65 protein-coding genes and 1 tRNA gene are annotated in these 56,202 nt (G+C 52.4%); 4 read left to right on the forward strand and 62 right to left on the reverse strand.

Annotated elements, in window-relative coordinates; translation table 11 throughout:
- Nucleotides 1-879: tyrosine-type recombinase/integrase (locus WIH05_RS04810; protein WP_337425056.1), on the forward strand; the 879-nt coding region annotated here is incomplete at its 5' end.
- 97 nt (nt 880-976) lie between these two features.
- Here WIH05_RS04810 and WIH05_RS04815 read toward each other — a convergent pair.
- Entirely contained in the window at nt 977-1,294 is a 318-nt protein-coding gene (locus WIH05_RS04815) for a LysM peptidoglycan-binding domain-containing protein (protein ID WP_022272925.1), read from the reverse strand.
- Nucleotides 1,295-1,527: 233 nt separating this feature from the next.
- Between WIH05_RS04815 and lexA the strand changes: the two genes are divergently transcribed.
- Nucleotides 1,528-2,145 (forward strand): transcriptional repressor LexA, encoded by a 618-nt coding sequence (gene lexA / locus WIH05_RS04820; RefSeq protein ID WP_022272926.1) that lies wholly within the window; start codon nt 1,528-1,530, stop codon nt 2,143-2,145.
- Between the two features lie 185 nt (nt 2,146-2,330).
- Here the strand turns inward: lexA and rsfS are convergent, their stop codons facing one another.
- The 26 genes from rsfS to WIH05_RS04950 form a co-directional block, all read right to left on the reverse strand.
- Nucleotides 2,331-2,669, reverse strand: coding sequence for a ribosome silencing factor (gene rsfS, locus WIH05_RS04825; RefSeq protein WP_022272927.1), 339 nt, complete (start codon nt 2,667-2,669; stop codon nt 2,331-2,333).
- Nucleotides 2,608-3,330, reverse strand: coding sequence for a bis(5'-nucleosyl)-tetraphosphatase (symmetrical) YqeK (gene yqeK, locus WIH05_RS04830; protein ID WP_022272928.1), 723 nt, complete (start codon nt 3,328-3,330; stop codon nt 2,608-2,610). Before yqeK ends, rsfS begins: the two co-directional genes overlap by 62 nt.
- Before the next feature lie 27 nt (nt 3,331-3,357).
- Complete coding sequence (nadD, locus tag WIH05_RS04835; protein WP_022272929.1) at nt 3,358-3,972, reverse strand: nicotinate-nucleotide adenylyltransferase; 615 nt, start codon at nt 3,970-3,972, stop codon at nt 3,358-3,360.
- A gap of 19 nt (nt 3,973-3,991) precedes the next feature.
- Nucleotides 3,992-4,285 (reverse strand): ribosome assembly RNA-binding protein YhbY, encoded by a 294-nt coding sequence (gene yhbY, locus WIH05_RS04840; RefSeq protein ID WP_022272930.1) that lies wholly within the window; start codon nt 4,283-4,285, stop codon nt 3,992-3,994.
- A gap of 12 nt (nt 4,286-4,297) precedes the next feature.
- Complete coding sequence (obgE, locus tag WIH05_RS04845) at nt 4,298-5,581, reverse strand: GTPase ObgE (protein WP_022272931.1); 1,284 nt, start codon at nt 5,579-5,581, stop codon at nt 4,298-4,300.
- A gap of 81 nt (nt 5,582-5,662) precedes the next feature.
- Complete coding sequence (gene rpmA, locus WIH05_RS04850) at nt 5,663-5,953, reverse strand: 50S ribosomal protein L27 (RefSeq protein WP_022272932.1); 291 nt, start codon at nt 5,951-5,953, stop codon at nt 5,663-5,665.
- A 5-nt stretch (nt 5,954-5,958) separates the two neighbouring features.
- The gene (locus WIH05_RS04855; protein WP_022272933.1) at nt 5,959-6,288 is read right to left on the reverse strand and encodes a ribosomal-processing cysteine protease Prp; all 330 of its coding nucleotides are present in this window, start codon (nt 6,286-6,288) and stop codon (nt 5,959-5,961) included.
- Between the two features lie 6 nt (nt 6,289-6,294).
- Nucleotides 6,295-6,603, reverse strand: a complete 309-nt coding sequence (gene rplU, locus WIH05_RS04860; protein ID WP_022272934.1) for a 50S ribosomal protein L21 — start codon at nt 6,601-6,603, stop codon at nt 6,295-6,297.
- A 221-nt stretch (nt 6,604-6,824) separates the two neighbouring features.
- Nucleotides 6,825-8,018, reverse strand: coding sequence for a coenzyme F420-0:L-glutamate ligase (locus WIH05_RS04865; RefSeq protein ID WP_215655526.1), 1,194 nt, complete (start codon nt 8,016-8,018; stop codon nt 6,825-6,827).
- Nucleotides 8,019-8,338: 320 nt separating this feature from the next.
- On the reverse strand, nt 8,339-9,559 hold the full coding sequence (locus tag WIH05_RS04870; RefSeq protein WP_337425057.1) for a ribonuclease E/G: 1,221 nt from the start codon (nt 9,557-9,559) through the stop codon (nt 8,339-8,341).
- Nucleotides 9,552-10,277 carry a TIGR03936 family radical SAM-associated protein gene (locus WIH05_RS04875; RefSeq protein WP_022274535.1) on the reverse strand — a complete coding sequence of 242 codons (726 nt, stop codon included), beginning with the start codon at nt 10,275-10,277 and terminating at the stop codon, nt 9,552-9,554. Before WIH05_RS04875 ends, WIH05_RS04870 begins: the two co-directional genes overlap by 8 nt.
- The gene (locus WIH05_RS04880) at nt 10,261-12,126 is read right to left on the reverse strand and encodes a TIGR03960 family B12-binding radical SAM protein (RefSeq protein WP_337425058.1); all 1,866 of its coding nucleotides are present in this window, start codon (nt 12,124-12,126) and stop codon (nt 10,261-10,263) included. The genes WIH05_RS04875 and WIH05_RS04880 overlap by 17 nt, the downstream gene beginning before the upstream one ends.
- A gap of 240 nt (nt 12,127-12,366) precedes the next feature.
- Nucleotides 12,367-13,545 (reverse strand): cation:proton antiporter, encoded by a 1,179-nt coding sequence (locus WIH05_RS04885; RefSeq protein ID WP_022274537.1) that lies wholly within the window; start codon nt 13,543-13,545, stop codon nt 12,367-12,369.
- A gap of 151 nt (nt 13,546-13,696) precedes the next feature.
- The gene (locus WIH05_RS04890; RefSeq protein ID WP_022274538.1) at nt 13,697-14,614 is read right to left on the reverse strand and encodes a GDSL-type esterase/lipase family protein; all 918 of its coding nucleotides are present in this window, start codon (nt 14,612-14,614) and stop codon (nt 13,697-13,699) included.
- 32 nt (nt 14,615-14,646) lie between these two features.
- Nucleotides 14,647-15,957 (reverse strand): MBOAT family O-acyltransferase, encoded by a 1,311-nt coding sequence (locus tag WIH05_RS04895; RefSeq protein WP_337425059.1) that lies wholly within the window; start codon nt 15,955-15,957, stop codon nt 14,647-14,649.
- 253 nt (nt 15,958-16,210) lie between these two features.
- Nucleotides 16,211-17,449, reverse strand: coding sequence for a peptidase T (pepT, locus tag WIH05_RS04900; protein ID WP_215655415.1), 1,239 nt, complete (start codon nt 17,447-17,449; stop codon nt 16,211-16,213).
- Nucleotides 17,450-17,524: 75 nt separating this feature from the next.
- Nucleotides 17,525-18,397 carry a protease modulator HflC gene (locus WIH05_RS04905; RefSeq protein ID WP_022274541.1) on the reverse strand — a complete coding sequence of 291 codons (873 nt, stop codon included), beginning with the start codon at nt 18,395-18,397 and terminating at the stop codon, nt 17,525-17,527.
- Nucleotides 18,398-18,412: 15 nt separating this feature from the next.
- Nucleotides 18,413-19,444 carry an FtsH protease activity modulator HflK gene (gene hflK, locus WIH05_RS04910; RefSeq protein ID WP_262563063.1) on the reverse strand — a complete coding sequence of 344 codons (1,032 nt, stop codon included), beginning with the start codon at nt 19,442-19,444 and terminating at the stop codon, nt 18,413-18,415.
- Between the two features lie 169 nt (nt 19,445-19,613).
- Nucleotides 19,614-20,174, reverse strand: coding sequence for a Holliday junction resolvase RecU (locus WIH05_RS04915; protein WP_022274543.1), 561 nt, complete (start codon nt 20,172-20,174; stop codon nt 19,614-19,616).
- A 1-nt stretch (nt 20,175) separates the two neighbouring features.
- Nucleotides 20,176-21,183, reverse strand: a complete 1,008-nt coding sequence (locus WIH05_RS04920) for an RluA family pseudouridine synthase (RefSeq protein ID WP_022274544.1) — start codon at nt 21,181-21,183, stop codon at nt 20,176-20,178.
- 13 nt (nt 21,184-21,196) lie between these two features.
- Nucleotides 21,197-21,769, reverse strand: coding sequence for a hypothetical protein (locus WIH05_RS04925; protein WP_022274545.1), 573 nt, complete (start codon nt 21,767-21,769; stop codon nt 21,197-21,199).
- A gap of 15 nt (nt 21,770-21,784) precedes the next feature.
- Nucleotides 21,785-22,543 carry an SDR family NAD(P)-dependent oxidoreductase gene (locus WIH05_RS04930; RefSeq protein ID WP_022274546.1) on the reverse strand — a complete coding sequence of 253 codons (759 nt, stop codon included), beginning with the start codon at nt 22,541-22,543 and terminating at the stop codon, nt 21,785-21,787.
- Complete coding sequence (locus tag WIH05_RS04935; RefSeq protein ID WP_337425060.1) at nt 22,540-24,465, reverse strand: YgiQ family radical SAM protein; 1,926 nt, start codon at nt 24,463-24,465, stop codon at nt 22,540-22,542. Before WIH05_RS04935 ends, WIH05_RS04930 begins: the two co-directional genes overlap by 4 nt.
- A 10-nt stretch (nt 24,466-24,475) precedes the next feature.
- A complete protein-coding gene (locus WIH05_RS04940) occupies nt 24,476-25,132 on the reverse strand; it encodes an HAD family phosphatase (protein ID WP_022274548.1) in 657 nt (218 codons plus the stop codon).
- Nucleotides 25,129-25,857, reverse strand: coding sequence for a pseudouridine synthase (locus WIH05_RS04945; protein WP_022274549.1), 729 nt, complete (start codon nt 25,855-25,857; stop codon nt 25,129-25,131). The genes WIH05_RS04940 and WIH05_RS04945 overlap by 4 nt, the downstream gene beginning before the upstream one ends.
- 123 nt (nt 25,858-25,980) lie before the next feature.
- Complete coding sequence (locus WIH05_RS04950) at nt 25,981-26,793, reverse strand: M23 family metallopeptidase (RefSeq protein ID WP_022274550.1); 813 nt, start codon at nt 26,791-26,793, stop codon at nt 25,981-25,983.
- Nucleotides 26,794-26,845: 52 nt separating this feature from the next.
- Here WIH05_RS04950 and WIH05_RS04955 point away from each other — a divergent pair, with 52 nt between their 5' ends.
- Complete coding sequence (locus WIH05_RS04955; RefSeq protein ID WP_337425061.1) at nt 26,846-27,841, forward strand: nucleoside recognition protein; 996 nt, start codon at nt 26,846-26,848, stop codon at nt 27,839-27,841.
- 13 nt (nt 27,842-27,854) lie between these two features.
- Here WIH05_RS04955 and WIH05_RS04960 read toward each other — a convergent pair whose 3' ends face one another.
- From WIH05_RS04960 to WIH05_RS05055, 20 genes are all read right to left on the reverse strand, one after another.
- Nucleotides 27,855-28,433, reverse strand: coding sequence for a hypothetical protein (locus WIH05_RS04960; protein WP_022274552.1), 579 nt, complete (start codon nt 28,431-28,433; stop codon nt 27,855-27,857).
- A gap of 9 nt (nt 28,434-28,442) precedes the next feature.
- The gene (coaD, locus tag WIH05_RS04965) at nt 28,443-28,940 is read right to left on the reverse strand and encodes a pantetheine-phosphate adenylyltransferase (protein ID WP_022274553.1); all 498 of its coding nucleotides are present in this window, start codon (nt 28,938-28,940) and stop codon (nt 28,443-28,445) included.
- A 1-nt stretch (nt 28,941) separates the two neighbouring features.
- Entirely contained in the window at nt 28,942-29,502 is a 561-nt protein-coding gene (rsmD, locus tag WIH05_RS04970) for a 16S rRNA (guanine(966)-N(2))-methyltransferase RsmD (protein ID WP_022274554.1), read from the reverse strand.
- 272 nt (nt 29,503-29,774) lie between these two features.
- Complete coding sequence (locus WIH05_RS04975) at nt 29,775-29,987, reverse strand: alpha/beta-type small acid-soluble spore protein (protein ID WP_022274555.1); 213 nt, start codon at nt 29,985-29,987, stop codon at nt 29,775-29,777.
- A 140-nt stretch (nt 29,988-30,127) separates the two neighbouring features.
- Entirely contained in the window at nt 30,128-30,988 is an 861-nt protein-coding gene (pgeF, locus tag WIH05_RS04980) for a peptidoglycan editing factor PgeF (protein ID WP_022274556.1), read from the reverse strand.
- Nucleotides 30,989-31,003: 15 nt separating this feature from the next.
- Nucleotides 31,004-31,333 (reverse strand): YraN family protein, encoded by a 330-nt coding sequence (locus WIH05_RS04985; RefSeq protein WP_158360297.1) that lies wholly within the window; start codon nt 31,331-31,333, stop codon nt 31,004-31,006.
- A 36-nt stretch (nt 31,334-31,369) separates the two neighbouring features.
- The gene (locus WIH05_RS04990) at nt 31,370-32,011 is read right to left on the reverse strand and encodes a ribonuclease HII (RefSeq protein WP_022274558.1); all 642 of its coding nucleotides are present in this window, start codon (nt 32,009-32,011) and stop codon (nt 31,370-31,372) included.
- 12 nt (nt 32,012-32,023) lie between these two features.
- Complete coding sequence (gene ylqF / locus WIH05_RS04995) at nt 32,024-32,866, reverse strand: ribosome biogenesis GTPase YlqF (RefSeq protein WP_022274559.1); 843 nt, start codon at nt 32,864-32,866, stop codon at nt 32,024-32,026.
- On the reverse strand, nt 32,863-33,426 hold the full coding sequence (gene lepB, locus WIH05_RS05000; protein WP_337425062.1) for a signal peptidase I: 564 nt from the start codon (nt 33,424-33,426) through the stop codon (nt 32,863-32,865). The genes ylqF and lepB overlap by 4 nt, the downstream gene beginning before the upstream one ends.
- A gap of 72 nt (nt 33,427-33,498) precedes the next feature.
- On the reverse strand, nt 33,499-33,846 hold the full coding sequence (rplS, locus tag WIH05_RS05005) for a 50S ribosomal protein L19 (RefSeq protein WP_022274561.1): 348 nt from the start codon (nt 33,844-33,846) through the stop codon (nt 33,499-33,501).
- A 124-nt stretch (nt 33,847-33,970) separates the two neighbouring features.
- Nucleotides 33,971-34,732 (reverse strand): tRNA (guanosine(37)-N1)-methyltransferase TrmD, encoded by a 762-nt coding sequence (gene trmD, locus WIH05_RS05010; RefSeq protein WP_022274562.1) that lies wholly within the window; start codon nt 34,730-34,732, stop codon nt 33,971-33,973.
- A 12-nt stretch (nt 34,733-34,744) separates the two neighbouring features.
- Nucleotides 34,745-35,257, reverse strand: a complete 513-nt coding sequence (rimM, locus tag WIH05_RS05015; protein ID WP_022274563.1) for a ribosome maturation factor RimM — start codon at nt 35,255-35,257, stop codon at nt 34,745-34,747.
- Between the two features lie 118 nt (nt 35,258-35,375).
- The gene (locus WIH05_RS05020; protein ID WP_022274564.1) at nt 35,376-35,603 is read right to left on the reverse strand and encodes a KH domain-containing protein; all 228 of its coding nucleotides are present in this window, start codon (nt 35,601-35,603) and stop codon (nt 35,376-35,378) included.
- Between the two features lie 14 nt (nt 35,604-35,617).
- Nucleotides 35,618-35,863 (reverse strand): 30S ribosomal protein S16, encoded by a 246-nt coding sequence (gene rpsP / locus WIH05_RS05025; RefSeq protein ID WP_022274565.1) that lies wholly within the window; start codon nt 35,861-35,863, stop codon nt 35,618-35,620.
- A gap of 78 nt (nt 35,864-35,941) precedes the next feature.
- Complete coding sequence (ffh, locus tag WIH05_RS05030; protein WP_022274566.1) at nt 35,942-37,306, reverse strand: signal recognition particle protein; 1,365 nt, start codon at nt 37,304-37,306, stop codon at nt 35,942-35,944.
- A 19-nt stretch (nt 37,307-37,325) separates the two neighbouring features.
- Complete coding sequence (ylxM, locus tag WIH05_RS05035; protein WP_022274567.1) at nt 37,326-37,667, reverse strand: YlxM family DNA-binding protein; 342 nt, start codon at nt 37,665-37,667, stop codon at nt 37,326-37,328.
- A gap of 82 nt (nt 37,668-37,749) precedes the next feature.
- On the reverse strand, nt 37,750-38,247 hold the full coding sequence (locus tag WIH05_RS05040; protein ID WP_022274568.1) for a hypothetical protein: 498 nt from the start codon (nt 38,245-38,247) through the stop codon (nt 37,750-37,752).
- Between the two features lie 190 nt (nt 38,248-38,437).
- Nucleotides 38,438-39,058 (reverse strand): TetR/AcrR family transcriptional regulator, encoded by a 621-nt coding sequence (locus tag WIH05_RS05045; protein WP_022274569.1) that lies wholly within the window; start codon nt 39,056-39,058, stop codon nt 38,438-38,440.
- A gap of 118 nt (nt 39,059-39,176) precedes the next feature.
- Nucleotides 39,177-39,650: a hypothetical protein gene (locus WIH05_RS05050; RefSeq protein WP_022274570.1), complete on the reverse strand. Its 474-nt coding sequence runs from the start codon at nt 39,648-39,650 to the stop codon at nt 39,177-39,179.
- Between the two features lie 3 nt (nt 39,651-39,653).
- Nucleotides 39,654-39,854: a helix-turn-helix transcriptional regulator gene (locus WIH05_RS05055; RefSeq protein ID WP_022274571.1), complete on the reverse strand. Its 201-nt coding sequence runs from the start codon at nt 39,852-39,854 to the stop codon at nt 39,654-39,656.
- 318 nt (nt 39,855-40,172) lie between these two features.
- Here WIH05_RS05055 and WIH05_RS05060 point away from each other — a divergent pair, with 318 nt between their 5' ends.
- Nucleotides 40,173-41,411, forward strand: a complete 1,239-nt coding sequence (locus tag WIH05_RS05060; protein WP_022274572.1) for a M20/M25/M40 family metallo-hydrolase — start codon at nt 40,173-40,175, stop codon at nt 41,409-41,411.
- Nucleotides 41,412-41,506: 95 nt separating this feature from the next.
- Here WIH05_RS05060 and WIH05_RS05065 read toward each other — a convergent pair whose 3' ends face one another.
- From WIH05_RS05065 to WIH05_RS05135, 15 genes are all read right to left on the reverse strand, one after another.
- Complete coding sequence (locus WIH05_RS05065; RefSeq protein WP_158356879.1) at nt 41,507-42,643, reverse strand: aminotransferase class V-fold PLP-dependent enzyme; 1,137 nt, start codon at nt 42,641-42,643, stop codon at nt 41,507-41,509.
- 21 nt (nt 42,644-42,664) lie between these two features.
- The gene (locus WIH05_RS05070; protein WP_022274575.1) at nt 42,665-42,901 is read right to left on the reverse strand and encodes a DUF3343 domain-containing protein; all 237 of its coding nucleotides are present in this window, start codon (nt 42,899-42,901) and stop codon (nt 42,665-42,667) included.
- Between the two features lie 29 nt (nt 42,902-42,930).
- Nucleotides 42,931-43,137, reverse strand: a complete 207-nt coding sequence (locus WIH05_RS05075) for a sulfurtransferase TusA family protein (RefSeq protein WP_022274576.1) — start codon at nt 43,135-43,137, stop codon at nt 42,931-42,933.
- 23 nt (nt 43,138-43,160) lie between these two features.
- Entirely contained in the window at nt 43,161-44,252 is a 1,092-nt protein-coding gene (yedE, locus tag WIH05_RS05080) for a YedE family putative selenium transporter (RefSeq protein WP_215655378.1), read from the reverse strand.
- 159 nt (nt 44,253-44,411) lie between these two features.
- Nucleotides 44,412-45,338, reverse strand: a complete 927-nt coding sequence (locus WIH05_RS05085; RefSeq protein WP_215655376.1) for a selenium metabolism-associated LysR family transcriptional regulator — start codon at nt 45,336-45,338, stop codon at nt 44,412-44,414.
- A 9-nt stretch (nt 45,339-45,347) separates the two neighbouring features.
- Complete coding sequence (gene selB / locus WIH05_RS05090; RefSeq protein WP_215655374.1) at nt 45,348-47,258, reverse strand: selenocysteine-specific translation elongation factor; 1,911 nt, start codon at nt 47,256-47,258, stop codon at nt 45,348-45,350.
- A gap of 16 nt (nt 47,259-47,274) precedes the next feature.
- The gene (gene selA / locus WIH05_RS05095) at nt 47,275-48,687 is read right to left on the reverse strand and encodes an L-seryl-tRNA(Sec) selenium transferase (RefSeq protein ID WP_337425066.1); all 1,413 of its coding nucleotides are present in this window, start codon (nt 48,685-48,687) and stop codon (nt 47,275-47,277) included.
- 32 nt (nt 48,688-48,719) lie between these two features.
- A tRNA-Sec gene (locus tag WIH05_RS05100) sits at nt 48,720-48,813 on the reverse strand.
- Nucleotides 48,814-48,965: 152 nt separating this feature from the next.
- Nucleotides 48,966-50,084, reverse strand: coding sequence for a glycine/sarcosine/betaine reductase complex component C subunit alpha (gene grdD / locus WIH05_RS05105; RefSeq protein WP_022274581.1), 1,119 nt, complete (start codon nt 50,082-50,084; stop codon nt 48,966-48,968).
- Between the two features lie 27 nt (nt 50,085-50,111).
- A complete protein-coding gene (grdC, locus tag WIH05_RS05110; RefSeq protein WP_022274582.1) occupies nt 50,112-51,671 on the reverse strand; it encodes a glycine/sarcosine/betaine reductase complex component C subunit beta in 1,560 nt (519 codons plus the stop codon).
- Nucleotides 51,672-51,728: 57 nt separating this feature from the next.
- On the reverse strand, nt 51,729-52,202 hold the full coding sequence (grdA, locus tag WIH05_RS05115; RefSeq protein ID WP_158356884.1) for a glycine/sarcosine/betaine reductase complex selenoprotein A: 474 nt from the start codon (nt 52,200-52,202) through the stop codon (nt 51,729-51,731).
- Between the two features lie 66 nt (nt 52,203-52,268).
- Complete coding sequence (locus tag WIH05_RS05120; protein ID WP_022274585.1) at nt 52,269-52,586, reverse strand: thioredoxin family protein; 318 nt, start codon at nt 52,584-52,586, stop codon at nt 52,269-52,271.
- Between the two features lie 39 nt (nt 52,587-52,625).
- Nucleotides 52,626-53,570, reverse strand: a complete 945-nt coding sequence (trxB, locus tag WIH05_RS05125; protein WP_022274586.1) for a thioredoxin-disulfide reductase — start codon at nt 53,568-53,570, stop codon at nt 52,626-52,628.
- A 15-nt stretch (nt 53,571-53,585) separates the two neighbouring features.
- Nucleotides 53,586-54,896, reverse strand: a complete 1,311-nt coding sequence (gene grdB, locus WIH05_RS05130; RefSeq protein WP_337425067.1) for a glycine reductase complex selenoprotein B — start codon at nt 54,894-54,896, stop codon at nt 53,586-53,588.
- A 12-nt stretch (nt 54,897-54,908) separates the two neighbouring features.
- Entirely contained in the window at nt 54,909-56,189 is a 1,281-nt protein-coding gene (locus tag WIH05_RS05135) for a glycine/sarcosine/betaine reductase component B subunit (protein WP_022274588.1), read from the reverse strand.
- Between the last annotated feature and the right edge of the window lie 13 nt (nt 56,190-56,202).

Consider the following 56,202-nt stretch of genomic DNA (forward strand, 5'->3'; position numbering starts at 1 on the left):
AGCCAGGTAGCCCGAATGGGGGAAAATATCCCCCTCTCTGTTCTGGAACAGCTTACAGTTACCGATCTGGAAGAATATATGGAATATTTAAAATGTCATCCTTCTGTGAACAATGAAGATGTATATAATACGGAGCGTGGGATCATGCGGAAGGTTTCATCTTTAAAAAGCTTCTATAATTATTTTTACAGAAATGAACGGATTGAAAAAAATCCTGCCTCTCTCCTGCGTCTCCCCAAACTCCATGAAAAAGAGATCACACGGTTGGAAATTGATGAGGTGGCACGGCTTCTGGATGAGGTTGAGGAAGGTGAAAAGCTCACAGAAAGGCAGAAACTGTATCATGAACGGACAAAGGTCCGGGACCTGGCCATGCTGACACTTCTTTTGGGGACAGGACTCCGTGTATCGGAGTGTGTCGGATTAAATATAAACGATGTGGATCTGGACGCCTGTGGAGTCAGGATATTCCGGAAGGGCGGAAAGGAATCCATCGTCTATTTCAGCGATGAAGTCCGGGACGTTCTGGAAACGTACCTGGATGAACGCCAGGCCATTGACGCCCTTCCAGGTCATGAGGATGCTGTGTTCCTGTCCCTGCAGAAAAAAAGGATGAGCGTCAGAACGGTGGAAAATATGGTAAAAAAATATGCGGGTCTTGTTACTCCCCTAAAAAAGATCACCCCCCATAAGCTTCGGAGCACCTACGGCACCAGCCTTTACCGGGAAACCGGCGATATCTATCTGGTAGCATCGGTCCTTGGGCACAGCGATGTCAATACCACCAGGAAGCACTATGCGGCCCAGGAGGACCAGAGACGGAAAAGCGCCAGAAATATAGTCCAGCTAAGGGAAAAAAAGGAACAGGGGCCCCAGTAGCCTGGCTAGTCCGGATACAGACTGGCTGCGGCCTGGAGCCTGCCAGTTACAAACGGCATTCCTTAATAATTAGCTATCCTGCGGCAGATCCGGAGAACTACTGCTCCGACGGGATCATACCTGGCTGTCTGGCATAATATACAACAGTCAGGGAGTCCCCGGCCTCAATGGAATCCGAAACCAGGCCGTTGATCTCTTTCAGTTCTGATATATACTGGCGGACCTCCATTCCGGAGTTAGCCCTGTATCTTTCAGCAATGGACCACAGAGAGTCCCCCTGACGGATCTCAATGTTGGTATAATAACGGTCATAACCGCTCTCCCTCTCCTCTCCGCTGGCAGTTACCAGTGTCTTTCCCAGGAGACAGGATAAAATCATAATGGATGCGGCAAACAAAAACAAATACTTTTTCATATTCAGTCCCTCCTGCGTCAAAAGAATGTATGTTCGGGAACATTTGTTCTGGTCTCATGATAACACCAGAACAAATGTTTGTCAACAGATTTCCTGCTTTTTCTCGAACAAAAGTTTGCTTTTTTGCCGGACATATGATAGTATATAAAAAAGAAATCTATTCCCTTCCAGGGATTTTTATAAGATATGATATCATTTTTTCATGAAAATGATGCAAAGGAGGATCCACATATATGAGCCAGGGTAAAATAACTGAAAAACAGAAAGAAATTCTTGAATTTATAAAAGAAACAATTTTAAGCAAAGGATATCCGCCGGCTGTGCGCGAGATCTGCGAAGCCGTCCATCTGAAATCCACCTCTTCTGTCCACTCCCACCTGGAGACACTGGAGCGGAATGGATACATAAGACGGGATCCCACAAAACCCAGGACCATCGAGATCCTGGATGATGATTTTGCGCTGACCCGCCGGGAAGTGGTCAACGTACCGCTGATCGGGACCGTTGCCGCAGGAATGCCGATCCTGGCAGAGGAGAATATTGAGGATTATATCCCCATCCCTGCGGAGCTGCTTCCCAATAAAGAGGTATTTATGCTGAGGGTAAAAGGAAACAGTATGGTGGAGGCTGGAATCCTCAACGACGACAAGGTGATCGTCGCAAAGCAGCCTGTGGCTGAAAACGGGGATAAGGTGGTTGCCCTCCTGGGAGATTCTGCAACGGTAAAAACCTTCTATAAAGAATCCGGCCACGTCCGCCTGCAGCCGGAAAATTCTTCTATGGACCCGATCATCGTGGACGACGTCCAGATCCTTGGAAAGGTCATCGGCCTGTTCCGGTTTATGAATTAGCAGGAATGATGCCTGCCTGCGGCGGGCTGCTGCGGCCGCAGACGTTCCTTCCGCCGTATGGCGAACCCTGCAGAGCATTTTATATGCCACAGGACACGTGTTTCAGTAACTAAAAAGCACCGGCATCCCCCTTAGGAAATAGCCGGTGCTTCAGGTATATGTTTTTTGTCAGACTGCGTTCCGGATCAGTCCAGCTCCTCTACGGATCCTACGACCTTTCCGTCTCTCCAGATGCGCTCCAGATCATAGAACAGCCGGTCTTCCTTGGAAAATACATGAACGATCACATCGCCGTAGTCCAAAAGGACCCATGTTGAGCTTAGATTTCCCTCTTTCTGGCGGCACTCAAAGCCAGCTTTAAAGAGCTTTTCCTCCACATTATCGATCAGAGCCTGGGTCTGGCTGCTGTTGGATGCGCTTGCCAGTACAAAATAATCTGCAATAACTGTTACACCCTGGATATCAATAATTTTTATATCTTCTCCCTTTTTCTCGTCCAGCGCTTCGACTGCGAGTCTTACCATTTCTTTTGACTGATTCAACTGTGTTTTCCTCCTTTATTTTCTCTGGCCCGATTTCTCCGTTCCCGGCTGCGGCCTGTTCCCGGCTTCTTGCTGCCACCGCACGCATATGATTACAGGCGGCAATGGTCAAAGGATCAATGGGGCAGTCCAGGGTACCCAGGTAACGGAGAATGCTCTCCATAATGGCCAGACAGGCCCGATCCAGATCCTCAAAGGCCAGCTTTCTCATCCTGGGCAGATCCGCAGCTTTATAACGCCGGGGCTCAATATAATCTGCCACATAAAGGATCTTATCCAGCATCCCCATGTCTGTTTTTCCTGTGGTATGACACGCAATGGCGCTTAAGATCTCTTCATCGTCCACTCCGTATTTTTCCCTGGCCATCCACGCTCCCAGTTTTGCATGAAGCAGGGATGGATCCCGTTCTTCGCTTTCAGAAACAGGGATCCCGCGGCTTATGCATTTTTCCAGCATGGTCGGACGGTCGTACCGCTTGGCGCAGTCATGAAGGAGTCCGGCCAGCTCTGCCTTATCCAGATCATATCCGTACCGCATGGCCAGGGCCTGGCAGGTGTAGGAAACTCCCAATGTATGCTCGAACCGCATGGGATCCAGTTTCTTTTTTAAATGCTTTCTTATTTCAATGACTCTGCTGTCCATATGAATATGCCCTTTACTGATTCCGTGTTATCTGCTCTCCTGGTACAGCCTGTGTTCTCTGATGTAAGCGGCCACGGCTCCGGGAACCAGCTCTCCTATATCTTCTCCCCTGGCCGCCATGTCCCGGATCCTGGCAGAAGCCACATTCATTTCTGGATTGTGGAGCACCTGGATATGGGCTCCGTACACGGATTTTAAATGACTGATCTGCTGGTCCAGGGTCCGGCCGGCCCGGTCATATTCCCTGCCGGACACCAGAAGTGAGGTAAGCTCCATGACCTTTTCCGGGTGATACCAGGTTTCCAGCTGGAACAGGGAATCGGCTCCAATGATAAAATAAAATTTGTCCTCCGGGTATTCTTCCTTTAGAAGCTCCAGCGTCTGTGCAGTATACGTATTCCCCTCCCGCTTCATTTCAAAATCAGAGACTGAAAAAAACGGGATCCCCTCCAGCGCCAGCTCCAGCATAGCCAGGCGGTCCTTTCCGTCCGTAATCCGGTGATCCTTTTTATGGGGAGGGATATGGGACGGCATATACCAGATCTCATCCAGCCCGTATTCGGAGCGGGCCTGTCTTCCCAGAAGAAGATGGCCGTTGTGGACCGGATCAAAGGTCCCGCCCATAATGCCGATACGTTTCATGGCAGCTCTCCTTTCCAGCTTACGGGAGAACGATCTTTCTGTCCTTCTCTTCCTTCGCCGGTTTATATAAAACGATCATCCTTCCGATCACCTGTACCACCTGCGAGCGGGTACGCTCTGCCAGGGTCTGGGCCAGGATCTTTCCATCATCCACACAGTTCTTTAAAACATGGATCTTGATCAGCTCACGGGCGTCCAGCGCCTCGTTTACAGACTGGGTAAGCTCCGGTGTAAGGCTGGATTTACCGATCTGCAGAATTGGATCCATGGTCATGGCAAGTCCCTTAAGATAGGCCCTCTGCTTGCTTGTCATATGCTCTTCTCCTTATTTATAATACTCAAAAGCCAGACCGTACATACGCACTGTATCGCCCTCGGAGATTCCGGCCTTTTCCAGCTCATCCAGGATCCCGTTCTGTTTCAGGAATTTCTGGAAGAAGTCGAAGCCCTTCTCTGAGTCCAGATTGGTGTAGCCCAGCATCTTCTCGATCCTGGGACCTTCCACAACGAACGCTCCATCGTCAGAACGCTCCACTGTGTAAGGCAGATTCCGGTCCGCCTGATATTCAACTTCAAACTCTTTTTCAAATACTCTAGGAGTCCGGTCCACAGTCCGGAGGACCTGGAACAGATGGCCCAGAAGTTCGTTGACGCCCTCTCCGCTGACAGCCGAAATACCGAATACGGGAATTCCCTTCGGTTCAAATTCATCCTTCAGCGCCTTTAAGGGATCGTGCTCCTCATCATACAGGGCGTCCAGCTTATTGGCCGCAATGACCTGCGGCAGCTTTAAAAGCTCCGGATTATAGGTAGAAAGCTCATTTATGATGGTATGGATATCCTCCACCGGGTCGCGTCCCTCCACAGAAGCCGCATCTACCACATGAAGGAGCACCTTCGTCCGCTCGATGTGGCGCAGGAATTCGTGGCCAAGGCCGGCGCCATCCGAAGCGCCTTCGATCAGCCCGGGAATATCCGCCATCACAAAGCTGTTTCCATCGCCCAGGTTCACAACGCCCAAGTGCGGGTTTAGGGTAGTAAAATGATAATTGGCGATCTTTGGCCTTGCGTTGGAAACGCGGGAAAGCAGCGTGGATTTTCCCACATTCGGGAAGCCCACCAGACCCACATCGGCGATCACCTTAAGCTCCAGCTGGATCCAAAGCTCCTGTCCTGGCTGTCCTGGCTGGGCATATTTGGGGACCTGCATGGTGGAGGTGGCAAAATGCATATTTCCCAGCCCTCCCCGGCCGCCTTTCAGAATGATCTCCCGCCGGTTGTCTCCGGACATATCCGTGATGACCTTTCCCGATTCCAGATCCTTAACAACCGTGCCCTCGGGCACCTTAACGATCAGATCCTTTCCGTCGGCACCGTGGCAGCGGCGTTTTCCGCCTTCTTCCCCACTCTGCGCCACATATTTGCGGACGTGCCTGAAATCCACCAGTGTATTAAGGCCGTCGTCCACCTCAAAAATGATATCGCCGCCTTTGCCGCCGTCACCGCCGTCGGGGCCGCCGTTGGGAACATATAATTCTCTGCGGAAGCTCACATGGCCATTCCCGCCGTTTCCTGATCTGATAAATACTTTTGCACTGTCTGTAAACATGATAAGCCCGGTCCTTTCCAAAAATGTCTGGTTTCCCAGTAGAGAAAAAAGCCCCATACCTTACGTATGGAGCTCTCTGCTTTATTCGTTGATCGCCTTCGGATATACAGAAACCTGCTTTTTGTCTCTGCCTTTTCTCTCAAATTTAACAACGCCGTCAACCATTGCGAATAATGTATCATCACCGCCGCGGCCAACATTAAGACCCGGATGGATCTTTGTTCCACGCTGTCTGTAAAGAATATTTCCGGCTAATACGAACTGGCCGTCTGCTCTCTTTGCGCCAAGGCGTTTGGACTCGGAATCTCTGCCGTTCTTTGTGGAACCAACACCTTTTTTATGGGCAAATAACTGAAGGTTCATCTTAAACATATCGGTTACACCTCCCTGAATCGAAAATTGATATATTCCGCTCCGTATTCATCCCGGATATTCGTCAGCCCGAGGATCAAGGACTTCATGAGGAGCTGCGATTCGGGACTCATGGAATCGGGGAAAAGGAAAGAGAACTGGCCTCCATCCTCTGAAACACTTCCCTCGAAATGATCGTCTGTAAACTGTTCGACGGAATTCGCCATGTTGAGAGCCAGTACAGAAACAGCAGAACATATGATATCCTGTCCGTATTCTGCATAGCCAGCATGACCGCTTATTTCGATCCCTTTTTCTTTCCTGTCCTTATCGCGCAGGATAATTACTTGAATCATACAAAATTAAGCGTTGATCTTGTCAATCTTAACCTGGGTATAAAGCTGTCTGTGGCCGTTTTTCTTATGATAGCCAGTTTTGCGCTTATACTTGTAAACGATAACTTTTTTGCCCTTGCCAACCTTCTCAACGGTTGCGGAAACAGTCGCGTTTTCCACTGTGGGGCATCCGATCGTAAGCTCGCCGTTGTTTACAGCCAGAACCTGATCAAAAGTAACAACAGAACCTACTTCTGCGTCCAGTCTCTCAATCTTGATGCTGTCGCCTTCGGCTACTTTATACTGCTTACCACCTGTTGCAATAATCGCGTACATATTGCACCTCCTATTATCATTACTCGCCAGTTACGGTGTGTTCCCGCAGGAACCCTTGCAGACCTCGCTGTGCGGCATACTGTAATATAATAGCACCTGTCCATCTTTCTGTCAACCGTTTTTTACAGGATTTTCTGCCTTATGAAAAATTTCTGTCTCGCTGCCAGCGAAAAAACGCCGCAGATCAGGCGGAAAACCGCCCGTCTGCAGCGCTTTCGCTTTTACTGCTCTGCAAAAGTATCGAAATATCCCTGGATAAACACGATGGGCGTTCCCTTATCTCCAGAACCGGAGGTCAGGTCACAGAGAGAGCCGATGAGATCCGTCAGCCGTCTGGGAGTCGTGCCCTGGGAGGCCATGCTCCCCTTTAAGCTGCCGTCCTTGGCTTCGATCTTTTCCTTCATGGCCCTTGTGAGCTCCTCGCCCTTCAGATCCTTGAAATCGTTGTCTGCCAGATATTTTAATTTCAGTTCGTTGGGAGTTCCCTCCAGGCGCTCTGTATACGCAGGGCTTACCACCGGATCAGCCAGCTCCCAGATCTTTCCTACCGGATCCTTAAACGCGCCGTCCCCGTAGATCATACAATTCATCTTCACGCCTGTGGCCTCTGCAAGGCTCTCCTGGAGATTTTTCACAAATTCATTACAATCTCTCGGGAACAGCTTTACCGTGTCTTCTGTGGCCTTATTGGAGCCGTACAGGCCATACTGCTCGTTATAACCGCTTCCATCCACCGGAGCGTTCATGATATCTGCCAGCGTCAGCACCTTCTCCGCTCCCGCAGCCAGTAATCTCCGTCTGGAGCGTTCTCTGGTGTGGATATCGCAGCAGAGTACATTTTTTGTATAGGGGAGCACTGCGCGGCAGTCGTTGGCAAAAATAAATTCCGGCTCGCAGCCCTCGGCCTCAAACAGCTCCTTATAATAAGCCACATAATCCACGCCTGTGAACGGATGCTTTACATAGCCGAAGATCTCCCTGTACTTTGCCTCATCCATTACGTCTGAATACGGATTGACTCCCTTTTCATCCAGAAGATCGTCGTCAAACAGGTGGTTGCCCACTTCATCGGAAGGATAGCTCATCAGGATATAAACCTTCTTAAACGCCTTGGCAATGCCTTTTAAGCAGATGGCGATCCGGTTCCGGCTTAAGATCGGGAACGTGACAGCGATGGTATCGCAGCCAAATTTTGTGCGGCAGTCCTTCGCAATGTCATCTGTACTGGCATAATTGCCCTGGGTCCTGGCCACTACGGCCTCTGTTACAGCTACGATGTCCTTTTCATGAAATGTGATATGTTCTTCTTTTCCCATATCGGCGATAGCCTCTGTCACGATCCGGATCAGATCGTCTCCTTCTTTCACAACCGGGCATCTGACGCCTCTGGATACGGTTCCAACAGTTCTCATGATTTGTACCTCATTTCTTTTATAAAAATATACGATTAAGCATATAATATCCGCTCCGCAGATATTATGCTGCATCTTCCCGATGCAGCTCCCTCCGGGAGATTCCTGCGCCCGGATTTCTGCGGTGAACGTAGAAACCGGCATGCGCCATGGTATAATATCTGCTCCGCAGATATTATGCTGCATCCTTCCGATGCAGCTCCCTCCGGGAGATTCCTGCGCCCGGATTTCTGCGGTGAACGCAGAAACCGGCATGCGCCATGGTATAATATCTGCTCCGCAGATATTATACCATATTTCCCCAAAAAGCAAAGGGATAATTGTTATCTATTTTTTTCACTGCGGGAAAACTGCTCATGGAGCGGACGGAGCGTCTTCTTTCTTGTGATCTCCACCAGTCCCAGGGGCGTCATGTCCACCAGGACCGTTTTGACAGGATCTGCCGCCAGACACTGGCGCAGCCTTCTCATAAGCTCCTCATTCTGTGCCTTTTCCTTCATATCGATGAAATCCACCACAATGATCCCGGAAAGATTTCTGAGCCGCAGCTGGACCGCGATCTCCTCGGCCGCCTCCAGATTCGTTTTCAGGTACGTTTCCGAAGCCGTCTTCTTATCCGTGTTTTTTCCGGTATTCACGTCGATCACGGTCATGGCCTCCGTAGGCTCGATGACCAGATATCCGCCGGAGCGGAGCCAGACGGTCCTTCCCAGGGCGCGGTCCAGGGCCGCAGACAGGCGGTACAGGGCAGACAGGGGATAGCTGTCCGTATAGAACCGCACCGGAACCTGAAAACCGTCCCCAGCGGCCTCCTGGAGCTCCTGGTAAATATCTGGAAGATCTGTAAGGATCTCTTCTGTTTCATCCTTCCGGACATCCATGGCGCTGCGGACAAAAAAGCCTTCCGGCTGATAGAGGATGCTTCCTGCCGTGCGGCTCCTCCCGTTCTCAAGAAGCCTGGCCATCCGTTCTGCCTGGCCGGACAGCTCCAGTCCGACCACCTCCAGGGGAGCGCCGTACGCATTGGTCCGCAGGATAAAGCCAGCACGCGGAAGTCCCGTTCCGGAAAGTCCGGAAACCAGGCCCCTGGCCTCCTCTTCCCACCATTCCTTCATCTGCTCTTTCCATCCGGCATCGCGGATCTTAGAGGAGATCCCCAGCCCGCTGCCGTCCAGGGTGAGCACTCCATACTGCCCTGTGAGAGAAAGCTTCGAGGTGAGCACCGCGTCCTTGGTCTTGACAGCAGCCCTGGAGATCTGGACCAGGATCTCGTCTCCATTTTTCAGCGGACTGGATCCGTCCCTCCCGTCTGCAAACAAATGGAACCTGTTTTCTGCCAGGCTGTAATAACCGTTGATCCCCGGCCTGTACTCCACAAAGGCAGCGTTGATATTTTTTACGATGTTCCGGACCCTTCCCACGCAGATCGTCCCAAGAGCACAGTCCTCCCGTTCCGGAGCCGTTCCGATCTGGAGGACGCGGTTTCCGGAAGCAAGGACAGACACGGTCCGTCCCCGCAGTTCAGTAAAGATCAGTTTATTCAATGTCTTCACCAAAGGATTCCAGGGTCACAAATTCATGGCTGTCCCCGGAGCCTGCATCCGCGTAGACCTCCTCACGGTTGATGGAAAAGCCAAAAACCGGGAACTCCCTGGAGCAGCTCCGGCAGAAGGCCTCCAGAAGAAGCTCCGGCTTCACATTGGCTGCGCTTCCGGCAGAAAGCTTAAGGAAAATGGAATTTCCGTCCTCCGATGGTCGGTACTCATAAATATATGGCCGGAGATCCATCTGCTTTTCGCCTTTTTTTGTCTTTTTTACGATATTCAGGTCTCCCGTCTCTATAAAGCCGCAGAGTCCGGCAAAGAACTCCCGGGCAGACATGCCAAGGGCCTCTTCATATTCCTTCTTCAGCGACACCGTATAATCACAGGCCGCCACCAGGGACATGGCGTTTCCGGCAGAATCCGGAAGCCTCTTAAAGCTCAGCACCTCCATCCCCTCTGCCATCTGGGCGTTGAGCCGCTCCACCATCCGCCCGGAGCTCTCTGTGGAAAGGACCTCAATGTCCAGGTACTCGCCGCTTCCTGTGAGCCCTACGCCCAGAGGAGCCGCAAAGGACATGATCTGGTGGGGAGAAAAGCCCTCCGAATACCGGATGTCCACGTCGGCACGGCGCATGGCCTTCTGGAAATAACGCATGATATCCAGGTGTCCGATGAACCGCATGTTTCCCTGTTTGGAAAATTTAATCCTGATCTTCAAAGCAGACACCTCCTCCGAATCGTCTTACGCCGCACCCGGAACAGCGCTCCCGGCAGTTGGGGGTCACGGTCCCGTTTACCGCATTGTTCCACTCTCTCTTTAAAAACTCCTTGGACACACCCGTATCGATGAAGTCCCAGGGGAACTGCTCGTCCAGGCTCCGCTCCCTGGTGGTATAGAAATCAATGTCCACGCCGCAGGTCTCAAACGCCTTCATCCATATATCATTCCGAAAGCTCTCAGACCAGGCGTCATATAAAGCGCCGTTTCTGTACGCCTCCTCGATGACGGCGGCCACCCTCCGGTCTCCCCGGGCCAGTACGCCCTCTAAAACCGTCACATCGGCCTTATGCCAGTTGTATTTCAGGCTCTTATGGTTCAGCATCTCCTTCATTTTGCGGTTGACCACCCGTGCCTTATCCAGGAATTCCTCCTTGGTGGACATCCTGGCCCACTGGAAAGGCGTAAAGGGCTTTGGCACAAAGAAGGACGTGCTGGCCACCACCTGGACCTTTCCGTTTCTCTGGTCCTTGGGGATCTCATAATACTCCTCTGCGATCTTCTCAGATAAAAGGGCAATGCCCTCCATATCCTCCACCGTCTCTGTGGGAAGGCCCAGCATGAAATACAGCTTCACCCGGTTCCAGCCTCCCTTAAAGGCATCGGCAGCTCCCTGGAGGATCTCCTCCTCAGTAAGCCCCTTATTGATCACGTCACGGAGCCTCTGGGAACCAGCCTCCGGCGCAAAGGTCAGACTGCTTTTTTTCACATCCTGTACCTTGCTCATCACGTCCAGAGAGAATGCATCGATCCTTAAAGAAGGAAGGGATACGTTGACTCCCTTTCCATGGAATTCCTCGATCAGGAAACGCACCAGCTCCTCCAGGGAACGGTAATCGCTGGAACTTAAGGAGCTTAAGGAGATCTCCTCGTGCCCCGTATTTTTCAGCATCTTATATGCCAGGTCCTTCAGCCGCTCCACGTTCTTTTCACGCACCGGCCGGTAGATCATGCCTGCCTGACAGAACCGGCAGCCGCGGATACAGCCGCGCATGATCTCTAAGACCACACGGTCCTGGGTCACCTTGATGAACGGCACCAGGGGCTTTTCCGGATACACGGCCTCCGTCATATCCAGGACCAGCTGCTTTACGACCTTTTCCGGGGCCTCCGGACAGGTGGGACGGAACGCCTTTAAGGTGCCGTCCTCATGGTATTCCGGCTCATACAGGGACGGAACGTAGATTCCCGGCACTCCGGCCGCCCGTTTTAAAAACGTCTCCCTGGACTCGCCATTTTTCCGGCTGTCTTTGTAAATATCGATCAGCTGCCGGTATGCGGTCTCTCCTTCTCCAATGTAAAACAGATCAAAAAACTCGGCAATAGGCTCCGGGTTATAGGCGCAGGGACCACCTCCGATGACGATGGGGTCATCCCAGGTCCGGTCGCTGCCATGGAGCGGGATCCCGGAAAGATCCAGGATCTGGAGGATATTTGTATAACACATTTCATACTGGAGGGTGATCCCCAGGATATCAAAATCCTTCACCGGGTCCTGGGACTCGATGGCAAAAAGCGGGATATGCTTTTCACGCATGATGGCGTCCAGGTCGGTCCACGGCGAATATACCCGCTCACAGTACACATCCGGCATCTTATTGAGCATATCGTAAAGGATCTGGATCCCCAGATGGGACATGCCGATATCATATACGTCCGGGAAGCACATGGCAAACCGGACATCCACACTGGACGGATCCTTACATACCGAATTGATCTCCCCGCCGATATAACGGGCTGGCTGCTGGATACTCAGCAGTATTTCGTCACTTAATGCTAATTTTCTCATTCTCATTCCTTGCTTTGCGGTTATTTATGGTTGCTTTTTTTATCCTTGATCCTCCGGATCAGACAGCAGGACACAGACTGATCCAGTATATACCGCATAATTATAAGGTATTTTTTTGCGGCTGGCAACCCCTTCCCACCTTTTTGCAGGTTTTCACCGTTCCTTCCGGCCTCTGCCGTATCGTCCCGGCCCTGCCGTTCTCTTTTCACCGGCTGCCGCACCGCCGTATATGAAATACGGTCATGACCTGTTCAGAAGCTTCTGATACGACAGATCCATCACAAACGCCCCCAGGGGCGCAGTAAGGACAATGGCAAGCACGGCGGCCGTAAGAACGGTATCTCCGCAGGCAAGGCCCATAGAAAGAGGGATCCCTCCGATGGCGGCCTGGACGGTGGCCTTCGGCGTATATGCTAACATTACAAATAACCGTTCTCTTCTCCCAAGCTTCGTTCCCCATAGGCAGAGAGCCACACCGGCCATCCTGAAAGCAAGAGCGCCAAGGATCACCAAAAGCGCCCGTCCTCCGGCCTGGGCCAGGTATCCTGTATTCACAGCGGCGCCCACAAGCACGAACAGAAAAATCTCAGCGGCGACCCACAGCTTTCCATACTTTACAGAGATCCTTCTGGCAGCCTCTCCCCTTTTCTTCTGAAGGCCTATGCCTATAAACATGACCGCGATCAGGGATGAAAAGCGGATGGGTGTTGCCAGCATGTCTTCAGCCGCCACCAGAAACAGCGAAATACTCAAGATAATAAGCACCTTTGAAGTATCCCGGATATGCACCTGTTTAAAAAACAGGGCCAGCAAAGATCCGGCCGCCAGTCCAAGGATGATCCCCAGAAGGATCGAAACAGGGATATTTATAAAGCTGACAGCAGAAACTCCCTTTCCCTGCATCATGCCGGTAAATGTAGAAAACAGGACGATCACATAGACGTCATCCACAGATGCGCCTGCAAGGATCATCTGGGGAATCCCTTCCCGTTTTCCATATCCCTCCTCCATCAGCCGGACCATCCTCGGTACGACCACTGCCGGAGAGACTGCGGCAAGAACGGCTCCCAGGACGGCTGCCTCCAGGACCGTCAGCCCCATGAACCGGGTCCCCAGAAGGATCACTCCCAACACCTCAAAGCTTGCCGGAACAAAGCACATGAGAAACGCCGGCCGGCCTGTCTTTTTTAATCCCGCCAGATCCAGTCCCAGTCCGGCTCTTGTAAGGATAATGATCAGCGCAATTTTCCGGAGCTCCTCCGATATCCCCAGGATATCTGCATCCAGCAGATCCAGAGCATATGGCCCAAGGATCATGCCTGTGGCCAGCATGCCCATAAGGCCCGGCAGCCGGAGCCTCTGGCACAGCCATGCCATGGACATTCCAACAATCAGGATCAGTGAAATACTCAGTAACATAATACATCTCCTCCCGGCATAGAAAAAGCTGACAATATCTGCACGGGTCTGTCTGCAGAAGTCATCAGCTTTAAACACCTTACGCCTTTTTCCTTTGGAAGTGTATCACATCCCATCCCGGATGGCAAGGAAAATATTCCCATATGCGGCTTCAGCCTGCGTGTGTGCCCAGGGTCTCCCTGATCCAGTCCACCCACACAGAATAATATTTTCCCAGGACATGGGCCCCGTCGGAGGAATATCCCGCCGCCAGATTTCCATTTTCATCGTCAAATACCTGGTTCACATCCAGATAGACATAGCCAGAGGCCTCTGCCATGCTTTTAATATCCCTGTTTAAGGCATTGATCCTGTCATTGTTGTAGATACTGCTGCCGGAGGCTTTCTCCGCTGTCACATGAAGGTTGGCCCCCAGGACGATGGCGGCGTCCGGCTGCAGCTCATGGACCTTTTCCACGGTCCTTTTATACTGCTTTACAATGGAATCGTAATCATATCCCAGCTCATTGATCCCCAGCATAAAAAATATGGTATCGAATTTCCGGGAACATAAGAGCTCCTCCAATCCGCTCTTTTCCTGGGATCTCAGCTTAACGGTTTTATTAAATAGCGTAAATACGCTCATACCGGAATCGGCGAACACCTCCGCCTGGCCCAGGTCTCCATATTCAGAAAGACCCACGGTCCGGGAATCTCCAATGAAAAGGACGCCGGAAAAATCCTCCTTTAAGGACACAGCCGGAGCTCCAGAGGGCTCGGAAGCCACAGTCTCTTCCTCTGACAGAGAGATCTCCTCCCCACTGGGAGCCGTTTCCCCGGTCTGGCCGCCTGCCCCGCCGGAGACGGCAGCCGTTCCCGCTCCATCCGCCGTTTCTGGGATCTCTTCCTCCCGTGTTTCTCTCTCTGCTCCTATATCAGGCTTCTTTGCAGCCCCCTCATCCGTTTCCTTCTCCATGGCTCCCGCCTCATACCAGGGCGTCAGCTTTCTCACAGCTCCAGGAACGTATTCCACTGCGATCACAGCCGCCAGGCTGGCTGCCAGAAATGTGCTGTACCAGTAACGCTTCATAATCTTCCTCCCCTTTTTCATTCTCTAAAAATTTAAAACCGGAAATACAGGAACGGATCGTCCATTCCCATCTTCATACAGTAAACGCAGCCCCAGAACACCGCCAGGAGCACCACAGCCGCCGCAGGACTATTTTTGAACCGCCTGTAAAGCTTCATGGGAAGGCCGGTGGCAAAGACCAGTCCCGCTGCCAGGGAGAGCCCGTAGAGCCTTCCATATTTTAAATAGTCTCCGGCAAAATATGCCATTCCCTCTGGCTGCGGCAGGAACGGGAACAGCCTGGTAAAGTAAACGGCCATCTGCGAAAGATCCGTCACCGCAAACAGCACCCAGCTTACGGAAATGGCAAAGGCCATGTAAAGATGGCCCAGGGCCGGGACCCTATCCAAAATCCGTATGAGCCCCAGCTTTTCCACCGAGATCAGCGCAAACATCAGAAGCCCCCAGAGGATAAAGTTCCAGCTTGCCCCATGCCAGAATCCGGTGAGGGCCCAGACCGCCAGCATATTGCGGAAGGTCATAAGTTTCCCCTTCCTGCTGCCTCCCAGGGGAATATATACGTAATCCCTGAACCAGCTCCCCAGGGTCATGTGCCACCGCCTCCAGAATTCCGTCATGGAAAGAGACAGGTATGGGTCATGAAAATTTTCCGGGATCGTAAAGCCCATGATCCGCCCCAGCCCCTTGGCCATCAGGGAATAGCCGTAAAAATCAAAATAGATCTGGAGGCTGAAGGCTGTGATGGCCAGCCATGCAAAGGGAGTGGAGATACTTTCATAGCCCACGGTCCCGGCCTCATTCCAGAGCCCGCCCAGGCGGTTTGCCAGAAGGACCTTGAGTCCCAGTCCTATGGTGAAGGTCTTCAGTCCCTCCTCCACCGCCCGCATGGAATGGGACCGGCGGGAGATCTCCTTCTTAATGGAGGAGTAGGTAACGATGGGACCGGCGATCAGCTGGGGAAACATACTGATATACATGGCAAAGTTCACGAAAGAAGGCTCATATTCTGCCGTTTTCCGGTACACGTCCGCCAGATAGGAAATGGCCTGGAAGGTATAAAAGCTGATCCCCACCGGGAGCACCGGCGCAAACACAGGAAGCTCCAGGGAAAGCCCCATGAGCCGGAGGATGCCGTTGATATTTTCTGTAAAAAAGCCGGTATATTTAAACAGCAGCAGCCAGAACAGATTATAAGCCACTCCCCAGAACAGCCGCTTCCTCCTGCGGAACCTGGCCCGGCTGCGGGCGATCCGGCAGCCCAAAAAATAGTTCACTGCCATGGACGCCCCAAAGAGCGCCAGATAAAGAGGCGTATCCCAGACGCCGTACAGGTAAAACAACATGCTCCCTGCGAAAAGGCAGAAGTTCTTATACCGCGCCGGGCAGAGAAAATAGATCAGTAAAAATATGGGTAAAAATTGGAATATGAATTCCAGACTGCTGAAAACCATGGGAAACCTGTCCTTTTCTGTCATTTTTTGTTCTATCACATATATAGACGTGACAAAAAAGAAGAAAGTTTCATCCAGAATAAAAGATAAGAAAAAAAGCTCCCGGAGGATCTTCTCTCCGGAAGCTTTTGGTTTCAGCCTCGTATTAAGCTTTTTTTACATCCTTAAATTTCTCTGCGATCTTGATCAGCAGTTCCACGGTCTGCTCCATGGACTGGATGCATACAAATTCGTATTTGCCATGGGCGTTGTGGTCTCCAGTGCAGAGGTTGGGACACGGAAGGCCCATATAGGACAGCCTGGAGCCGTCGGTACCGCCGCGCACCGGGCGGACATTGGGCGTATCCACTCCCAGCTCCTTAAAGGCCTCGGCAGCGATATCCATTAAATACATATGGGGACGGATCTTTTCTGCCATATTGTAATACGTATCGGAGGTCTCCACCACAACGGTGCCTTCTCCATACTTCTTATTTAAGAAGTCAGCGATGGTATGGCCCATGGCCTTCCTGGATTCAAAGATCTCCTTATCATGGTCGCGGACGATGTATTTCAGTACAGTCTCCTCCACGTTTCCGGAGATTCCATTGAGATGGTAGAAGCCCTCATACATTTCTGTATACTGGGGCTTTTCTGCCTCCGGGAGCATGGACTGGAATTCCAGACCGATGAGGATGGCGTTTTTCATCTTGCCCTTGGCGCTGCCTGGGTGGATGTTCTGGCCGTGAATGGTGACGCTCATGGAAGCTGCGTTGAAGGTCTCGTATTCCATCTCGCCGAAGGCTCCGCCGTCCACTGTATAAGCCACATCGGCGCCCCAGCCGGGTACGTCGAAGAAATCCACGCCGTGTCCCACTTCTTCGTCGGGAGTAAAGGCGATCTTGATGGTCCCGTGGGGGATCTCCGGATGTGCCATGAAATATTCAGCCATAGTCATGATCTCGGCAATACCGGCCTTATCGTCTCCGCCCAGAAGGCTGGTGCCGTCGGTGGTGATCAGGTCCTTGCCCACATAGTTCTTTAATGCCGGGAATACCTCCGGGCTCATTTTAATGCCCAGATTTTTATTCAGGATAATGTCTCCGCCGTTATAGTTCTGGATCAGCTGGGGACGGGTGTTCTCATCGGAAAAATCCGGAGAGGTGTCCATATGGGCCAGGAAGCCCACCACCGGACAGTCGGTCTCCGCCGTAGCCGGAATGGTGCCATATACGTAGCAGTGTTCGCTCATGGACACATCCTTTACCCCCAGGGCTTTTAACTGCTCCACCAGAAGCTTTGCCAGGGCGAACTGCTTTTCTGTACTGGGCACAGAGGCGGCGTCCTCGGCAGACTGGGTATCAAATGCAATGTACTTTAAAAAATTATCAACGACTTTTGACATAACGTACACTCCTTTTCTCTGATTCCGGATCGCTCCGTTCCTTTAAAGTATAGCAGATTTTTCCAGAATTGTCCATCAGTTCCCCTGGAGGATCCGGGCCAGTTCAGAATTTTCATTTAAGATCACCGTCTTGTTGGAGCCCTTCAGGCTGGCCTTTAAGGCGTCCAGGCTGCGGATGTAATTGTAATAATCCGCCTTGCTCTCATCGTTGTAGGCATTGGAGAGGATCCGCATGTACTCAGCCTCGCCTTCGGCCCGGATCTTCTCCGCCTTGGCCTCTGCCTCGGAGATGATGATGGACACATCCTTATCGGTGGTGTTCTTAATGACGTTGGACTGGTACTGGCCGTCTGCCGTATAACCGGCGGCGATGTTCTGACGCTCTGAGATCATACGCTGGTAAACGGCCTCCTTATTGGAATCCGGCAGGTCTAACATCTTGGTCTCTACCTTTTTCACAGTGATCCCATAGCTGTCCAGGGAATTTCCGATCCGTTCCGTAATAAGCTCCGCTAACTTCCCGTCACGGCCGGAGATCACGTCCGCCTGGTCCGTGGAGGAGATAACATTTTTCACGGCATTGTAGACCACCACGGAAATGCGGCTTTCCGCATTGGCCTTACTGGCTCCCAGACGGGACAGATACTCCAGGGGATCCGTCACGCTCCATAAGGCAAAGGAATCGGTGAGCATCACCTTTTTATCCCTGGTGTTCACTTCACTGGGAACCAGGTCGTAAACCATCTCATAATTGGGGATGGACTGGGTGGTCTGGATAAAGGGGACCTTAAAGCTCAGGCCTGGCGTGTCGATGACCCGCACCACCTTTCCGAACTGGAGCACCAGCTTATACTCGTCGTTATAGGTGCTGACCATACTGGAGCCCAGTGTGATCAGGCCGGCGATGAGGATGATGAATAATGCGATCTTTCTTCCTGTTTTTTTCATATGCTTCTCCTCCTCTTACTGGCCGGCCGGCGCTGCGGCCTGCGGGGTCTGGTTTCCGGATGTCCCTTCCGTCACATTGGCAAAGGGCTCCAGAGGCAGCATGGTCTGGGTGCCGCTGCCATTGTCGATGATCACCTTCAGATCCGGCAGGAGCTCCTCCATGGTCTCGTAGAACATACGTTTTTTGGTGATCAGAGGATACTTTACATACTCAGCGTATGTATCCTCGAAACGTGCCACCTGTCCGTTGGCCTCGTTGATCCTCTGCTGCTTATAGGCCTCCGCCTCCTGTAAGAGCTTATCGGCCTCTGCATTGGCCTTGGGGATGTTTTCCGACTGGTATTTTTTCGCCGTATTAATGGCCGTCTCCATTCCCTGCTTGGCATCCTCCACGGCTTTAAATGCATTGGATACATCCTCCCTGGGCATTCCGGAGTCCTGGATGGACACGTTATAAATGCCGTATCCGATGTTTTCTTCCACCAGACGGTTGGTAAGCTGCTCCTTGACCCGCTCCTGGATCTGGGTCTTTCCTGTGGTGATCACGTCATCCACGTTATAAAGGCCCACAGTGTCACGGATATAGCTCTGGGCCAGGTTTTTAATGATGCTTTCATATACGTTTCTATGACGGACTGCCTGAATGGGGTCTGTGACCATGTACTCCACGTAGAAGTCCACATTGATCAGGTTAAAGTCATTGGTGATCATAAGGCTTTCCTTTTCAATGGAGACCGGATTTTCCATGGAAGCCCCCTCGGCCCGTTCCGGATCCGTGGTATAGCCGATCTGCATGCCGGTGATGGCCTTGGAGATCTTTGTCACCTGCTGGATCAGCGGCACCTTAAAGTGAAGGCCCGACGCCTCCTGGACCGACGGCTTTCCGAAGGTGGTGACCACAGCCATCTCTTCCTCTGAAAGAGTGTAGTAGCTGTCGAAGGCCAGAACGGCCGCCACCAGCACAGCCGCAGCGATCCCCACTCCTTTTCCGAGATTCCTGGGAACGCCCCCTCCTTTTTTTGCCTTTGCCTTTTTCTTTTTCGGCATATCCTCGGTCTGTTCATAGACCACGCTGTCCGCCTCGTTCTGCTTTTTTTTCTTCATTCCGTTCATGATCTCGTCCAGCTGCCCGCTTTTTTTCAGGGACGCAGCTACAAAGATCAGAATGACCACAAGAGAGATAATAAAATCCATAAACTGTAACTCCTCCTTTGTTTTATGGGGTCTTGCCCTGTTCCAGCGCTTCCTTCCGGTCCAGATCCAGCTGGAGCTCCTCCAGGTAATGGACCAGCATATCCCGGCAGCTGCGGATCTTCCAGGCCTTCGCTGCCGCTTCCTCATACGTAAAGCTTTTTCTTCCCCCGTCCTCCATCCGTTTCCAGAACCCGGCGATCACGTCAAATGGGACATAATAGATCTCGCCCTGGGATGTAAAGGAAAGGATGATAAAAGCCACTCCCCCCTGCTTTTCAAATTCCCGCATGAAAGCGATCTGGTGGGGGTGGATGTTCTGCAGAGGAAAGGTACGGACCGCACATTCCTTTGCGTCGAAGCACACCGGGATCCCCTGGACAGCGCCAATGTAATCCACAGTGCTCTTCATATCGAAATAGGCCAGTGTGATATGGCGGCTGGCCTTATCGATCTCGATGGGCGTGATGGGCGTGGGGATCTTCTGGATCAGCGCCAGTCCCTTTTCCCGGTAGCTCTCGTTGGTACGGTTGATGAGCTCCTCCAGGGTGGATCCCCTTAATCCTCTGGTCTTCCAGGTTCCCATATCACCGCGCTCCTCCCGGATTTCCGTTTAAGAGAAGCCCCTCGCCCTCTGCGGCCCGCAGAAACGTTTCCGGAAGCGGCGCTTCAAATGCCTTCCCGGAAAGGTGGGCAAACCGTCCCGTAAGGGCTGGGAACTCCAGCCGGTACGAGTGGAGAAGCTGGCCCTTCAGCCGGTATTTCCGCTCCAGCTCCAGGGGGCCTCCGCCTCCGTACTTCCCGTCTCCTAGGATCGGATGGCCCATGGATGATAAATGGGCCCGGATCTGGTGGGAGCGTCCCGTAAGCAGGGTCACCTTAAGGAGCGTGAGCCGTTCCGTAACGGCCAGAGGCTCATACTGGGTCACGATCCGCTTTGCCTCCCCTTCCGGGTCGGCCCTGGAAAGGATCTTCACCTGGTTGGTACGCGGATCCTTTAAAAGCCAGCCGTCAACGGTCCTGGCCTCCCGGACCGGTCCGTAAACGATGCACTTATAATATTTGTGGACCGTCCGGTCCCTGAACACCTCCGAAAGCATCTGTGAGCCCGCCAGGGATTTCCCCGCTGCCACGATGCCGCTGGTATTCCGGTCCAGTCGGTTGCACACAGAGGGCTTAAAGCTCCGCAGGGATCCTTCTGTGACACTACCCTTCTCCATCAGATAGTCAGTCAGATATTCCACCAGGGAAAGATCTGTGTCCCTGGCCTTCTGGGACAGCATGCCTGCGGGCTTGTTGATCAGAAGGATATCCTCGTCCTCATAGAGGATGGAAAGCTGTACCTTCTTTTCCTTCTGTATCTTCTGTACCTTTATTTCCGAAAATTTTTCGATGGTCTCATCTGCCAGAAACAGCTTTACCGTATCGCCCTCTGCCAGCATTTCGCCGCCCTCGCACTTTTTTCCGTTTAAGGTGATATTCTTCTTGCGCATCATCTTATAAAAAAAGCTTTTGGGGGCCAGCTTCATATACTTGGCCAGGAATTTATCCAGCCGCTGTCCGGCCTCGTTGGTTCCAATGGTGATCTCCTGCATGGTATCCTTTCTCTTACATGGAAAGGCTCTTTAAAAGCTTTTCCACATGAGGCGCGCTTCCGTCATCCTCATCCTCAGTGACATTTTTCAGGGTGGAAAGCCGGGTAAGGAAATTTTTCTTTTCCGTCATGATCCTGGCGTTTCCGTCTAACTTCCATCCGGTCAGCATCTCGTTTAAAAACTTCTCCGCCGCCTTGGTATCGATCCCCTTCTTTGGGCAGTAAAGGTACACGCCGGTGGGATGGATCACAGCCACGTCCACGGGCATGATAAAATCCCGGGAGGTGATGATCAGATCATACAGCATGGGGAACTTTTCCCCGTAAGGACGGCAGGCATCATAAAGCTCTCTGGGGGCGGTCCGGATCTTCCAGGAGGCCACCAGGGGCGACGCCAGGTTCGCCATGGGGAGCACCGTTAAAATGGCACTGATGGTCACCAGGTTTTTTAAAGACTTCCAGGTGATAAAATACCGGGAGACCAGGAGGGCCGCGATCACTAAGAGAAACAGAGAGACCAGAAGGATCTGCCTTTTTTTATGGGCATCCCGGTATCCATACATTCCTTTTTTTATCTTTTTATCCAACGTATCCATCTCCTCTTATTTCCATGTAAGAAATTTCATTAAAAGGCTGTGGGGGCAGATGCGGCACAGCACATAAAACGCCTTCATGGAAAGTCCCGGCACGGACACCGGTTTTCCCTTCAGGCAGTCGGAAAACGCCCGGTCCACCACATAGTTCGTCCTGGCCATGAACAGCCGCTTAAAGGGATCCATGGGCTTTCCGTTTAAGGCCTTCCCAAAAAACTCCGTATCCACAGGGCCGGGGCACACGGCGGTGACAAAGATCCTTCTCCGCCTCAGCTCCTCTCCCAGCGCCCGGCTGTAACTTAAGACATAGGCCTTGGTGGCCGCATAGACGGCGAATCCCGGCTGGGGCATAAAGGCCGCGGCCGAAGCAAACTGGAGGATCCGGCTGTTGTCCGGGATATAAGGAAGGACCAGCTCCGTCACAGCTGTCAGGCCCTCGCAGTTTAACTGCACCATGGAGGCGGCTTCTTCCTCTGGGAAGCTTCCCACAGGCCCTGTGATCCCAAAGCCCGCGGCATTTACCAGAAATCTCACCTCCGGCTTTTTTTCAGCCAGGGCTGCGGCCAGAATCTCCAGGTCCTCCTTTTTTGTCAGATCCAGGGGGAACTTCCGAAGCTTCACCGGGACCTTCCCGTCCAGTGCGTCCAGCCGCTCCTTTCTTCTTCCAACGACCCAGATCTCCTGGAAGCCTCCGTACCGGTCTGCCAGACGGAACACCATTTCCCTCCCCATTCCAGAGGAAGCCCCCGTGACAATGGCGATCTTCATCGCTCTCCCTTCTTTCCTTTTCCAGATTTATGGATATTGCGGATGGTCTTCTTTTTTCCGGAAGCCCGGCTGCCCCCGCCCTCCATCCGTTTTCCTCCGCCCTCTCCGGCGGTCCTTCGTTCTCCTCCCCGGGGCCGTATGAGGCACCTTCTGTCATAGCCGATCAGATCCTCTCTCCCGGCCTTTATGAGGGCCTCCCGGACCAGCTCGTAATTTTTCGGGTTCCGGTACTGGATCAGCGCCCTCTGCATGGCCTTTTCGTGGGGATTCACTGGAACGTACACCTCCTCCATGGTCCTGGGATCCAGGCCTGTGTAATACATACAGGTGGAGATGGTGGACGGCGTGGGGTAGAAATCCTGGACCTGCTCCGGCATATAACCCAGATCCCTGAGGTGCTCTGCCAGCTCCACCGCTTCCTTTAAGGTGGAGCCAGGATGGGAGGACATGAGATAGGGCACCAGATACTGCTTAAGCCCCAGTTTTTCATTCATGGCCGCATATTCTTTGGCAAACTGCCTGTATACAGCATTTTCCGGCTTTCCCATGCGCTTAAGGACCGGGTCCGCCACGTGCTCCGGAGCCACCTTCAGCTGGCCGCTGACGTGGTACATGCAGAGTTCTCTTAAGAAATCCTTCTTTTTATCCGCCAGGACGTAATCGAAGCGGATGCCGGAGCGGATGAACACCTTCTTTACCTTGGGAAGGGCCCTCAGCTTTCTAAGAAGCGCGATGTAGTCTCCATGGTCTGCCACCAGATTTTTACAGGGCTTCGGGAACAGGCACTGCTTTCCGGGGCAGGCTCCCTTTGTCATCTGCTTTTCGCAGGCCGGGAACCGGAAATTGGCCGTGGGGCCTCCCACATCGTGGATATAGCCCTTGAAATCCGGCTCCTCCGTCAAAAGCCTTGCCTCCTCCAGAATGGATTCATGGCTCCTGACCTGGACGATCCGCCCCTGGTGGAAGGTCAGGGCGCAGAAGCTGCAGCCGCCAAAGCAGCCCCGGTTACTGATGAGGCTGAACTTCACCTCACTGATGGCCGGAACGCCTCCCAGGGCCTCATAGGACGGATGGGGTGCCCGCATATAGGGAAGGGCGTACACGTCGTCCATTTCCAGAGTGGAAAGGGGCTTTGCCGGAGAATTCTGGACCACATAGAGATGGTCCGTATACGGCTCGCAGAGACGTTTTCCAGAAAACGCATCGGTGTTCTGGTACTGGGTAAAAAAGCTCTCCGCATAGGTGCGCTTATTTTCCTTCACCTGGTCGTAGGACGGCAGCCAGACTGCATCATAAACGGCCTCCCGCCGGTCGGTCTTATAGACGGTGCCGTCGATAAAGGTAATATCCTTAATATCGATCCCCGAAGCCAAGGAGTCTGCGATCTCCACAATGGACCGTTCCCCCATACCGTAGGAAATAAGATCCGCCTGGGAATCCACCAGGATGGAATGCTTCACCTTTCCGGACCAGTAATCGTAATGGGCCAGGCGGCGCAGGCTGGCCTCGATCCCGCCGATGATAATGGGAGCCTTCTTATAGACGGACCGGATCAGATTGCAGTAGACCACCGTGGCGTAATCGGGCCGTTTTCCCATGACGCCGCCGGGCGTATAGGAATCCTTTTCCCTTCTTCTTTTGGACACAGAATAGTGGTTCACCATGGAATCCATGTTTCCGGCCGTCACCAGGAAGCCCAGCCTTGGCTCTCCCAGGACCGTTATGCTGTCCTTATTTTTCCAGTCCGGCTGGGAAATGATCCCCACCCGGTAGCCATGGGCTTCCAGGAGCCGGCTTATGATGGCGTGGCCGAAGGACGGGTGATCCACATAGGCGTCGCCGCATACATAAACGAAATCACACTGGTCCCAGCCCCGTTTTTCCATATCCTCCCTGGACATCGGAAGAAAATCGTGCATCATTGTTTCTCCTTTATAATAATTCCGAATAATCACAAATGTATCCGTCGGCCAGGGCCTTCTTTTCCCCGGAAAGCTCCCGGGAAAAATCATCCTCCACGGCTAACACCGTCATCCCGGCCCGTTTGCCCGCCAGGATCCCCGCCGGAACATCCTCAAAGACAAGACAGTCCTCCGGAGCCACTTGGAGGCGTCTCGCCACCTCCAGATAAATATCCGGCTCCGGCTTTCCCTTTTCCACCTCGCAGGCGGTGGCCACCTCCTGGAAATACTCTCCGATCTGCAGAGCCTCGATGACTGCGTCGACAATAGGCCGTCCATTGCTGGTGGCGATGCCTGTGGCGATCCCCTGGTCCTTACAGTAACGGAGGAACTCCAGGGCGCCGGGCTTTAAGGGGACCTGGGTCCGGTATTTGTCCATGGCCATCTGGCTCCAGCACTCCTTGATCTCCTCCAGGGTCATGGGAAGGGAAAACCTCTCCTTAAAATAAGCGGCCGTCTCTGAAAAGCTCATGCCCTCCACAGCCCGCTCCAGATCCCCGGGGCAGTCATAGCCAAAGCGTCCCAGGAACTCCACGTCGATCTGGGGCCACATCCACATGGAATCCACCAGGGTCCCGTCCAGGTCAAAAAGGACGGCTTTTTTATTTTTCAGAAAATCTTTTATCATAGCTGTTCCAACCACTCCCGTTCTGTATCCGTAAGGGGACGGTATTCCCCCGGCTTCAGAGTCTCATCCAGGACCAGCGGCCCCATGGACAGGCGCTTTAAAAAAAGCACCGGGCAGCCGACGGCCTCCATCATCCGCTTTACCTGATGGAATTTCCCCTCCCGGATCCGCAGGCGGATCTCGGACTCGTCCTGTATGCGGTCGTAGGACAGGACCGTCAGCTCTGCCGGAAGGCATAAAAGCCCGTCGGGAAGATGGATCCCCCTGGCAAACTCCTCCGCGGCCCCTTCTCTCACCGTTCCGCGGCAGCGGGCATAATATACCTTGTCCACATGCTTTTTGGGCGACAGGAGCCGGTGGGCCAGGTCTCCGTCATTGGTGATGAGGAGAAGACCCTCTGTATCCAGGTCTAGCCGTCCCACCGGAAACAGGTCCTTCCTTTTTTTATCCGCGATCAGATCCAGGACCGTGGGATATTTTTTATCCTCTGTGGCGGAGACCACGCCCTGGGGCTTGTTGAGCATATAATACTCCATAACAGCGTAGGCGACCTCCTCGCCGTCTAAGGTCACCGTATCCCCAGGGATCCTTACCTTTATATCCGCTTTTTTTATGACTTCTCCATTGACCCGGACCCGGCCCTTTCTTACGGCCTCCTTAAGGGCGCTCCGGGTGCCCTTTCCCATGTCGGCCAGGAATTTATCCAGACGCAGCTCCTTATCCATGCGTTTCCCCCTGTTCCATGCTCATATCCAGGATATCCGAGGACGGATATTTTCCGTCCCCAATGCCTTATTCCATACTATATCAAAATCCAGGGAAAAGTACAACCGTTTCCTCCTGCCAGGTCAGTAGGAAGCCCGGGTACGATACTTCTCCAAATATCTTAAGATCCAGTAGGGATTCACAGAAAGCTCGTCATGATGCTCCGTCCGGATGTAGATCCCCAGGTGGAGGTGGACTGGAAACTGGCCGGTGGTCCCAGGCTCTCCGTAGCCGGAATCCCCCATATAGCCCAGAAGCTCTCCGGCATGGACTGTGTCCCCCGGCCTCCACTCCCGGCCGTCCAGGGTCTTTCCATAGGAGTCCAGGTGGGCGTAGTACAGATATGCGCCAGCCGGAGCCCGGATCCCGATGCGCCAGCCGCCCTTTTTCAGCCATCCGGCCTGCTCCACCACTCCGTCCGTCATGGACACCACCGGATAGAGCCCCGCCTCCGGAGCCCCAGCCATGAGATCGCACCCCTCATGGGTCCTGGGTCCGTCAAAGGACCGTTCCTCCATCCAGCCGTTTTCATAAACCACGTCCATGACATCCCCTCCGGCGCTTTCCGGGACGGGAAAGCAGGAAAGGTCTGCAAACACCATGCGGTACGCGTCGGAAAGCCGCTCAAATTCCTTCTGACGCCGGACCGGGAAAAAAAGAGGCTCCCCGGAGAGCTTCTTTCCCGTCAGATCAAAATTTTCCGTGAGCATAGCCATGGCAAGCTCCTCATAATCCAGGAAAGGCCGTTCCGCCGCGTCCCTTCCCAGGCGCATGGCCCGGAAGTCCCCGCTTTCCCAGGCATAGGGGACCATGGTATCCAGAGCCTTTACATGCTCCAGCTGAAAGATCAGCATGGAATCATACAGAATGAGCAGCGCCAGGACCAGAAGTTTCATATGGGGAAGCCCCTTTTCATAAGATGTATCAACAAAAGGTATTCGGGTGCTTATGAAAAAATCCGTCGGTCTTGCCATTCTCATGGTGTTTCTTCTGCTTTATCCCCGCTTTGCGGCCGAGGGGGCCAGGTACGGCCTTCTTTTATGGTATACGTCTGTGGTCCCGTCCCTGTTTCCCTTTATGGTGCTCTCCAGCCTCATCGTATCCTCCGGCGGCGTCTCTCTGCTGATGAAGCCCGTCCGGGCTTTCTTAGGTCCCTGGCTTCCCCTTTCAGAAAACGGCTGCTACACCCTCATTTCCGGTCTCCTCTGCGGCTGCCCCATGGGGGCAAAGACCTGCGGGGATTTTGTCCGGGAGGGGAAGCTTTCCGTCCAGGAGGGCCGCTTCCTCATGGCCATATGCAATCATCCAAGCCCCATGTTCCTGCTGGGCTTTGTCTGCCCGCTTTTTGAGGCCGGAATGCATCCCTCCCGCCTTCTTCTTTCCATTTATCTGCCGCTCCTTCCTCTGGCTGCCCTGGCAAAGAGGATCTATTTTCCTGGCTTACCGGCTCCCGCGTCCAACGGCTCCCGGCCGCAGATCCAGAAAGCTCCGGCCCTGGATACGGCGATCCTGGCGGCAGCAGAGATCCTCTGCCGCATCGGCGGCTACCTGATGCTGTTTTCCATCGTGATCGTATTTTTACGCCGCGCACTGTGGCTCCCCGCCTCTCTCCGGATCTTCCTTATGGGCGCCATGGAGATGACCACCGGAGTCCGGGAAGTGTCCGCCTCCCTTCCCTTCCCGGACTCCGGAACCGCCGCCGCTGCCATCCTGGCTTTCGGCGGTATATGCGGCATCTTCCAGACCCGGGCCGTGACTGCCTCCGGATGGCCAGAGGAAAAAAAGAGCCGTACAGACGATGGCGGCAGCAGCCCAAAGGATCGAGGGGGCCGTACAGAAGATAAAAAAATTGCCGGATTATCCATCCGGCAATATATTCTCTGGAAGCTTCTTCACAGCGCCCTGGCCGCCGTCATCTTCCGGCTCCTGGGCGTACTGGGCTGATCCTTCCGGAAGTCTAGGCCTCCGGTGCAGACGGCTCCTCTTCTTTTTCTGTGATGATCCCGCCGGACAGCTCCTTCCGGTTGGAGGAAACGATGTCGTAGCTGGACCTCATGGAGCTCATAAAAGCGTCAAACCGGCCCTGGGCTCCTTCCATGGAATGATTGATGATATTCTGAAGGCTCTTTAACATATCGTCCGTATACTGGATGGAGCCCTGACGGATATTGTTGGCGTCGTTGACGGCGCTGTCGATGATGGCCTGGGCCTGGGCCTGGGCCTGCTCGATCACCTCATTGGCATGGGCGTACGCCTTCTGCATGATCTCATGCTCGTTGACCAGCTCATTGGTCTGGGCTGTGGCTTCCGCCAGAAGGGCATCTGCCCGGGTGTGGGCATCGGAAAGGATCGCCTCCTGGTTGCTGATGATCTTCTGGTACTGCTTGATCTCATCGGGGATCCTGAGACGCAGCTCCACCAGGAGCTCGTCCAGCTCCTCCTTATTTACGATGATCTTGGTGGTGGACAGCGGCTGGAACTTGCAGCTGTCAATATATTCTTCAATTTCTCCGATTAACTGTTCGATTCTGCTCATATTGCTTCCTTATTCCTTTCCCCTGATCTTATTCTGAAATTTCTTATGTACCTCTTCTGCCACCCCGGCTGTCACAAAATTGGAAATATCACCGCCGTAAGCCGCCACCTCCTTGACAGAGCTGGAGCTCAGATACGCATATTTTAAATTGGTGGTCAGAAATACGGTATCGATATCCGGAGCGATCACCCGGTTCAGCTGGGCGATCTGCAGCTCGTATTCAAAATCCGTGATCGCACGAAGCCCCCGGACCAGGGCGTTGGCCCCGCATTCCCTGGCAAACTCCACCGTAAGGCCGCCGAAGGCCTTCACCTCCACGTTGGGAATGTCCTTTGTCGCTTCTTCTAACATCTTAACACGTTCTTCCACGGAAAACAATGGAGTTTTCGCACTGTTATGCAAAACTGCGATCACCAGGTGGTCGAACAGCTGGGACGCCCGGCGGATCACATCCAGATGTCCCAGAGTCACCGGGTCAAAGCTTCCCGGATAAATGGCTTTTTTCATCTCAATTTTCCCTCTTTTTAAAAAATACATGTTTGTTTGTCTTATATACCTTGGTACGGCTGATCTCATAGCCCAGGGACTCTGCCCAGGAAAAATCTGTATCCAGGGAAGCCTCCGCAATAAGGACCGTGTCCCCGTCAGCCAGAGGCGAATCCTGTAAGGCCTCCAGTACCTGGCGTTCCAGATCACAGCCATAGGGCGGATCCATAAATATAAAATCAAAGGCACCATGGTCCCGGCCAAGACGGGAAAGTCCCTCCAGCACGCCGCAATTTAACACCTTTGCTCCGGATTCCAGCTTTGTGGTCTTCAGATTGTCCCGGATACAGGATACCTGGCGGATCCCATTGTCGATGAATACAGCCTCCGATGCCCCGCGGCTTAAAGCCTCGATGCCGATGGCCCCGCTTCCGGCAAACAGATCCAGAAAGGAACGGCCGTAAAGGTCGTTCTGGATCATATTAAATAAGGTTTCCTTTATACGGTCTGTGGTGGGCCGGGTGTCCATTCCCTCCACAGTCTTCAAAAGCAGCCGTCTGGCGCTGCCTGCGATCACTCTCATATGCCACCTCTCGATGCGGTCGTTTCTTTTCCGGACCAGAGACCGGAACGCTCATGCTGCCGCATCCCCTTCTGTTTCCAGTATCTTCACAATTATAATCGCAATGAAGGCGATATACAAGCAGTTTTTCCGCAGAATCTGTGAAACCTGCAAAATCCCGCTTTAAAGGAGGTGGAAGATGGACACTGACAGCAGAGGAACCATAAGGAAAAAGGCCTTTCCCTGGAATCGATCCAGACGGAAAGGCCTTTTTAGTCAGATTCAAGCAGCTTTTATTTGCCTGTCATCCTCTTCTCCTGTTCCTCGATCATCTTACGCACCATGTGGCCGCCTACGCTGCCGTTCTGGTAAGAGGTCAGGTTTCCATTGTAGCCATTGGTCAGCGGCACTCCTAACTCAGAGGCCACCTCCATCTTAAACTTGTCCATGGCCTCCTTGGCCTCCGGTACTACCATACGATTGGAAGAATTGTTTGTACTGGACATATAAAACCCTCCTTTTGAGTGTATTTGCCGGCCTTGTTTTTTCCGGCGTTTTCTTGGTACACTCCTATTATGGTCTCTGGAGAAAATAATACACTAGAAGGTTTTTCGTTAAATGTCATTTTTTGCAAAGCCCGGGCCTGCTATCTGCCTTCTTCCTTTAAGCAGAGGAAGGCACAGAGATTTCCCCGCCGGTCTGCCGATGTCCGGTGGGAAAACAAAAGCTCTGGATTGCAGTGGGTACAGATATCCGTCACAGAGATCCCTGTCTCCGGCACGCCCGCTTCCCGGAGAACGATCCGGTTGGCCTCCCAGAGATCCAGCTGGTATTTTCCATTCTCTTTTTTGTAGAAAAGCGCCGGGTGGTGCTCTTCCCGGAAGGCCGCCGCAAATTCAGCGATCACTTCCTCTCCCACTTCATAGCAGTCCTGGCAGATGCTGGGGCCGATACAGGCCGTCACATCAGCCGGATCCGTGCCGTACTCCTTTTCCATGGCCGACAGGACCGCCTGGCCCATGCGGTTTACGGTCCCTCTCCAGCCCGAATGGGCCAGACCGATGGCCCTTCTTTTCCGGTCCAGAAAATACAGCGGCACGCAGTCGGCAAAAAATGTCACCAGCGTCACGCCGGTCCGGTCTGTGATCAGTCCGTCCACATCCCGGTAATCCCGTTCCTTTACGATCCCCTTTCCCTCGTCCTCCGGGGTCACGGTCCGCACGTTGATGGTGTGGGTCTGCCACGTCAGGACCATGCGTGTCTCATCCACGCCCAGGGCCTTTGCCATACGCCTGTAATTTTCCCGTACCGCCTCCGGATCGTCTCCCCGGGTAAAAGAAAAATTCATGGTGGAATAGCACCCTTTGCTCACACCGCCCATACGGGTGGAGAAGGCGTGGGCCACAAGCCCTGTTTCTTCCAGGGCCGGGAAGGAAAGCCACGTGACTCCATCCCTTGTGACTTCCTTTATAAGACCGCCGTCTCCCTTTCTTTTCCAGTCATACATGTATATCTCTCCCGTCTAAAACGCATTTTTTAAATGTGTGATCTGCTCTCCGTCGATCCCCACCGCGTCAAACCGGCAGGCCGCAGACTCCGGAAATCCGTGCTCATAAAGATAGACAGCCGCCACCCGGCGCACCTGTCCGGCCTTCCGGCTGTCGATGGCCTCCAGCGCATATCCGGCCCTTTTCGTTTTCCTGTATTTGACCTCCACAAAGACCAGATATCCGCCGTCCCTGGCAATGATGTCGATCTCGCCGGTGCGGCACCGGTAATTCAGTTCCAGGACATCCATCCCTTTCTGTTCCAGATACCGGGCCGCCAGCTGCTCATACCGGCTTCCTTCCATCCGCTTATTCTGTCCCACAAAGGCTCCTTTCCGAAGCTACACGAAATTTTTAATAAAGGTCCTCCGGTGGATGGGCGACGGACCCAGTTCCCTTAAGGCTGCAATATGGGCCGCAGTTCCGTAGCCCTTATGCTTTGCAAATCCATACCCGGGATACAGCTTGTCATACTCCGCCATCAGATGGTCCCTGGTGACCTTGGCCAGGATGCTGGCCGCGGCTATGGATACGCTTTTGGCGTCTCCCTTGACAATGGGGATCTGCGGGATCTCCATTCCCGGAATGGTGACCGCATCGTTTAAAAGCAGGTCCGGCATCTGGGAAAGGCCGCCGATGGCCGCCCGCATGGCCTCATAGGTGGCCTGGAGGATGTTGATCTCATCGATCCTGGCCGGGGAGACCACCGCCACATTCCACGCCAGGGCCTTTTCCTTTATCTCCAGGAACAGCTCCTCCCGCCGCTTTTCCGACAGCTTCTTTGAATCGTTGAGATACAGGATGGTGCAGTCCCTGGGAAGGATCACCGCCCCGGCGGCCACCGGTCCCGCCAGCGGCCCTCTTCCTGCCTCGTCGATCCCGCAGATCAGGGCGCAGTCCTTATTCTCCTTTTCGTATGCCTTCATGGCCTCCAGCCGTAAAAGCTCCTTCTCCAGCCGTTCTCCTGTCAGTGTTCTTGCCATATACGCCTTCCTTTACTCCGGAAATTCCAGTGTGATCCGCCCCAGCTTTCCGCTGCGGAAGTCCTCCAGCAAAAGCCTTGCTGCCCTGGGGACATCATAGCCGCCGCCCTTTAAGAGGCAGGACCTGGCAATGGCGATCTGCTCCAGAAGCTCGTGGGGAGACCGGTCCTCCGGGATCCCGTACCGCTCCGCCAGAAGCCCCGGATATGCCTTCAGTAAAAATGCGCAGAGCTCTGCTGCCAGCTCGTCCTTATTAAGGATCTCGTCGTTGATGGATCCCAAAAACGCCAGCTTAAGGCCCACGGACTGGTCCTCAAATTTTGGCCACAGGATCCCTGGCGTATCCAGAAGCTCCACCTGCTTATTCAGACGGATCCACTGATTTCCCTTGGTAACGCCCGGCTTATTTCCTGTTTTAGCCGCTGCCTTTCCGGCAAAACTGTTGATAAACGTGGATTTTCCCACGTTGGGGATCCCTGCCACCATGGCCCGCACCGGCCGGTTTAAGATCCCGCGCCTCCGGTCCCGCTCGATCTTTTCCTTACATGCCTCCTGGATCACACTATGGATCTGCTTTAAGGAAGCCTTCTGGCGGGCGTCAATCTTCATCACCTGGAAACCCTTGGCTTCAAAATACCGGGTCCAGGCAGCATTTCCGGCCTCACTGGCCAGATCCGCCTTATTGAGCAGCACCATCCGCGCCTTCCCCCGGCCCAGATCGTCGATGTCCGGATTCCGGCTGGATAAAGGCGCTCTGGCATCCACCAGCTCGATGATCAGATCGATCAGCTTAATATCCTCCTGCATGGCCCTTTTGGCCTTTGTCATATGGCCCGGATACCACTGTATGTTCATCCTTCTTCTCCTTTCAGACTGACCGGCCCGAACTGGGAAAACGGCTGGATCCTGAACCATACCTTCCCGATCAGCTGGTCCCTTTTTACGTTCCCGATGCTGGGAAAACGGCTGTCCTCACTGGATTCCCTGTTGTCTCCCAGGAGAAAATATTCATCCTCGGAAAGCTCCATGGGATATTCCGCCAGCCCGGCGATGGAGGCCGCGTCCAGCGCCTCCTCCGCTTCCAGAGGCTCTCCGTTGATATAGACCCGGTTTTCCCTGATCTGTACCGTTTCACCCGGAAGGCCAATGATCCGCTTCATATTAAAAGCCTGATCTCCCTGGGAAAACACAGCGATATCAAACCGCCTGGGACTTCCCAGGGCATACGCCAGCCGGTTTACTAAAACCACGTCGCCGGAGTCCAGTGCCGGCTTCATGGAGCCGCCGTTTACCTCGATCCGGCCTCCAAAGCCATAGACCAGATAGCAGGCGAAGGCGATGACCACCGCGATGTCCACGATCCAGTTGACCACCGAATGGAGCCGGTTCTCATCCTTTTCCTGGTAAAATTCCACAAAAGCACCTCCGGAATATTGAAAAAAGAGGGGGACAATTTTCATTGTTCCCCTCATTCTGCCAGTTACAAATTATTTTACTAACTCTTTAACCTTAGCAGCCTTACCTACTCTTGTTCTTAAGTAGTTCAGTTTTGCACGGCGTACTTTACCTCTTCTTACAACTTCGATATTCTCAACAGACGGAGAATGAAGCGGCCAGGTCTTTTCAACGCCGATGCCGTTGGAATTCTTTCTGACAGTGAAGGTCTCTCTTACTCCGCCGTTCTGTCTCTTGATAACAGTTCCCTCGAACACCTGGATTCTCTCGCGGTTGCCCTCGCGGATCTTAGCAGATACTCTTACAGTGTCACCTACGTTGAAGCTCGGTACAGTTTCCTTTAACTGGGCGGCTTCGATATTCTTGATAATTTCGTTCATATTCATGAACCTCCTTAAAGTATTCGATGTTCTTACCCGCGGTATGAGTATCAGTACGCGGCAGCGGACCATCTCTTATTTCACGGTTTATGATTATAGCATATGTCTGTCCAAATTGCAAGGACTAAATCGTATCTTCTTCCTGGTTTTCCGCCTTTTTTCTCAAAAGCTCCTCCAGGAAGAGCTTTTCCTTTTTGGAGAGCACCGCTTCCTCCAAAAGCTCCGGCCTCCGTTCCAGGGTCCGGATAATGGACTGCTCCCGCCTCCATTTTTCAATATTGGCATGATGGCCAGAAAGAAGGATCTCCGGCACCTTTCTTCCCATAAATTCCTCGGGACGGCTGTACTGGGGATATTCCAGGAGATTATCGTGGAAGGATTCAAACTCCGCCGAAACGTCGTTATTTAAAACGCCGGGCACCAGCCTGGAAATACAGTCGATCATCATCATGGCCGGCAGCTCGCCGCCGGTGAGCACATAATCCCCCGCAGAAAGATAATCGGTGGCGATCATTTCCAGGACCCGCTCATCCACGCCCTCATAATGGCCGCAGAGAAAAACAAGCTCTTCTTCCTTTGCCAGCTCCTCGGCGATCTTCTGGGTAAAGGTCCGTCCCTGGGGCGTCATGTAAACCACCCGGGGCCTGTGGCCGATGCGGTCGCAGAGTGCCGTATAGGCGCGGTAAATGGGCTCCGCCTGCATGACCATTCCAGCTCCTCCGCCGTAAGGGTAGTCGTCCACCTTTCCGTGGCGCTCCAGGGTGTAATCGCGGATATTGATGGCCTCAAAGGACAGAAGCCCGTTGGAGGCGGCCCGTCCCAGGATGCTGGTATTTAACCCGTTCATGACCATTTCCGGAAATAATGTCATTACATGAAAATTCATGGTCTTCCTCCATTACAGATCCAGGAGGCCGTCCAGCACATGGACCAGCATCTCCTGCTTTTCCAGATCCACGTTTAAGATGCAGTCTTTAATGGCCGGCAGGAGAAGCTCCTTTCCGTTCTCCATTTTTACGCAGTACACGTCGTTGGCCCCGGTCTGGAGCACATCCGTAAGAGTACCCAGGACCACCCCTTCATCTGTTACGGCTGTAAGGCCAATGAGGTCAGCAATGAAGTTTTCGTCCGGCGCAAGCTCCACTGCCTGGTCCCTGGTGATCAGAAGATCCCTTTGACGCCACATCTCCACGTCATTCTTATTGTCAAACCCCTTGAATTTTAAAATGACCATGTTTTTAAAAAATTTCACATGCTCGATCTCCAGGGGTATTTTTTCTTTTCCTGTGTCCATGAGGACGTGTTTTAATGTCTTGAAACGGCTGTTATCGTCCGTGGTAGGGAATACCTTCACTTCTCCCCGGACACCGTGAGCCGATGTGATCACACCGACACGAAGCAGATTTTCCATTGTTCCATCCTTTCAAAAGCGGAACCGGCGCACAGCGACCCATGTCCCTGGCGCGCAGTCCGCAGCCGTACAAAAAAGACTGTGATCAAATTTCTCTGACCGCAGTCTTTTATGAACGTTACTGAATCTCAACCATAACCTTCTTTTCCAGTCTGGAAGACGCGGCCTTGACAACGGAGCGGATGGCCTTTGCGATCCTTCCCTGCTTGCCGATGACCTTTCCCATGTCAGAAGGAGCAACCTTGAGCTCGATGACTAATTCGTCGTCGTTCTCAGATTCTGTAACCACAACCTCGTCTGGATTATCAACCAGTGCTTTGGCGATAACTTCAACCAGTTCCTTCATGAAAACACCTCACATTACTGGGTGATGCCGGCTGCCTTTAAGAGCTTGCCAACGGTCTCAGTCGGCTGTGCGCCTGTTGCTAACCACTTCTTAGCTGCTTCCTCATTGAATTTGATGGTGCTGGGCTCAGTGTTGGGATCGTAGATACCAACCTCTTCGATGAATCTTCCATCTCTCGGGGAGCGGGAATCTGCAACTACGACTCTATAAAAAGGAGCCTTCTTCTGACCCATTCTTCTTAATCTCATCTTTACTGCCATTGTACTTTTACCTCCATGATTATTTAAAAAAGTTTTTATAAGCCATGCATAAAATGCATCTGCTGTCGTTTCTGCGGGCTAAAACGGCATCTTGAATTTGCCCATCATGCCCGAAAGTCCTCCCAGCCCGCCTTTGCGCCTGCCGCCCATCATACCGGGAAGCTGCTTCATCAGCTTTTTGGACTGTTCAAACTGCTTGACGATCCGGTTGACCTCGGCCACCTCCACGCCTGCTCCCCTGGCGATCCTCTGCTTCCTGGAAGGATTTAAGATCGACGGGTTGGCGCGCTCCTCCTTTGTCATAGAAAGGATAATAGCCTCCACACGGTCCATGGATTTCTCGTCTATATCAACATTTCCCTTCAGCTGGGACATTCCGGGCATCATATTCAGGATGCTGCCCATACCGCCCATCTTTTTGATCTGGTTCATCTGATCCAGGAAATCGTTGAAATCAAATTCGGCTTTGCGGAGCTTCTGGCTCATTTCCTTTGCCTTCTCTTCGCTCACCTCAAACTCGGCTTTTTCGATCAGGGAAAGGATATCGCCCATTCCCAGGATCCTGGAAGCCATCCGGTCGGGATAAAACTGTTCCAGGTCGGAAAGCTTTTCTCCCATACCCACATACAGGATGGGGCGGCCTGTGACAGAGCGGATCGAAAGCGCCGCGCCGCCTCTGGTATCGCCGTCCAGCTTTGTGAGGATCACGCCGTCCACACCGATCTTATCATTGAAGCTTCCGGCCACATTGACTGCGTCCTGGCCCGTCATGGCATCGACCACAAGAATGGTCTGATCCACATGGACCGCTTCCTTGATCTGGACAAGCTCCTCCATCATGGCCTCATCGATCTGAAGCCGTCCGGCCGTATCCAGGAATACCAGGTTACAGCCTTCCTTTTTTGCGTGCTCCACTGCCGCTTTTGCGATATTCACCGGAGAATTGTTCTCTCCCATGGAGAATACGGGAACACCCACCTTTTCACCGTTGACCTGCAGCTGCTTAATGGCTGCCGGGCGGTAGATATCGCAGGCCGCCAGCAGGGGATTCCTTCCTTTGGCCTTGAATTTTCCCGCCAGCTTTGCGGTGGTGGTCGTCTTACCGGCGCCCTGGAGACCGATCATCATGATCACAGTGATCTCATTCTGGGGCTTTAAGGCGATCTCAGTGGTCTCGGAGCCCATAAGTTTCACAAGCTCCTCGTTTACGATCTTTATCACCATCTGTCCCGGAGTCAGGCTTGTAAGAACATCCTGTCCCACTGCCCGTTCCTGTACAGAACTGATGAACTGTTTTACGACTTTAAAACTTACATCCGCCTCCAGAAGCGCCATTTTCACTTCCTTCAGTGCGGTCTTTACATCGGCTTCGGTTAAACGCCCTTTGCCTCTTAAGTTTTTAAAGACATTCTGCAATTTATCGGCTAAGCTTTCAAATGCCATTTAACCTCTCCCTTTATGGTCACAGCTGTCCGATCTCCTCAGAGATCGCTTCGATCCTGTCGATCAGGCTCATATCGCCGTTTTTCTTATACGTACCGGCCAGCGTTTTGATCTCTTCTACCATCCGCTTCGTCTGGTTGAACTTTTCCACCATTCTGAGCTTTTCCTCATAACCGGCCAGGATCCGGTCGCACCGTTTGATGAGATCGTGAACTCCCTGGCGGCTGATCCCCTGTTCCTCGGCGATCTCGCTCAAAGACATATCGTTAAAGACCACGTCCTCGTATATGTGCCGCTGGTGGTCCGTCAGGAGCTCTCCATAGAAATCATACAGCAGGCCCTGTTCCACAATTTTTTCCATATCAGGTCACCTCGCATATGATACTATAAAACACGGGAGCTGTCAAGGGTTTTTTCTTGACACACAAAAAAATTATAACCGCTTATTTTTTCCCATCCTTCCCCGCAAACCGGCTCATAAAGAACTCTGTGAAGGCAGCCAGCTCCTCCGCCTGCTCCACATACACATACAGCTTCTCATCCTCCAGCCAGTCGTAAGCGTTGATGCCGATATACCCTTTCTTATCCGGATAAATGATGAATGCATCCGTCGGATATTTATTCCGGTAGGCCTTAAGGATCTCTGACCGGCGGTAAAAGACCGGAGTGCCGCAGCCGGAAAGATCCGGTACTGTGGGAACTACTGCGATGGTCTGGCTGTCCTCGTTCCAGCCGACGATCAGATTCCCGATCTTTGTCCGGCTTCCATGGACGAATCCGTAATTGAACCGGCTTACATCCTCCGTATACCCAAAGATCAGCCGGTAAGTATCTCCGTTTTCTACTTCCTGGTTAAAGAGAAGGCGCATCTTTTCTGCATTCCTCCTGCTCTTTTCCATGTCGATCTCCGGTCCCTTAAACAGCTTGCTGAAAAATCCCATACTATTTTCCTCCTGAATTCAGATGTTTTATATGAAGCTGCCGGATCTGTCCGCAGCGCCATAAACAAGATTCCCTCTCACGCTTAAATAAGAATACGATTTATATTTTGTTTTTATTTTATTTAAGAGAAGACCCGTCTGGATATCACGCCGGAACACCGTATCCAAACGGGTCGTCAGACTTCTCTCCTTATATTAAAGAACTGTTTTTCATAGCCTCCAGGGCGTCTGTAATGGCTTCGATCTGAAACGTGATCGTCTCATCCATCGCTTCGGGGACAAAAAACGGAAGCGTATGGGGGACTGCCCTTCGTATGACCATGGCCGTCAGGCTCAGATTCGTAAACAGGCTGATCCGTTCTGTACTGGAGACAATCCCAAAGCATTCCAGGATCTGTCCAAAAAGACGGCGCTGTTTCTCGCGGAAGATCTGGCAGTTCTCCCCGGAGAGCCGCTTAAAAATCTGCTGCTGCTCCTCGATCGTCAATACGGCGATCCCCTTTTTTTCTCCATAACAGCAGTCATGGAGGAATTGCCTGACCCCATCCCGCCAGCTCAGGCCAGGATCGTTCATCAGCTTCCGCGCGTATTCAAGGACCCTCGGCTGCTGCAGGTACAGGGCCTCGACGATCAGATCCTCCTTGGCCGGAAAGAAGGAATAAAAGAATGTGCGTGAAATGCCGACTTTTTTATAGATCTGTTCCACAGTCGTATGCTGGATCCCCTGTCTGGACATCAGTTCAAGCCCAGTCTTCACCAGCTCGCTCCTGATCCGCTGCCTGTCCTCTTCCGAATATGCGACCTTCGGCATTCCACCCCACCTCCCGGAAATAATAAAAACTCTTTCATAGATTTATTCTTATCTTATCATATGAACCGTTCCGCCACAAGCACAAAATTTCCATTGACCCTAAAAAACCGGAAGAACATTACATCACCCTTCCCAGCGCCAGCCGGAAGACCAGAAGCAATGCTGCCTGGGCGGCAAGGACAGCGGCCAGTACATACATGACCGTCCGGTCAAAAAAGCCGCTGGCCAGAAATCCCAGATACAGGAGGAGGAACATGGCATATCCGGAATACGCCCAGCTCCTGAGTCCCAGGAGCCGGTTTCTCTCATCACACTCCTCCACCCTTCTCTTCTTTAACGCTGCCTCATCCTTCAGATATCTCCGGTTCTTCCAGACGGATGCAGCCCCTCCGGCCATAAAGCCGATCCCGATCCAGGTATAAAATTCCTGGATAAAGCTGTCTCCAGCCACAGTCCCAGAATTTCCATAAAACCATGCGGCCGCCACTGAAAGAAGACCCAGCACCGCCGCAGTCTTTCCCACCAGGATCCGCAGCCTGCACCTTTTTTCAAAATCCACCGGTTCTTCCATAAATAATGCTTTCAGCTTCATGTGCTATTCCTCCTCGTCAAATAAAAAAATGTCTTCAATGGTACAGGAAAAATATCTGGCCAGCTTGTGGGCCAGCACCAGGGAGGCATTATATTTTCCATTTTCCAGGGAAATGATGGTCTGCCTGGTGACTCCCACCGCTTCCGCCAGGTCCTCCTGGCGGATCTTCCTCTCCTTCCGCAGCTCCTGGATCCGGTTTCTCATGTGCACCTCATCCCTTCGTGATAAATATGTAATGTTTGCTTTACATTTGTACTATAAATCAGAAATTCAAAAATGTCAAGTTAGTTTTACATGTATTTTTTTGCACGATAGTTTACATAATAATATTATGTAAACTACAATCATGAAACATCTGTCATCGCATCAGCCGCAGGCCATTCTGACCCTCCCAGGATCTGCGGCGCCCCAGGCTTGCCTTTTTTCCCAAATCGGGTATAATGGAAGAAAACAGATGTGGGGCAAAAGGATTTTTGACCTTCTGACCCTGGTATCGAAAATACAGATAAAAGGAGCCAGAGTATGGAATATAATATGATCTGCGGAAAACGCCAGCTGGAATTTATGAAACAGTTTGATTATATCCGGGAAGCCGGAACCGATGGTGAAGAAAAGGCCGCCCTGGAGATCCAGAGGGAGCTTAAGAGCTTTGGCGTGGACAGCCGCCTGGAAGAATTTGAGATCGATACATGGAGGATCCTTAAAGCTGAATTCACTGTAACGAAACCCTTTGAAAAAACATATACAGTGGCTGGATACGGCCGCTGCGGCAGCACTCCGGCGGATGGGATCGAGGCCCCGTTCCTGTACGCGGAAAACGGCGATGATATTAATCTTTCCCAGGCAAAAGGAAAGATCGTCCTGGTAAACACCCCTGTCAATAAAGATATGTATAAGAAGCTGGTCCATGCAGGAGCTGCCGCCTTCCTCTCCATCACCGGAACTCCCATCGACGAAGGCCCGGACCGTCTCCTCTATACACGGGGAGTACCCAAAATGGAAGAGACTCCCATCCAGGGGCTGGTGATCCATCACCGGGATGCCATGGAGCTGGTAGAGGCCGGAGCCTGCCGCGCCCGGCTGACCTTACTGCAGGAGCCAGAAAAAGCCGTTTCCCACAACGTGATCGCGCGGATCCAGGGAACGGAGGTCCCGGATGAGATCCTGACCTTGACTGCGCACTACGACTCTGTTCCCCAGGGCCCCGGAGCCTACGACAACATGGCCGCCTGCGCCATCATCCTGGAGCTGTGCCGGTACTTTAAGGCCCATACACCCCGCCGTACCCTGGAGTTCATCTGGTTCGGAGCCGAGGAAAAGGGACTTTTAGGCAGCCGGAACTATACGGAGGTCCATAAAGAGGAGCTGAAGCAACACTGTTTCAATATGAATGTGGATCTGGCCGGACAGCTGGTGGGAGGAACCGTCATTGGCGTCACCGGCGATCCCTCCATCTGCTCCATGATTGAATATATGGCCCATGAAACAGGCATCGGAATGGTCACAAGAAATGCCATCTGGGGCAGCGACTCCAACACCTTTGCCTGGAACGGCGTACCGGCCATGACTTTAAACCGCGACGGCTTCGGGATGCATACCCGCCACGATATCGTGGACTATATCTCCCCCTGGTCCCTGGAGCGGAGCGCAAGGCTTCTGGGACATATCGCAGAAAGCCTTGGAAATATTCCGGTCATTCCATTTAAACGTGAAATCCCCGAAACCTTTATGAAGGAGCTGGACCGTTATTTCGGCAGATAATACATCCTGCGGCCAGCCCCGGAGATAAACCGATAAAAAAGCCTTCCGTCTTTCCCGTTATGGAAAAAGCCGGAAGGCTTTTTAAACATTAAATTTTATTCCGCCAGCTCCTTTAAGGCCTTCACTGCCGCGTCGATCTCCTCTTCCGTATTAAACCAGGAAAAAGAAAAACGTACCATGCCCTGGTCCACGGTTCCCATGGACTGATGCATTAAGGGCGCACAGTGAGCGCCGGGACGGGTGGAGATCCCGTATTCAAAGGAAAGCTCGTCGCTGACTTCAGAGGAATCATACGTTCCCAGGTTCAAGGCCACCACCGCAGCCCTCTGATCTGTGGAAAAATCCCCATAAAGCTTAAGACCCGGAATATCCTTTATCCCATCCAGGAAGCGGCGCATGAGACCGATCTCCTTTTTATGGATCGTATCTGTACCTGTTTCCTTAAGGAAGCCCAGGGCCGCATGGAGTCCGGCCACTCCGTGGCCATTTAAGGTTCCAGCCTCTAAGGCTGTGGGCATCTCGTGGGGATGCTCCTTCAGATAGGTGTGGATCCCGCTCCCGCCGGATTTCAGCGGCCGTACCGTAATTCCCGGCCGCACGCAGATCCCACCGGTCCCCTGGGGGCCGTACAGCCCCTTGTGGCCTGTAAAGCACACCACGTCGATGTTCATGGCCTGCATATCGATGGGGAGAACTCCTGCTGTCTGGGAGGCGTCCACCACAAAAAGCAGTCCATGGTCCTTACAGAACCTTCCCAGATACATAAGGTCATTGGCATTTCCGGTCAGATTGGACGCGTGGGTACATACCAGGGCCTTTGTATTTTCTTTCAGAAAGCTCTCCAGAAGGTCTGTTCTCAGCCGTCCCTTTTCGTCACAGGGAACGAAGGACACCTGGCATCCCTTTTCCTCCAGACGGTATAAAGGCCTCAACACCGAATTGTGCTCCATGACTGTGGAGATGATATGGTCGCCCGGATCAAAAAGACCCAGGATCGCCGTATTCAATGCCTCCGTGGAGTTTAATGTAAAGGCCACCTGTCTGGGATCCCCCAGGTTAAAAAGCTCCGAGAGCATTTCTCTCGTTTCGTAGATCAGCCTGGAGGCATCCAGGGACGCTTCATGGGCTCCCCGGCCGGAATTTCCCATATGCCTCATGGCGTTTACCACCGCGTCGATCACACAATCCGGCTTCTGCATGGTAGTCGCCGCATTATCCATATAAATTCCCATAGTATCACCCCTTTCCCATCTCTAATATAACAGCTCTGCCATATCCTCACATTCAATGGAGCATTCCTTTAAGAATGTCTCCATATCCGCCCGGTCAGCCGGGACTGTACACCAGGCCAGGCCGCACCCGGCCGAAAGCTCCCTGGGTACAGGGATCATACGGCCGGATCTGCCCGTCTCCTTGCACGCCTTTTCAAAGGCAATGGCGTCGGAGGTGGTGTGAAATGTGATGATCAGTTTCCATTCTTTTTGTCTCATGTTACCGTCTCTTTCTGAAAGATCCGTCCTTACTGGATGATGAGCTCAAATCCATCGCCTGTTTCCGTCACAGTCACGGTCTTTCCCTGGCTCCTGGCAAATTTCTCCACGTTAGCCTTGGAATGAGGCTCTGTCACCAGGACCTTTACCGTATCGTTTCCATGACTCTTTAAGGCAGCCTGGGTCAGCATCACTGGCTCCGGACAGGATAAACCTCTTGCATCTACTTCGTACATAATGATTCCTCTTTTCTCTGCAATTAATTCTTTTTATTCTTCGGCATAAATCCGATGATGAACAGGATCACGATACATGCGATCACAGCCACCTGGCCGTTGATCCCCGGACCGCCTGCCACTGCCGGAGCGTCTGCGGTTGCTGCAGCTGCGGCAACGCCTGCCAGCCCGAAGTTATGGCAGAAAGCGGCTCCAACAAAAAGGCCTAAGAAGGTCACTGCGGAATCGGAAGAGCCCTGGCCCGCCAGCACCAGCTGTCTTAAGGGGCATCCGCCTGCCAGAACAGCAGCAAATCCCACGGCGTACATGCCAAGGATATTCCAGATATGCTGGGCATGGGCCACCGGCTGTCCTGTAAAGGACAGATTAAAGTTTCCTGTGGCGATGTTGTAGATCACCATAACCACGAAAATACCGCCTACGATGGTCAGAAGATCAAAATTCTTCATTAAGATGATATCGCGGACACAGCCTGCAAAGCAGCTTCTGCACTTCTGGGCGATGGCTCCGAATAAAAGGCCGCCGATGAGCGCGATAAGCACCGGTGCGTGCATGCTTCCAGGGCCCTTTTCACTGCTGACGAACAGCGTTGTGGTCAGGCTTAAAACAAAGAGCACCACCATGGCGATGGGAAGGACCGTGCCGGAGGCTTTATCCACCGTATAGGCTCTTCCCAGGGAGAAGCCGCGCTTTAAGGCCAGGGTCCCTGTAAATACTCCGGCCACAAAGCCGATCAGGGCCACATAGGCGTTCAGATCGCCGGCAGCCATACGGAGCACCATACGCAACGGGCAGCCTAAGAATGCCAGGGAGCCGATCATCATGATCATACCCAGCACAAAACGCACCATGGGGGAGGAGCCGGCCGTGGACCGGTATTCCTTTGTGACCACAGCGATCAGAAATGCGCCGCAGATAATACCGATGATCTCCGGACGCACGTACTGGACAACAGCTGCCTGGTGGAGCTTCATGGCTCCGGCCGTGTCACGGATAAAGCAGGCGATACACATGGCCATGTTCTTGGGATTTCCCATATAGGCCAGGACTGCTGCTATGGCTCCCAGGAGCACGCCTGAAAGCGCCAGCGTCTTTTTGTTTGCAGTTAAGTTCATACTTACTACCCCTTTTCTGTTTTGTAGATTATGGACAAAAAATATAGAATTTTCATCCATCTCACTTAAGTTTATCAAACCAGACAGGGGAAGTCTAATTAAAAATATTATTCCAGAGAATCGATTGTATAGCTTTTTTCTATGGAAGAACGGACAGCCCTAGAGCTGCCCGTCCTCATGAAGCTCCCTGGATGCCTTTTCCCGGACGAATTCCAGGAAATGCTCCGCAATGGGAGATAAGCAGGCCCCTTTGTTGTGGGCCAGATAAAAACAGCGTTTTTTCTCCAGGCCGCGGATGCGGAAATAGCGGATATTATCCTGCTCCGCCGTCCGCTTGATGACCTGCTCGGACACAATGGAAACGCCCAGGCCGCGGCTTACCACCTGCTTGATGGCTGCCGGATTGCTCATACGGGCGATCACATCCACGTTTTTAAACACAGGCTTCCCATAAACCAGGGCCTTTTCCATCTCCTGCCGGGTCCCAGATCCGTCCTCCCGCATGATGAAGGGTTCATTGATGAACAGCTCCACCGGGATGGCCTCTCCATTCTGGTAGATCCGGTATACGTCCGTGTCAGGAGTGATGAGTACCATCTCATCGTAGAACACAGGCTCAAAGCACAGGCCGCTGTTTCCCTTGTAACCGGTAAAGCCCAGCTCTCCCCGCTGGTTCATGAGGTTCTCATTGACCAGCCGGCTGTCAGACTGCTCCACATAAAACCTTACCCGCGGGAAAAGCTCATGAAACTCTTCCATGACCTGGGGAAGATAAAAATACCCGGGAATGGAGGAGGTCTGGATCTCCAGGATCCCGTCCAGGTCCTCCTTCAGATTCTTCATGGACATAACGGCCCTGGATCTGGTATTCAGAAGCTCCACCGCATAAGAGTAGAACTCATGGCCATGGGGGGTCAGGCTGATCTCCCGGCCAGACCGGTTCAAAAGCCGTACTCCCAGCTCATTTTCCAGGTTGCTCACATGGGTACTGATGGTAGGCTGGGTTAAAAACGTAGCGTCAGCCGCCTTGGAAAAACTTTTGTATTTTGCAGCATTTACAAATGCCTCCAGCTGTCTGAACTCCATAACGTCTCCTTATTTCAGCAGAACACGCACGTCGCCCTGGAGCTTTGTGATCTTCTGCTGGTCCAGATGATCCAGGATCAGCAGCACATACTTTCTGGACGTACCTAACATATCCCGGAATTCTGCCAGGGACATGGTATCGTGGGATGCAAAATGCCCCCTCAGAAGCTCCATGGCCTTTTCATAGTGATCCTTGTAAAGATAAGCACCTGGGTTCAGCTTCACCAGCGTGCCGTCCTTAAACAGGTCAGAAAGCACCTGCTTTGCCTGTTTTTTATCCTTAAACTGAGCCATGACCTCATCCGTGGACGGAGCCTCAAAGCCGGCCGCCGCATACGTCTTTATCATGGTCTGGCGCATATCGGAATGCTCGTCAGAATACTGGGCAGAGAAGCCAGCCGCCGCCACCGTGCTGCCGGAAGCGCTGATGATCCCGCGCTTTAACAGCTCGTTTAAGAGCACATCGCCTTTTTTGGCCTCCTTCAGATAAAAGCTTTCCAGGATCCGGCTCTTGAACTCTTCCTTCTCCATTCCAGCTGCAATGGGATTGGCCTGGTGGAAGGCTGTCAGCATCTCTGTGGTCTTTCCTGTGACCCGTTCCCAGAAATCCTTGTGGAAGAAGTTTCCATCGTTTAAGGAAAGGGCCTTTTTCTGCTTTTTCAGCTTCTCCAGCCGTTCCTCTGTCTCCTTATCCGTCCAGTTGAGCTTGGCTGCCAGCCGATGGACCGACGGGAAGCGGATGCTCTCCTCCTTCAGGACCAGCTCCAGCACTTCCTCGTCCGTTCCCGTCTCTCGGATAGCCAGGGCATTGATAAGCTCCTCCTGATGGCGCTTGTGCTTTCCCGGACAGGCGTCCAGGATGATGCCTCCGCCAAAGGTCTCCACCGGAGAATAGAACCGGATGATGAACCGGTCGGTACGCTTGACGGCCAATGGCTCGTCAAACCGGAGCTGCACAAAGGCGCTCTCGCCTGCACCGATGGAATCCTTATCTAAAAGCACCGCCTTGGCAATGGTCTGGGCAGATCCATAGTTAAAGTGGATCCGGTCCCCATTCTTTAAAAGCCGGTCCGTGGTCTTAAAAAGACTGATCTTCACATCCAGGAACGTGCTGTTGGTAAGGCTTCCGGGAGCCGCCAGGACTTCTCCCCGGCTCAGCTCTTCTTTTTTTATATTGGACAGATTGATGGCTGTACGCTGTCCGGCATAGGCAGCCTCTTCCTTGGAACCATGGCTCTGGATCCCGCGGATCTTAAGGATCCGCTCTTCCGGATAGACCATGACCTCTTCTCCGGCCCGGCAGCTTCCTTCCAGAAGAGTTCCGGTCACCACTGTACCGAAGCCCTCCATGGTGAATACCCGGTCAATGGGCAGCCGGAACAGCTCCGGCTCACTGCGGCGCATCCCCACGGAACGGACCTTATCCAGGATCATCTTCTTTAATACGTCAATGTTCTGGCCAGTGAAGGCAGAAACACGGATCCGGTCCGCATTTTCCAGGAAGCTTCCCTCCACCAGAGCGGAAACGTCCTCCTCCACCATTTCGGCCCAATCCTCATCCACCAGGTCTGCCTTGGTAAATACAATGATGCCCTGGCGGATATGAAGCATCTTTAAGATTTCAAAGTGCTCCACGGTCTGGGGCATGACGCCCTCGTCCAGAGCGATCACCAGAAGCACCAGGTCGATGCCTCCGATGCCCGCCAGCATGTTTTTAACAAATTTTTCGTGGCCCGGCACGTCGATGATGCCGATGTGAAGCCCCTCGTCATTGGGAAGGTTGGCGAATCCCAGCTCAATGGTGATCCCCCTCTTCTGCTCTTCCCTCAGCCTGTCGGTCTGGATCCCTGTCAGCGCCTTGATGAGACACGTTTTTCCATGATCCACGTGACCGGAAGTTCCTACAATGACGTTCTGCATTCAGCTGTCACTCTCCTTAATTTACTCCTGCCTGGGCGGCCGCAAATAAAACGGCGCTGGCAGCAGTCTCGATTTCCTCTTCTTTTATGGTCCTTACAGAAAGGAGCACCTTATCGTGGGCTACCCGGACGATCACCGGCGTCTCAGCCCTTCTGAACAGCCGTTCCAGCCGTTCTGCCGGTACTGTTTCAGAGGCGATGGAAACGGCGATGCCGTTTAACCGGACTGTGGGTGCGGAACCGCCGCCCACCTGGTCCTTACAGGGCTCGGAGCCCAGGGTAAATGCATCTGTCCTGGCCTTAATGGCTTCCATGAGCCGGTCGGCCTTATTCTGAAGCTCTTCCCTGGATACAGTGATCATCTGAAGCACCGGTATGGTCTTCTTTGCGTTCTCCATATCCAGATATTCAAAGAAGGTGGCCTCCATGGCTGCCAGGGTCATCTTATCCACACGGAAGGCCCGGGCCAGAGGATGCTTCTTCATTCTATCAATATATTCCTTTTTACCGATGAGGATACCGCCCTGGGGGCCTCCCAGGAGCTTGTCGCCGGAGAAAAGTACCACGTCTGCCCCGTCGTTCACCGCATCCAGGACTGTGGGCTCATCCACGCCGTAGCGGGTCAGATCGGCCATGAGACCGCTTCCCATGTCGTAGATCACCGGAAGGTTCATTTCTTTACCCAGATCTACCATTTCCTTCAGGGTCACCTCCTGGGTGAAGCCCAGGATCCGGTAGTTGCTTGTATGGACCTTCATTAACGCACCGGTCTTTTCCGGATCATAGGCGTTCCGGTAATCCGACGGCTTCGTCTTATTGGTGGTCCCCACCTCTTTTAAATGGGCGCCGCTCTGCTCCATGATCTCCGGGATCCGGAAGGAGCCGCCGATCTCCACCAGCTCGCCTCTGGATGTGATGACTTCCTTTCCAAAGGCCATGGCGGAAAGGCACAGCATGGTGGCTGCCGCATTGTTGTTGACTACCATGGCAGCCTCTGCTCCCGTGATCTTTGCAATGATCTTCTCCACATGGTCGTGGCGCAGGCCTCTGGCTCCCTTTTTCAGGTCGTATTCCAGATTGGAATAAGAATCAGCCACAGCCGTAACGCTTTCCACTGCAGCCCTGCACAGATTGGAGCGGCCCAGGTTGGTGTGGAGCACAACGCCGGTGGCGTTGATCAGCGTCCTTAAGTTTCTCTTTTTCTTTCCTGTGATCCGGTCGCAGATCTCTGCGATCAGTTCATCCTTTTCGGGGGTGTCCTCTCTTTCTCCGGAAAGGATCTCCCTTCTCAGCTCATCAATGATCTCCCTTGCAGCGTCCACCACAACGGATCTGGGCGTGGATTCCATAAAAAAAACGAGCTGCTCATCCAGTAGCAACTCGTCTATTTTAGGAAGACCACGCAGTAATAACTGCCTGTTATCCATAATAATATTCCTCCTACTTCGATGAATCGAAAAAACGGAGGAGGTGGGAATCGAACCCACCCGAAGGGCTCCTAACCCTTCACAACGGTTTTGAAGACCGCGAGGCACACCAGCAACCTATCTACCTCCAAATTCACATCGCATGACTTGTTTATAATAGCACATCGTCCTGCATTTGTCAAGGCGAATTTTGTAAATTTTTTATACAAAACATATAATTTCCCCGAAACAGGGAGACAGACAGTCTCTCCGCCTGTCTCCCGATCCGGGCATCCGGTCATTTAGCCAACATAACCGGCATTCTTTAAGATCTCATAAGCCTTGTCCTTCTTATCTGCAGCCATCAGAACGATCGGACCAGTACAGCCCATACCGCTTTCTGCGTAGATTCCCTCTTTCCAGAGTGCCTGTACGGCGTCTTCCAGGTCCATAACCTCGATACCCGGAATCTGTGCAGTACAGATCTCCTTGGGAGGAGCTGTTACAGCTGCAGCCGGAGCTGCTTCTTTCTTTCCAGCATTCTTTAACTCGTCGATGATCGCCTCAAAGCCGGCCTTCTTTGCTTTCGCAAATTCGTCGTCTGCGATCTTCTTCCAGTTATGCTTTACAAGATTTGTGGCAAACTCCATGGCCCCTGCGATCACAGGAGCGCCGGAAGCACGGGAAACGATCATGATCAGACGGTCATAACCATCGCCGATGCCCGGGCCATAGCCAAAGCCCAGGGACTCATAGCTTCCGCCAGTGGTATATGCAGAGAAGATCTTCATCATGAGGTTTCCTGTTAAGGAGTCCATAACCATGATATCCGGAGTTCCGGCTAACAGGTCGTTGCCTCTCATAACGATTCCGCCGTCTGCACGGGCAGATTCTGCGAAATTGATATCATATCCCTGCTCTTTTAATTTTAACAGAGCCTTTTCTGTCTGTCTTGCACCGTCGATGTTGGCAATACCAACCGTCGGGTTCTCGATCCCGTCTGCCTTTGCGGCAATGATGCCGTAAATGGCATTCTTTACCATACCAGCGATACGGTCTGTATCAGATGTACCTGTGGTGGTGGCAAGATACATGGGCTTTCCAAGGCCGGGAGTAATTACCTTACCAACGGTGGAAACGCCGATGGGGAATGGGTAGTGCATGGTAACTGCAGCGTCGATCTCACCGGAATCCAGAAGCTTTTCCATCTCTTTGTGGATGTCTTCTCCCTCGATGAGACGGGCATCTAAGCCCTTGTACGCAGCCAGCTCCATGGCTCTCTTAATATTGTCTTCTCCATGCTCACTGCCTTCGGAGGCAAAGCCGATCACCGGCTTTTTGCCGTACTGTCCCGTTTCCAGGGCATCCGCAACTTCCAGGAAGGTATCTGCAATGAGCGTCTTAATTCTCTTATCTGACATAACGCACCTGTCCTTTCTGTTTACGGATTATTCTTCAGAGCCAAGAAGGCCGTTGGCAAACTCACGCATTGCCTGACCGATCATAGCTTTTACCTTAGCCTCGTCAAAGCCAGCCTCACCGCCGTTGGCAGCAGAGCCGTCGTTGGCCTGTACAACGAAGGAAACACCGTCGAACAGGTTTGTCATTCTACCAAGGAAAAGGCTTCCCTTACCGATGATCATGGCACGCTTTGTCTCGCCTGCGAGAACTTCCTCACGGAGCGGTCCGATATACGGAACACCAGACGGGATATGGCCCTGTGTGGGAGCCCAACCGGTCATACCGTGCTCTTTTACGAAGTTAGCGATATCAGTTCTTGCGATCTGGCCCTTCTTAACAGCAAGAGCAGCGATCATCTTATAGTTTGCTTCCGGAACATCGCCAGCGCCAGCCGGTTTTGTGATATCCGGGTTCTGCATCTCCGGAGAGTATTTGTCGATATCAGTCATAAGGAGACCTGCACGCTCTAACGGATCTGCCACCAGGGAGCCGATTACGTTCTGCGGAGCGGAACCTGTTCCGATGGTATGTCTTCCGATGATATCGGTGCGGATCTGCGGGCTTACGCCGTCGTCTGCGCTTACAAGAACAGAGAAGCCTGCGATGGCATCCTCAAGGATCGGAAGGCCTTTCTTCACATGGTCTTTACCGTTCATACCAAGCTTTGCAGTACATCCGCCAGCAGTTACAACAACGTTCTTGAAGGTTCCTGCCTTAACAAGAGCAGCAGCATGCAGCATAGCATGAGCCGGTCCGGCACAGAAGCCACGAACGTCAGAACCAGTTGCGTTGGTGTAGCCTGCGATCTCAGCAGCAGCCTTGGCGAAGTTTCCGCCGCCGCGCTGGTTCATATCGCCGCATGCTTCCTCACAGCAGTCGATCACATAATCAACCTCATCCGGGTTTACGCCGGCTTTCTTTACCAGTTCGATCAGGGAAAGAACGTTGGAAGCCTTTGTAACCAGGTTCTCGAGCATAACATGGGCAGACAGGTTTACGTCTACGTCATGAGCGCGCTTTACAGCACCAACCAGCTTATGCTCAAAGTATAACGGCTCAGCATGCTCGTCGTTTACAAGAGATGCGATCTTCGCATCATCGTTTTCACTGTTTTTATCAAGAGCTGCCAGCTGATCCTCTTTTAAAAGGTTCTGTGCAGCCAGTTTTTCTTTTACAGAAGCAGCAAAGCTCTTCTCGAGCATTACTAACTCAAATACGTCACAGATCTGGATAAGGCCGTAGAACTCGTCCTCCGGCATGATCTGGCCGTACTTACCATCGCGGGAAGCGTTCTCCCACTTTTTGTCATAGAACGGAAACTCTGTTGCAGCCAGGTCAGCCGGCTTTGCATTTCCGATATATACCTGGTTCGGGATATAAGAAACTGCATCCTCGAAGCTTCTTAAATGGTTCGGGAGCTCCTTTAAATATTCGGACTCCGGATTAACGATCATTTCTGTGGTCTGTGTTGTACCGTTATGGATTACCATATCCGGTGTAATGGCCAGAGTATAGCTGGCCCCCTTAAGTACTGGATACCCGTTCATGAAACACACCTCGTAATTTTAAAAAAATGGGGCGCCGGACGGCGCCCCTACACCTTGTTACAGGTATTTACAGAACTCGTCGCGGATGGAAGACATTTCGTTAGCGATGTCATCTACATCCATAACCATTTCCATCATGCTGATCTGTTCGTCGTAAACACCAGCATCAACTTCTGCTTTGATTTCATCCTCACAAATGTGATATACAGTCAGTCCCAACTGGACTCCTGCTAATGGGCCTGCGAAAGTCGGATCTCCTGCAGTAACGGTCTCAGCTGCTAAACCTGCAGCCTCCCCCTCAGCGGCACCGAGAACAACAACAACGTTCTCCGGTCCATACTGCTCTGCGAAATCTTTTACTCTCTTCTGGTTTTCCAGGTCCATAGCACCCGCGGATGTTCAGACAAAGCATTCAGTAGAAGAATATACTACATCTGCTCCGGCTGTCTTCACACAGGCTTCAATGGCTGGTCCCGGAATACCGTCACGGTCTCCGATGATAACAACTTTCTTGCCATTCAGAATAGCCATAGCATCATTTCCTCCTTATTTTATTTTGTATATAGCAACAGACATTTCTGTCCATATTGCCCGATCTTAGATGTGGGCTTTGATCATAGCCTCGATGTTCTCTACGGTAGCGTCATCCTTCACGCACTCAGCGATCTTCTCGCCACCCTTGTAAAGAGCGATAACCGGAAGGCCAAGGATCTTCTGGCCGATAGCCAGACGGCGAGCCTTTGTGGTGTTGAGAGCTGTGAATTTGATGTCCTTTCCGTAAACATCTTCCATAGCATGTACATGCGGCATAAGAGCCTGGCACGGAACGCATCCGTCACCGTAGAAATCTACAAGAACGGTTCCCTCTGCCTCTAAAACTTCAGCTGCGAAAGTGTCTTTTGTTAACTCTACCATGACTAAAACATCCTTTCTTAATGAAAAATATTAAAGAAATTAGTTCTCGTGCTCAGATACATACTTTTCAGCCTGCATAGCTGCAATGGCGCCGTCAGCGGCAGCCGTAACAACCTGACGCAGTGCCTTTACGCGGATATCTCCAGCGGCAAATACACCCGGGATATTGGTGTGCATGTTGTCGTCGGTCTTGATGTATCCGTGGTCCATATCAAGCATTCCCTCGAAGAGCTCGCTTCTGGGATTGTAGCCGATGAAGCCGAACAGGCCGAATAAGCCGTCTTCCTCGTCAGCGTCGATACGGGTAAGCTCGCCAGTCTTGGTATTCTTAACGATCATTCCGCTTAAGATATCCTCGCCCAGCAGCTCGTCTACAACAGTATCCCACATGAAGTGGAGCTTCGGATTCTTGAATGCCTTCTCCTGGATGGATTTGGCAGCACGGAGCTCGTCTCTTCTATGGATGATAGTAACCTTTCTTGCGAACTTTGTCAAGTACATAGCTTCCTCAACGGCAGAATCGCCGCCGCCTACTACATACACTTCAAGGTCCTCGAAGAAGTTGGCGTCACAGGTAGCGCAGAAGGAAACTCCCTTGCCCATGAACTCGCCTTCTCTCTTGCATCCGATGGGACGCGGGAAAGCGCCTGTGGCGATGATCAGTGTCTTACACTGATATGTATCTTTGGTTCCGTAAAGCTTCTTTACGGGGCCTTCCAGCTCGACCTTTGTGATGGTATCGCTTGCGCGCTCAGCACCGAACTTTTCAGCCTGTGCTGTCATTCTGGCGATCAGGGACGGGCCGCTCTCGCCTTCTACCATCTGGCCGGGATAGTTTTCAATTTCGTCAGTAATAGCAATCTGGCCGCCATCTTTTGCCTTCTCGATGATAAGAGTAGACAGGCGGTATCTTCCGGAGTACAGGCCGGCAGCTAAACCTGCCGGACCTGCGCCCAGGATAATCACGTCATAGAGCTTATCCATGGATATATCTCCTTATTATTTCCATTCAAATACAGTCTGGTCCTCAACCGGAGTCTGTAAAGCTTCCAGTGCTTTGGATACGATCTTTGTTCTGATTTCCTTCTCTTCCTCATGAGTAAGAGCGGGGTTTCCTAACGGATGCGGAATAGCTACAGCCGGAACAATACGGTTTGCGCCTACTGTCTGGGAAATCGGAACTACGGTCGCAATATGAACAACCGGAATACCATAAGCTTCAATAGCTTTAACCATCGTTGCACCGCAACGAGTACAGGTTCCTCAGGTAGAGGTCAGGATCACGGCGTCAACATGGTCATCAACCAGCTTCTGTCCGATCTCCGTCGCAAACTTTTTCGCATTGGCTACGGCAGTACCGTTACCAACAGTTGTGTAGAAGTATTTGTGAAGGCTGCCGATCTTTCCTTCCTTGATGAACTCATTGATCACATCAACCGGAAGTACGCGGTCAGCGTCTTCGTTTGCATATACCGGGTCATATCCGCCGTGAGCTGTCTCGTAGGTCTCAGCTGTCAGATCGGTTACGCCTTCGATATCATACTGGCCATACTTGGAAGCACTGGAGGACTCGATGTGGTCCGGGTTGCCCTTCGGAACGATACCGCCGGAGGTAACCAGTGCGATCTTAGCCTTGCTCATGTCTGTGATAGCTGCACCAGGAGCTACACGGTCAAAGCTGGGCATCTCGTACTCGGTCTCGAATTCCTTGCCATTTAACTTCTTAACAAGCATCTCAACTGCACGTGCAGCACCGCGTTTCTTCTCGAAGAAGTTCTTACGGATACCGTTGGGCAGGTAGCCTTCTTCAGCAGATGCGCCGATAGCCTCTCCCTTAGCAACCTTTAATGCTAACGGAGCCATCTTCTTAACGGCATCTCTCATGCCGGCTGCACTGTTCTTTGTGGAAATGATATACACTTCCTTCTTGAACATATCAGCACCCGGGTTCTCTTTGTACATACCGGTGATTACCGGAATGCCCTCTTTCTTAACGGCAGCAGCTACGGTACCGCAGGCTACGCCGTAACGGCCAGCGTTGAAAGCCGGTCCGCAGATTACTAAGTCCGGATTCTGGCTCTTGATCATATCAAGAACTGTGGCAGTGGCAGAATCTACATTCTCGTTGAAGTAGGAGTCACCACAGATTACAGTGGCAACGATCTCTGCCTCCTCGCCAAAGCTCTGCTGGAACGCAAGACCAGGTCCTACGTTGCCTTCGCGAAGCTCCGGCTTGTAATCAGCTTTTTCCTCACCACCGATGTTGGCGAAGAACTGATTGATATAATGAACAACTCTTAACTTCGACATCATTTCCTCCTATTATCTGGCACTTAACGGATTGAAGCCCATCTCGTTTGTTGCACCTGTGATAACCTGAAGCTCAGCGATGATGGAGCCGTCAGCCTGAAGGCTGCCATCGAAACCGCCGGCAATGATATCCGCAACTTCCGGATATCCGATTACCTTGTCCATCTTCGGAAGGTGGATCACTTCATTTGCGTTACCGCCTGTTACAACAGCGTTAGCTGCAGCATCAGCGTCTGCTAAAGACTGGGAAGCGCCGTCGCGGCCTGCATACTCATCAGTGATGATTACAGTCTTAACGCCCTTGCCCTCGATCTTCTTGCAGTTCATGATCAGGTCAGTATCCGGGTTACCGAAACCTTCCTGAGATACGATAGCGCCGTCTAAGCCAAGCCACTCACAAAGTTTGGAGGACCAGTCAGAAGAACGCATCTTATCTGCCAGATATACATTCTCGTTGGTGATGATAACGCCAACGAAGTTTAAAGTCTTTCCATGCTGGGCAAACAGATCTCTGATTACCGGGTTATTCAGATGGTGGTAGGTTGTGTTCTTGTCGCAGGCAGATACACAGTTACCGCTTACGATCGCACCGTCCATGATCTCTGTCGGCATGATGATTGTGGACAGGGACTGCTTTGCGTCAACACCGTACACATATGTATCATGCATAAGACCCTGGCTCTGTAACATAAGAACATAGCCAACTCTCGGCAGCTCCGGCCACTTCTCGATACCTTCCTTAACAGAAACAGTCTCGAAAGTCTCAACCTCTTCTGCTACGATATCTTTTGCCAGCTTACCGATATAATCGGCAGTCTTTAATCCGGCCATACGAACAGCCTTCTCATGTGCATGCTTTGCAAGTCCATCGATCGGCTCACAAACAACTACAAGGTTGTTGAGTTTGGAGAATGGTGTGTATTTGGATCCCTCTCCTGTCATGTCGATGATACCTTCCTGGAAGCCCACGATCTTACCAGTTGTAACAACTGCGCTGCCGCGAAGTACGTTTGTACGTCCGCTTCCCACAGGAGCTACCTTGGAGATCATTCCCGGGAACATAGCACCCTCACCGCTTACTTTTACACGGGGCTCGATAACGTCTTTAACCGGCATGATACGAACGCTCTCGCCAGGTCTTGCGATATCAAGCTCAACGGATTTCAGGTTCTCGTCCTCAAGAATAAGGGCTTTCAACTCGTCGGCATTCACATAGATGGTACCGTTTTCCACCTTGGATTCAGCTCCAAACTGAATGTCGTTAATCGGAATGATTCCTAATTCGAGTTTCATTGTTTACGCTTAC

This window comes from Alitiscatomonas sp. (assembly GCF_037242085.1).
In the GTDB taxonomy this organism is placed as follows: Bacteria; Bacillota; Clostridia; order Lachnospirales; family Lachnospiraceae; genus Alitiscatomonas; species Alitiscatomonas aceti.

Coding starts and splice junctions, on each gene's coding strand:
- WIH05_RS04815 (WP_022272925.1), bottom strand. CDS start 1,294: ATGAAAAAGTATTTGTTTTTGTTTGCCGCATCCATTATGATTTTATCC.
- lexA (WP_022272926.1), top strand. CDS start 1,528: ATGAGCCAGGGTAAAATAACTGAAAAACAGAAAGAAATTCTTGAATTT.
- rsfS (WP_022272927.1), bottom strand. CDS start 2,669: ATGGTAAGACTCGCAGTCGAAGCGCTGGACGAGAAAAAGGGAGAAGAT.
- yqeK (WP_022272928.1), bottom strand. CDS start 3,330: ATGGACAGCAGAGTCATTGAAATAAGAAAGCATTTAAAAAAGAAACTG.
- nadD (WP_022272929.1), bottom strand. CDS start 3,972: ATGAAACGTATCGGCATTATGGGCGGGACCTTTGATCCGGTCCACAAC.
- yhbY (WP_022272930.1), bottom strand. CDS start 4,285: ATGACAAGCAAGCAGAGGGCCTATCTTAAGGGACTTGCCATGACCATG.
- obgE (WP_022272931.1), bottom strand. CDS start 5,581: ATGTTTACAGACAGTGCAAAAGTATTTATCAGATCAGGAAACGGCGGG.
- rpmA (WP_022272932.1), bottom strand. CDS start 5,953: ATGTTTAAGATGAACCTTCAGTTATTTGCCCATAAAAAAGGTGTTGGT.
- WIH05_RS04855 (WP_022272933.1), bottom strand. CDS start 6,288: ATGATTCAAGTAATTATCCTGCGCGATAAGGACAGGAAAGAAAAAGGG.
- rplU (WP_022272934.1), bottom strand. CDS start 6,603: ATGTACGCGATTATTGCAACAGGTGGTAAGCAGTATAAAGTAGCCGAA.
- WIH05_RS04880 (WP_337425058.1), bottom strand. CDS start 12,126: ATGAGAAAATTAGCATTAAGTGACGAAATACTGCTGAGTATCCAGCAG.
- WIH05_RS04885 (WP_022274537.1), bottom strand. CDS start 13,545: ATGTTACTGAGTATTTCACTGATCCTGATTGTTGGAATGTCCATGGCA.
- WIH05_RS04890 (WP_022274538.1), bottom strand. CDS start 14,614: ATGAAGCGTTACTGGTACAGCACATTTCTGGCAGCCAGCCTGGCGGCT.
- WIH05_RS04895 (WP_337425059.1), bottom strand. CDS start 15,957: ATGTTGTTTTACCTGTACGGCGTCTGGGATACGCCTCTTTATCTGGCG.
- pepT (WP_215655415.1), bottom strand. CDS start 17,449: ATGTCAAAAGTCGTTGATAATTTTTTAAAGTACATTGCATTTGATACC.
- WIH05_RS04905 (WP_022274541.1), bottom strand. CDS start 18,397: ATGAAAAAAACAGGAAGAAAGATCGCATTATTCATCATCCTCATCGCC.
- hflK (WP_262563063.1), bottom strand. CDS start 19,444: ATGCCGAAAAAGAAAAAGGCAAAGGCAAAAAAAGGAGGGGGCGTTCCC.
- WIH05_RS04915 (WP_022274543.1), bottom strand. CDS start 20,174: ATGGGAACCTGGAAGACCAGAGGATTAAGGGGATCCACCCTGGAGGAG.
- WIH05_RS04920 (WP_022274544.1), bottom strand. CDS start 21,183: ATGCAGGAGATCACCATTGGAACCAACGAGGCCGGACAGCGGCTGGAT.
- WIH05_RS04930 (WP_022274546.1), bottom strand. CDS start 22,543: ATGAAGATCGCCATTGTCACGGGGGCTTCCTCTGGAATGGGGAGGGAA.
- WIH05_RS04935 (WP_337425060.1), bottom strand. CDS start 24,465: ATGATGCACGATTTTCTTCCGATGTCCAGGGAGGATATGGAAAAACGG.
- WIH05_RS04940 (WP_022274548.1), bottom strand. CDS start 25,132: ATGATAAAAGATTTTCTGAAAAATAAAAAAGCCGTCCTTTTTGACCTG.
- WIH05_RS04945 (WP_022274549.1), bottom strand. CDS start 25,857: ATGGATAAGGAGCTGCGTCTGGATAAATTCCTGGCCGACATGGGAAAG.
- WIH05_RS04950 (WP_022274550.1), bottom strand. CDS start 26,793: ATGAAACTTCTGGTCCTGGCGCTGCTCATTCTGTATGATTCCATGCTG.
- WIH05_RS04955 (WP_337425061.1), top strand. CDS start 26,846: ATGAAAAAATCCGTCGGTCTTGCCATTCTCATGGTGTTTCTTCTGCTT.
- WIH05_RS04960 (WP_022274552.1), bottom strand. CDS start 28,433: ATGAGCAGAATCGAACAGTTAATCGGAGAAATTGAAGAATATATTGAC.
- coaD (WP_022274553.1), bottom strand. CDS start 28,940: ATGAAAAAAGCCATTTATCCGGGAAGCTTTGACCCGGTGACTCTGGGA.
- rsmD (WP_022274554.1), bottom strand. CDS start 29,502: ATGAGAGTGATCGCAGGCAGCGCCAGACGGCTGCTTTTGAAGACTGTG.
- WIH05_RS04975 (WP_022274555.1), bottom strand. CDS start 29,987: ATGTCCAGTACAAACAATTCTTCCAATCGTATGGTAGTACCGGAGGCC.
- pgeF (WP_022274556.1), bottom strand. CDS start 30,988: ATGTATGACTGGAAAAGAAAGGGAGACGGCGGTCTTATAAAGGAAGTC.
- WIH05_RS04985 (WP_158360297.1), bottom strand. CDS start 31,333: ATGGAAGGAAGCCGGTATGAGCAGCTGGCGGCCCGGTATCTGGAACAG.
- WIH05_RS04990 (WP_022274558.1), bottom strand. CDS start 32,011: ATGGCAAGAACACTGACAGGAGAACGGCTGGAGAAGGAGCTTTTACGG.
- ylqF (WP_022274559.1), bottom strand. CDS start 32,866: ATGAACATACAGTGGTATCCGGGCCATATGACAAAGGCCAAAAGGGCC.
- rplS (WP_022274561.1), bottom strand. CDS start 33,846: ATGAACGAAATTATCAAGAATATCGAAGCCGCCCAGTTAAAGGAAACT.
- trmD (WP_022274562.1), bottom strand. CDS start 34,732: ATGAATTTTCATGTAATGACATTATTTCCGGAAATGGTCATGAACGGG.
- rimM (WP_022274563.1), bottom strand. CDS start 35,257: ATGGAAAATCTGCTTCGTGTCGGTGTGATCACATCGGCTCACGGTGTC.
- WIH05_RS05020 (WP_022274564.1), bottom strand. CDS start 35,603: ATGAAGGAACTGGTTGAAGTTATCGCCAAAGCACTGGTTGATAATCCA.
- rpsP (WP_022274565.1), bottom strand. CDS start 35,863: ATGGCAGTAAAGATGAGATTAAGAAGAATGGGTCAGAAGAAGGCTCCT.
- ffh (WP_022274566.1), bottom strand. CDS start 37,306: ATGGCATTTGAAAGCTTAGCCGATAAATTGCAGAATGTCTTTAAAAAC.
- ylxM (WP_022274567.1), bottom strand. CDS start 37,667: ATGGAAAAAATTGTGGAACAGGGCCTGCTGTATGATTTCTATGGAGAG.
- WIH05_RS05040 (WP_022274568.1), bottom strand. CDS start 38,247: ATGGGATTTTTCAGCAAGCTGTTTAAGGGACCGGAGATCGACATGGAA.
- WIH05_RS05045 (WP_022274569.1), bottom strand. CDS start 39,058: ATGCCGAAGGTCGCATATTCGGAAGAGGACAGGCAGCGGATCAGGAGC.
- WIH05_RS05050 (WP_022274570.1), bottom strand. CDS start 39,650: ATGAAGCTGAAAGCATTATTTATGGAAGAACCGGTGGATTTTGAAAAA.
- WIH05_RS05055 (WP_022274571.1), bottom strand. CDS start 39,854: ATGAGAAACCGGATCCAGGAGCTGCGGAAGGAGAGGAAGATCCGCCAG.
- WIH05_RS05060 (WP_022274572.1), top strand. CDS start 40,173: ATGGAATATAATATGATCTGCGGAAAACGCCAGCTGGAATTTATGAAA.
- WIH05_RS05065 (WP_158356879.1), bottom strand. CDS start 42,643: ATGGGAATTTATATGGATAATGCGGCGACTACCATGCAGAAGCCGGAT.
- WIH05_RS05070 (WP_022274575.1), bottom strand. CDS start 42,901: ATGAGACAAAAAGAATGGAAACTGATCATCACATTTCACACCACCTCC.
- WIH05_RS05075 (WP_022274576.1), bottom strand. CDS start 43,137: ATGTACGAAGTAGATGCAAGAGGTTTATCCTGTCCGGAGCCAGTGATG.
- yedE (WP_215655378.1), bottom strand. CDS start 44,252: ATGAACTTAACTGCAAACAAAAAGACGCTGGCGCTTTCAGGCGTGCTC.
- WIH05_RS05085 (WP_215655376.1), bottom strand. CDS start 45,338: ATGGAGTTCAGACAGCTGGAGGCATTTGTAAATGCTGCAAAATACAAA.
- selB (WP_215655374.1), bottom strand. CDS start 47,258: ATGCAGAACGTCATTGTAGGAACTTCCGGTCACGTGGATCATGGAAAA.
- grdD (WP_022274581.1), bottom strand. CDS start 50,084: ATGTCAGATAAGAGAATTAAGACGCTCATTGCAGATACCTTCCTGGAA.
- grdC (WP_022274582.1), bottom strand. CDS start 51,671: ATGAACGGGTATCCAGTACTTAAGGGGGCCAGCTATACTCTGGCCATT.
- WIH05_RS05120 (WP_022274585.1), bottom strand. CDS start 52,586: ATGGTAGAGTTAACAAAAGACACTTTCGCAGCTGAAGTTTTAGAGGCA.
- trxB (WP_022274586.1), bottom strand. CDS start 53,570: ATGGATAAGCTCTATGACGTGATTATCCTGGGCGCAGGTCCGGCAGGT.
- WIH05_RS05135 (WP_022274588.1), bottom strand. CDS start 56,189: ATGAAACTCGAATTAGGAATCATTCCGATTAACGACATTCAGTTTGGA.